This is a genomic window from Absicoccus intestinalis (genome assembly GCF_033971885.1).
Taxonomy (GTDB): Bacteria; Bacillota_I; Bacilli_A; order Erysipelotrichales; family Erysipelotrichaceae; genus Absicoccus; species Absicoccus intestinalis.
In genome coordinates this window covers 1-57,671 of sequence record NZ_JALBUS010000011.1, presented here as the reverse complement: position 1 = coordinate 57,671, position 57,671 = coordinate 1, and the positions used below count along the sequence as shown (strand labels likewise).

At 37.2% G+C, this 57,671-nt stretch carries 56 protein-coding genes, 1 other RNA gene, 1 CRISPR repeat array and 1 riboswitch (1 of these 59 running past the window's edge); of the genes, 9 read left to right on the top strand and 48 right to left on the bottom strand.

Features of this window, described 5'->3' with window-relative positions; genetic code table 11:
* Both MOZ64_RS07890 and MOZ64_RS07885 read right to left on the bottom strand, forming a co-directional pair.
* Positions 1-995: the 5' portion of an ABC transporter ATP-binding protein gene (locus tag MOZ64_RS07890; RefSeq protein ID WP_320326030.1), read on the bottom strand. The gene continues 733 nt to the left of window position 1, outside the view; only the first 995 of its 1,728 coding nucleotides appear in the window; the start codon lies at positions 993-995; the stop codon falls past the left edge of the window.
* A complete protein-coding gene (locus MOZ64_RS07885) occupies positions 992-2,710 on the bottom strand; it encodes an ABC transporter ATP-binding protein (protein ID WP_320326029.1) in 1,719 nt (572 codons plus the stop codon). The genes MOZ64_RS07890 and MOZ64_RS07885 overlap by 4 nt, the downstream gene beginning before the upstream one ends.
* A 92-nt stretch (positions 2,711-2,802) precedes the next feature.
* On the opposite strand from MOZ64_RS07885, the gene MOZ64_RS07880 reads away from it, so the two are divergent.
* Positions 2,803-3,627, top strand: a complete 825-nt coding sequence (locus tag MOZ64_RS07880; RefSeq protein ID WP_320326028.1) for a LysR family transcriptional regulator — start codon at positions 2,803-2,805, stop codon at positions 3,625-3,627.
* Positions 3,628-3,640: 13 nt separating this feature from the next.
* Here the strand turns inward: MOZ64_RS07880 and MOZ64_RS07875 are convergent, their stop codons facing one another.
* From MOZ64_RS07875 to MOZ64_RS07745, 27 genes are all read right to left on the bottom strand, one after another.
* Positions 3,641-4,888: a DUF438 domain-containing protein gene (locus MOZ64_RS07875; RefSeq protein ID WP_320326027.1), complete on the bottom strand. Its 1,248-nt coding sequence runs from the start codon at positions 4,886-4,888 to the stop codon at positions 3,641-3,643.
* 101 nt (positions 4,889-4,989) lie between these two features.
* On the bottom strand, positions 4,990-6,648 hold the full coding sequence (locus tag MOZ64_RS07870) for a DAK2 domain-containing protein (protein WP_320326041.1): 1,659 nt from the start codon (positions 6,646-6,648) through the stop codon (positions 4,990-4,992).
* Between the two features lie 12 nt (positions 6,649-6,660).
* Positions 6,661-7,020 carry an Asp23/Gls24 family envelope stress response protein gene (locus tag MOZ64_RS07865; protein ID WP_277634144.1) on the bottom strand — a complete coding sequence of 120 codons (360 nt, stop codon included), beginning with the start codon at positions 7,018-7,020 and terminating at the stop codon, positions 6,661-6,663.
* Positions 7,021-7,079: 59 nt separating this feature from the next.
* Positions 7,080-8,057 carry an OCRE domain-containing protein gene (locus MOZ64_RS07860; protein WP_320326026.1) on the bottom strand — a complete coding sequence of 326 codons (978 nt, stop codon included), beginning with the start codon at positions 8,055-8,057 and terminating at the stop codon, positions 7,080-7,082.
* Between the two features lie 26 nt (positions 8,058-8,083).
* Entirely contained in the window at positions 8,084-8,983 is a 900-nt protein-coding gene (gene murB, locus MOZ64_RS07855) for a UDP-N-acetylmuramate dehydrogenase (protein WP_320326025.1), read from the bottom strand.
* A gap of 15 nt (positions 8,984-8,998) precedes the next feature.
* Entirely contained in the window at positions 8,999-10,075 is a 1,077-nt protein-coding gene (gene murG, locus MOZ64_RS07850) for an undecaprenyldiphospho-muramoylpentapeptide beta-N-acetylglucosaminyltransferase (protein WP_320326024.1), read from the bottom strand.
* A gap of 29 nt (positions 10,076-10,104) precedes the next feature.
* The gene (srtB, locus tag MOZ64_RS07845) at positions 10,105-10,848 is read right to left on the bottom strand and encodes a class B sortase (RefSeq protein ID WP_320326023.1); all 744 of its coding nucleotides are present in this window, start codon (positions 10,846-10,848) and stop codon (positions 10,105-10,107) included.
* Positions 10,849-10,873: 25 nt separating this feature from the next.
* Positions 10,874-11,713: an aldose epimerase family protein gene (locus MOZ64_RS07840; RefSeq protein WP_320326022.1), complete on the bottom strand. Its 840-nt coding sequence runs from the start codon at positions 11,711-11,713 to the stop codon at positions 10,874-10,876.
* Positions 11,710-12,453: an HAD-IIB family hydrolase gene (locus MOZ64_RS07835; protein WP_320326021.1), complete on the bottom strand. Its 744-nt coding sequence runs from the start codon at positions 12,451-12,453 to the stop codon at positions 11,710-11,712. Before MOZ64_RS07835 ends, MOZ64_RS07840 begins: the two co-directional genes overlap by 4 nt.
* A gap of 1 nt (position 12,454) precedes the next feature.
* Positions 12,455-13,309, bottom strand: a complete 855-nt coding sequence (locus MOZ64_RS07830) for a patatin-like phospholipase family protein (protein WP_320326020.1) — start codon at positions 13,307-13,309, stop codon at positions 12,455-12,457.
* 55 nt (positions 13,310-13,364) lie between these two features.
* Positions 13,365-14,102 carry a pyruvate formate-lyase-activating protein gene (gene pflA / locus MOZ64_RS07825; protein ID WP_320326019.1) on the bottom strand — a complete coding sequence of 246 codons (738 nt, stop codon included), beginning with the start codon at positions 14,100-14,102 and terminating at the stop codon, positions 13,365-13,367.
* Complete coding sequence (gene pflB, locus MOZ64_RS07820) at positions 14,089-16,326, bottom strand: formate C-acetyltransferase (RefSeq protein ID WP_320326018.1); 2,238 nt, start codon at positions 16,324-16,326, stop codon at positions 14,089-14,091. Before pflB ends, pflA begins: the two co-directional genes overlap by 14 nt.
* Positions 16,327-16,443: 117 nt before the next feature.
* Positions 16,444-16,524: riboswitch (ZMP/ZTP riboswitch) on the bottom strand.
* A 111-nt stretch (positions 16,525-16,635) separates the two neighbouring features.
* A complete protein-coding gene (locus MOZ64_RS07815; RefSeq protein WP_320326040.1) occupies positions 16,636-16,965 on the bottom strand; it encodes a helicase-related protein in 330 nt (109 codons plus the stop codon).
* Between the two features lie 39 nt (positions 16,966-17,004).
* Positions 17,005-19,359: an SNF2-related protein gene (locus MOZ64_RS07810; protein WP_320326017.1), complete on the bottom strand. Its 2,355-nt coding sequence runs from the start codon at positions 19,357-19,359 to the stop codon at positions 17,005-17,007.
* A gap of 308 nt (positions 19,360-19,667) precedes the next feature.
* A CRISPR array of direct repeats spans positions 19,668-20,436; the repeat unit is 34 nt; unit sequence TGTTTCAATCCACGCACCCATGTAAGGGTGCGAC.
* 172 nt (positions 20,437-20,608) lie between these two features.
* The gene (cas2, locus tag MOZ64_RS07805; RefSeq protein WP_320326016.1) at positions 20,609-20,899 is read right to left on the bottom strand and encodes a CRISPR-associated endonuclease Cas2; all 291 of its coding nucleotides are present in this window, start codon (positions 20,897-20,899) and stop codon (positions 20,609-20,611) included.
* A 6-nt stretch (positions 20,900-20,905) separates the two neighbouring features.
* Positions 20,906-21,934: a type I-C CRISPR-associated endonuclease Cas1c gene (gene cas1c, locus MOZ64_RS07800; RefSeq protein WP_320326015.1), complete on the bottom strand. Its 1,029-nt coding sequence runs from the start codon at positions 21,932-21,934 to the stop codon at positions 20,906-20,908.
* Positions 21,927-22,616, bottom strand: coding sequence for a CRISPR-associated protein Cas4 (gene cas4, locus MOZ64_RS07795; protein ID WP_320326014.1), 690 nt, complete (start codon positions 22,614-22,616; stop codon positions 21,927-21,929). The genes cas1c and cas4 overlap by 8 nt, the downstream gene beginning before the upstream one ends.
* A complete protein-coding gene (cas7c, locus tag MOZ64_RS07790; RefSeq protein WP_320326013.1) occupies positions 22,585-23,448 on the bottom strand; it encodes a type I-C CRISPR-associated protein Cas7/Csd2 in 864 nt (287 codons plus the stop codon). Before cas7c ends, cas4 begins: the two co-directional genes overlap by 32 nt.
* 1 nt (position 23,449) lies before the next feature.
* Positions 23,450-25,327, bottom strand: a complete 1,878-nt coding sequence (gene cas8c / locus MOZ64_RS07785; RefSeq protein ID WP_320326012.1) for a type I-C CRISPR-associated protein Cas8c/Csd1 — start codon at positions 25,325-25,327, stop codon at positions 23,450-23,452.
* Positions 25,293-26,057 carry a type I-C CRISPR-associated protein Cas5c gene (gene cas5c, locus MOZ64_RS07780; RefSeq protein WP_320326011.1) on the bottom strand — a complete coding sequence of 255 codons (765 nt, stop codon included), beginning with the start codon at positions 26,055-26,057 and terminating at the stop codon, positions 25,293-25,295. Before cas5c ends, cas8c begins: the two co-directional genes overlap by 35 nt.
* A gap of 27 nt (positions 26,058-26,084) precedes the next feature.
* The gene (gene cas3 / locus MOZ64_RS07775; RefSeq protein ID WP_320326010.1) at positions 26,085-28,472 is read right to left on the bottom strand and encodes a CRISPR-associated helicase Cas3'; all 2,388 of its coding nucleotides are present in this window, start codon (positions 28,470-28,472) and stop codon (positions 26,085-26,087) included.
* Between the two features lie 466 nt (positions 28,473-28,938).
* Positions 28,939-29,346: a flavodoxin gene (locus MOZ64_RS07770; RefSeq protein WP_320326009.1), complete on the bottom strand. Its 408-nt coding sequence runs from the start codon at positions 29,344-29,346 to the stop codon at positions 28,939-28,941.
* Positions 29,343-29,789: a MerR family transcriptional regulator gene (locus MOZ64_RS07765; RefSeq protein ID WP_320326008.1), complete on the bottom strand. Its 447-nt coding sequence runs from the start codon at positions 29,787-29,789 to the stop codon at positions 29,343-29,345. The genes MOZ64_RS07770 and MOZ64_RS07765 overlap by 4 nt, the downstream gene beginning before the upstream one ends.
* Before the next feature lie 72 nt (positions 29,790-29,861).
* Positions 29,862-30,932, bottom strand: a complete 1,071-nt coding sequence (locus tag MOZ64_RS07760) for an Mbeg1-like protein (protein WP_320326007.1) — start codon at positions 30,930-30,932, stop codon at positions 29,862-29,864.
* Between the two features lie 39 nt (positions 30,933-30,971).
* Positions 30,972-31,448, bottom strand: coding sequence for a pyridoxamine 5'-phosphate oxidase family protein (locus MOZ64_RS07755; RefSeq protein ID WP_320326006.1), 477 nt, complete (start codon positions 31,446-31,448; stop codon positions 30,972-30,974).
* A 62-nt stretch (positions 31,449-31,510) separates the two neighbouring features.
* Positions 31,511-32,074: a flavin reductase family protein gene (locus MOZ64_RS07750; protein WP_320326005.1), complete on the bottom strand. Its 564-nt coding sequence runs from the start codon at positions 32,072-32,074 to the stop codon at positions 31,511-31,513.
* A gap of 18 nt (positions 32,075-32,092) precedes the next feature.
* Complete coding sequence (locus tag MOZ64_RS07745) at positions 32,093-33,784, bottom strand: 1-deoxy-D-xylulose-5-phosphate synthase (RefSeq protein WP_320326004.1); 1,692 nt, start codon at positions 33,782-33,784, stop codon at positions 32,093-32,095.
* An 81-nt stretch (positions 33,785-33,865) separates the two neighbouring features.
* Between MOZ64_RS07745 and MOZ64_RS07740 the strand changes: the two genes are divergently transcribed.
* Positions 33,866-37,447 (top strand): DEAD/DEAH box helicase, encoded by a 3,582-nt coding sequence (locus MOZ64_RS07740; protein ID WP_320326003.1) that lies wholly within the window; start codon positions 33,866-33,868, stop codon positions 37,445-37,447.
* Between the two features lie 74 nt (positions 37,448-37,521).
* On the opposite strand, the gene MOZ64_RS07735 is transcribed toward MOZ64_RS07740, so the two are convergent.
* Positions 37,522-37,644 (bottom strand): hypothetical protein, encoded by a 123-nt coding sequence (locus tag MOZ64_RS07735; RefSeq protein ID WP_320326002.1) that lies wholly within the window; start codon positions 37,642-37,644, stop codon positions 37,522-37,524.
* 182 nt (positions 37,645-37,826) lie between these two features.
* Here MOZ64_RS07735 and MOZ64_RS07730 point away from each other — a divergent pair, with 182 nt between their 5' ends.
* On the top strand, positions 37,827-38,531 hold the full coding sequence (locus MOZ64_RS07730) for an XRE family transcriptional regulator (RefSeq protein ID WP_320326001.1): 705 nt from the start codon (positions 37,827-37,829) through the stop codon (positions 38,529-38,531).
* A 3-nt stretch (positions 38,532-38,534) separates the two neighbouring features.
* On the top strand, positions 38,535-38,963 hold the full coding sequence (locus tag MOZ64_RS07725; RefSeq protein WP_320326000.1) for a DUF3284 domain-containing protein: 429 nt from the start codon (positions 38,535-38,537) through the stop codon (positions 38,961-38,963).
* On the opposite strand, the gene MOZ64_RS07720 is transcribed toward MOZ64_RS07725, so the two are convergent.
* The 4 genes from MOZ64_RS07720 to MOZ64_RS07705 all read right to left on the bottom strand — a co-directional run bounded on the left by MOZ64_RS07720 (position 38,938) and on the right by MOZ64_RS07705 (position 41,598).
* Positions 38,938-39,492, bottom strand: a complete 555-nt coding sequence (locus MOZ64_RS07720) for a hypothetical protein (RefSeq protein WP_320325999.1) — start codon at positions 39,490-39,492, stop codon at positions 38,938-38,940. The two genes, MOZ64_RS07725 and MOZ64_RS07720, sit on opposite strands and share 26 nt — an antisense overlap.
* 4 nt (positions 39,493-39,496) lie before the next feature.
* Entirely contained in the window at positions 39,497-39,904 is a 408-nt protein-coding gene (locus tag MOZ64_RS07715) for a hypothetical protein (RefSeq protein WP_320325998.1), read from the bottom strand.
* Positions 39,905-39,908: 4 nt separating this feature from the next.
* Positions 39,909-40,922: a bifunctional transcriptional activator/DNA repair enzyme AdaA gene (locus MOZ64_RS07710; protein WP_320325997.1), complete on the bottom strand. Its 1,014-nt coding sequence runs from the start codon at positions 40,920-40,922 to the stop codon at positions 39,909-39,911.
* A gap of 82 nt (positions 40,923-41,004) precedes the next feature.
* Positions 41,005-41,598 carry an Rv1352/Rv1906c domain-containing protein gene (locus MOZ64_RS07705; RefSeq protein WP_320325996.1) on the bottom strand — a complete coding sequence of 198 codons (594 nt, stop codon included), beginning with the start codon at positions 41,596-41,598 and terminating at the stop codon, positions 41,005-41,007.
* Between the two features lie 159 nt (positions 41,599-41,757).
* On the opposite strand from MOZ64_RS07705, the gene MOZ64_RS07700 reads away from it, so the two are divergent.
* Positions 41,758-42,453: a M57 family metalloprotease gene (locus MOZ64_RS07700; protein ID WP_320325995.1), complete on the top strand. Its 696-nt coding sequence runs from the start codon at positions 41,758-41,760 to the stop codon at positions 42,451-42,453.
* 28 nt (positions 42,454-42,481) lie between these two features.
* Here MOZ64_RS07700 and MOZ64_RS07695 read toward each other — a convergent pair whose 3' ends face one another.
* From MOZ64_RS07695 to mgtE, 6 genes are all read right to left on the bottom strand, one after another.
* On the bottom strand, positions 42,482-42,769 hold the full coding sequence (locus MOZ64_RS07695; RefSeq protein ID WP_320325994.1) for a DUF7675 family protein: 288 nt from the start codon (positions 42,767-42,769) through the stop codon (positions 42,482-42,484).
* Positions 42,770-42,887: 118 nt separating this feature from the next.
* Positions 42,888-43,373 carry a flavodoxin gene (locus MOZ64_RS07690; protein ID WP_320325993.1) on the bottom strand — a complete coding sequence of 162 codons (486 nt, stop codon included), beginning with the start codon at positions 43,371-43,373 and terminating at the stop codon, positions 42,888-42,890.
* 181 nt (positions 43,374-43,554) lie between these two features.
* Positions 43,555-43,944, bottom strand: a transfer-messenger RNA (tmRNA) gene (gene ssrA / locus MOZ64_RS07685).
* A 23-nt stretch (positions 43,945-43,967) separates the two neighbouring features.
* Positions 43,968-44,423: an SsrA-binding protein SmpB gene (gene smpB, locus MOZ64_RS07680; protein WP_128519453.1), complete on the bottom strand. Its 456-nt coding sequence runs from the start codon at positions 44,421-44,423 to the stop codon at positions 43,968-43,970.
* Positions 44,420-45,586 carry a CapA family protein gene (locus MOZ64_RS07675; protein WP_320325992.1) on the bottom strand — a complete coding sequence of 389 codons (1,167 nt, stop codon included), beginning with the start codon at positions 45,584-45,586 and terminating at the stop codon, positions 44,420-44,422. Before MOZ64_RS07675 ends, smpB begins: the two co-directional genes overlap by 4 nt.
* 4 nt (positions 45,587-45,590) lie before the next feature.
* Positions 45,591-46,934, bottom strand: coding sequence for a magnesium transporter (gene mgtE, locus MOZ64_RS07670; RefSeq protein ID WP_320325991.1), 1,344 nt, complete (start codon positions 46,932-46,934; stop codon positions 45,591-45,593).
* 170 nt (positions 46,935-47,104) lie between these two features.
* On the opposite strand from mgtE, the gene serC reads away from it, so the two are divergent.
* The 4 genes from serC to MOZ64_RS07650 all read left to right on the top strand — a co-directional run bounded on the left by serC (position 47,105) and on the right by MOZ64_RS07650 (position 52,265).
* A complete protein-coding gene (gene serC, locus MOZ64_RS07665) occupies positions 47,105-48,187 on the top strand; it encodes a 3-phosphoserine/phosphohydroxythreonine transaminase (protein ID WP_320325990.1) in 1,083 nt (360 codons plus the stop codon).
* Positions 48,187-49,350: a 3-phosphoglycerate dehydrogenase family protein gene (locus MOZ64_RS07660; RefSeq protein WP_320325989.1), complete on the top strand. Its 1,164-nt coding sequence runs from the start codon at positions 48,187-48,189 to the stop codon at positions 49,348-49,350. The genes serC and MOZ64_RS07660 overlap by 1 nt, the downstream gene beginning before the upstream one ends.
* A gap of 205 nt (positions 49,351-49,555) precedes the next feature.
* Positions 49,556-50,935 (top strand): alanine/glycine:cation symporter family protein, encoded by a 1,380-nt coding sequence (locus MOZ64_RS07655; RefSeq protein ID WP_320325988.1) that lies wholly within the window; start codon positions 49,556-49,558, stop codon positions 50,933-50,935.
* Positions 50,916-52,265: an aminotransferase class I/II-fold pyridoxal phosphate-dependent enzyme gene (locus MOZ64_RS07650; RefSeq protein WP_320325987.1), complete on the top strand. Its 1,350-nt coding sequence runs from the start codon at positions 50,916-50,918 to the stop codon at positions 52,263-52,265. Before MOZ64_RS07655 ends, MOZ64_RS07650 begins: the two co-directional genes overlap by 20 nt.
* A 1,140-nt stretch (positions 52,266-53,405) precedes the next feature.
* On the opposite strand, the gene MOZ64_RS07645 is transcribed toward MOZ64_RS07650, so the two are convergent.
* From MOZ64_RS07645 to MOZ64_RS07610, 8 genes are all read right to left on the bottom strand, one after another.
* Positions 53,406-53,609 (bottom strand): hypothetical protein, encoded by a 204-nt coding sequence (locus MOZ64_RS07645; protein ID WP_320325986.1) that lies wholly within the window; start codon positions 53,607-53,609, stop codon positions 53,406-53,408.
* Positions 53,610-53,731: 122 nt separating this feature from the next.
* On the bottom strand, positions 53,732-54,049 hold the full coding sequence (locus tag MOZ64_RS07640; RefSeq protein ID WP_320325985.1) for a DUF7675 family protein: 318 nt from the start codon (positions 54,047-54,049) through the stop codon (positions 53,732-53,734).
* 36 nt (positions 54,050-54,085) lie between these two features.
* A complete protein-coding gene (locus MOZ64_RS07635; RefSeq protein ID WP_320325984.1) occupies positions 54,086-54,268 on the bottom strand; it encodes a hypothetical protein in 183 nt (60 codons plus the stop codon).
* Complete coding sequence (locus MOZ64_RS07630) at positions 54,265-54,432, bottom strand: hypothetical protein (protein ID WP_320325983.1); 168 nt, start codon at positions 54,430-54,432, stop codon at positions 54,265-54,267. The genes MOZ64_RS07635 and MOZ64_RS07630 overlap by 4 nt, the downstream gene beginning before the upstream one ends.
* 859 nt (positions 54,433-55,291) lie before the next feature.
* On the bottom strand, positions 55,292-55,462 hold the full coding sequence (locus tag MOZ64_RS07625) for a hypothetical protein (RefSeq protein ID WP_320325982.1): 171 nt from the start codon (positions 55,460-55,462) through the stop codon (positions 55,292-55,294).
* A 151-nt stretch (positions 55,463-55,613) separates the two neighbouring features.
* Positions 55,614-55,841: a hypothetical protein gene (locus MOZ64_RS07620; protein WP_320325981.1), complete on the bottom strand. Its 228-nt coding sequence runs from the start codon at positions 55,839-55,841 to the stop codon at positions 55,614-55,616.
* Positions 55,842-55,959: 118 nt separating this feature from the next.
* The gene (locus MOZ64_RS07615) at positions 55,960-56,130 is read right to left on the bottom strand and encodes a hypothetical protein (RefSeq protein WP_320325980.1); all 171 of its coding nucleotides are present in this window, start codon (positions 56,128-56,130) and stop codon (positions 55,960-55,962) included.
* A 1,034-nt stretch (positions 56,131-57,164) separates the two neighbouring features.
* Entirely contained in the window at positions 57,165-57,494 is a 330-nt protein-coding gene (locus MOZ64_RS07610) for a hypothetical protein (protein WP_320325979.1), read from the bottom strand.
* Positions 57,495-57,671: the final 177 nt, after the last annotated feature.

The following is a 57,671-nucleotide window of genomic DNA, read 5'->3' as shown; positions in this document are numbered from 1 at the left end:
ATTAAAGTGTTTGGCTCTTCTGGTGATTCTTGTGGTGCATCTATGATTTCAAATACCCGATTGGCACAAGCCAAGGCATTTTGAAATTCTGTGACGACCGAACTAATATCATTGAAAGGACGCATATATTGATTGGCATAACTCAACAATACACTTAAGGAACCAACTGTCAGTGCATTCTGTAAAATAAAGATCGAGCCAATGCCCACAATGAGGGCATACATCAAACTATTCATAAAGCGCGTGGATGGATTGGTCAGACTGCTATAGAATATGGCTTTTTGGGAATAATCCTGAAGATCTTCATTGGTTTTTTGGAAGGTTTGCGAAGCCCGTTGCCCATACCCAAATGATTGGATGATTTTTTCATTGCCAACCATCTCTTCAATATACGAAGTCAATTGCTCCCGCGTCTGCGTCATTTTTTGGAACATATGATACGAATGTTTAGAAATCCATTTAGCAACAAAGAAACTTGCTGGACTCATCAAAACGATCAATACACTGATACCCACATGAATACGAAACATGAATAAAATGGTGATCACGATCGTAATAATACCCGAAAACAGTTGCGTAAAGCCCAACAATAAACCATCGGAAATTTGATCCACATCCGCAATCATACGTCCTAGAATATCACCAATTCCATGATCATCTAAAAAGGATAACGGTAAATGTTGGATCTTAAACATGATCTGAGCGCGCATATCTTTGACAATGGAATAGGCCATGTGATTGTTCATCACATTCATCACCCAAGTTGCTGCCGCATTGATCAGGATCAAGATGCCAATTTTCGTGCCATACGTGGATAATAGGACCAGATCCACATGCCCTTTCGAAAGCATACAATCAATGCATTGTCCAAATAAGATGGGAATGTATAACTGTGTCACGACCGATACCACAGCCAATCCAATACTCAAGATCAAAAAGAACCAATAGGGTCTTACATACTGCATGAGTTTATGAAAGGTTTGCGATGTTTTCATGCGATGGCCTCCTTAGGATATTGCGATGCATAGATTTCTTGATAAACCGGACAGTCTTTCATCAATTGATCATGGGAACCGGTACCAACCAAACGGCCCTGATCCAAAACTAAGATTGAATGAGCCGAACGAATCGAACTAATTCGTTGACTCACAATGAAGATGGTCATTTTCCCCGTCAAATTTCGTAAGGCTTTTCGCAAATTCGAGTCAGTTTTGAAATCCAGTGCACTGGCACTATCATCTAAAACAAGAATATCCGGTTGTTTCACTAAGGCACGCGCAATGGTCAAGCGCTGTCGTTGTCCACCCGATAGGTTTTTTCCTCCTTGTTCCAACACAAAATCAAGCTGTCCGGGTTTATTGGCAACCACATCTTTGGCCTGGGCAATTTCTAAGGCGCGCCATAAAGTGGCATCATCGGCATGGGGATTGCCCCATTTTAGGTTCTCGCGAATCGTGCCAGAAAAAAGGACAGAACCTTGCGCCACATACCCGATCTTTGCGGTCAATTGTTCTCTCGGATAGGCTTTGACATTTTCACCATCAACAAAGATCTTTCCCTGACTGACTTCATAATAGCGTCCCATCAGTTGCATGATCGTTGACTTTCCCGATCCGGTTGAGCCAATCACGCCAATAGTTGATCCTTTTGGAATTTCAAAGCTCATATCGTGGATCACACTTTTCGTATCATAGGCAAAGGATACATGATCAAAGCGGACCGCTTGTGCACTGTGGATTTGTATCGATTTTGTTTCATAGTGCATATCGTTATGCGTATCCATGATGGCTTCAATACGTTGACTACACGCGATGGACTTATCGATCGTCACGATCAAGCTCGCTAATTTAATCAACTCAATAATAATTTGAGCCATGTAGTTATATAAAGCAACCATGTCCCCTTGGGCCATGTATCCTTCCTGAATTTGAATGGCGCCCACCTGTAATAATACGATGATTGCGAAATTGATGATGATATAAGTAAACGGATTGATCAATGCTGAGATCTTTCCTAAGAATTCATTCGTATTCGTAAACCGATCATTCTGTTTGTCAAAGGAGGAAATTTCATCTTCTTCTTTACAAAAGGCACGAATGACACGAACACCAGTTAGATTATCTCGTGTCATTCCTAATAAGATATCCAGATGTGACTGCACTTTTTTAAATAAAGGAATGCTGATCCACATGATTAAATAAATCACAACACTCAATAAGGGAATCGCAATCACAAAGATCAATGCACATTTCACATTGATAAAAAAAGCCATGATCATGGAACCAAAAACAATAAATGGACTTCGTAATAAGAGTCGTAGGCTCATATTGATGCCCGTTTGTACTTGTTGCATATCGCTGGTCATACGTGTGATCAAGGTATTGACACCCAATGTATCGATTTCCTTATACGATAACGATTGAATATGATCAAACATGGCTTGGCATAGATCGGTTGTTGTGCCAACCGCTGCTTTTGCCGCAAAATATTGGGCCACAAAACTAAAACCTAGACCCAAGGCCGCTAAAACGATCAACAAAATCGTTCCTTGTCCAATTACTTGTGTATGATGTTGATGGATTCCTTGATTGATGATCCAGGCAACGATCAAAGGAACAAAAAGATCCATGAGAGCTTCTAATAATTTAAATATAGGTGCACATATCGCTTGTTTTCGATAGGCACGTAAATAATGGAATACGGTTTTCATTGTTCTCACCCTCTTGTAGGGGTATCGTATCATATGTTAAAATATATAAAAATTATATATTTTATATATTTATTATTTAGAAAGAATATACCATGAATTTAAAACAACTTCAGATTTATAAGACCGTGGTGGAACAAGGAACGATGTCCCAGGCAGCCAAAACACTGCATATGAGTCAACCACCCCTTTCCTTACAAATCAAGCAATTGGAAGAAGAAGTAGGTGCACCCCTTTTGATTCGAGGCCCACGACATGTCGAATGTACCGAATTGGGAGATCTCCTCTATCATCGGGCATGTACCATTTGTGATCTTGTTCAAAACACCAAACAAGAATTGTTTGATCAGCAACATGGCAAAACGGGTACGATTCATCTAGGCATCGTGTCCAGTCTACAAGATTATGTCTTGGATACATGGTTACATCCATTTATCCAGATCTATCCCAAGATCCATTATGAGATCTTTGAAGGAAATACCTATACCTGTCTAGATGCTTTGCGACATCATATCATTGAAATCGCGGTCGTTCGGAGTCCTTTTCCTAACGATTCCAATATAGAAATCATACAAACAGCTACGGAGAATTTTTATTCAATTGGTAGTACAAGACCCCTTTCCATCCAAGAACTCAATCATATACCTTTACTGGTTTATCGACGGTGGAAAGAATTCTTTGATCAAATCTTGGATACACCGCATTATTTTTGTGTCAGTGATGATGCTAGAACCTGTATAGAATGGGCACGTCATGGCTATGGTATTGCGTTGGCACCTGCTTCGATAGCCAAAAAAGAAGCCAATGCCTATCCGATCCAGGATCTAGATATGCGATCCAACATTTGTATCGTCACTTCAAAAAACACCTACATTTCAACCAGTGCCCATGCTTTATTGGAACACATAAAAAACCAGTGAATCCGGATTGGATTCACTGGATGTGGCTTGCGACATCACTAAAATCTTGAACGATTTCTAAGCATCCCATATATTGGTCTTGTTGATCATACATCGCTACATATTGGATACGCGTATTCTTGACCCATCGTTCGACTTTGGTTTGTTTATGGGCTTTGAAGTCCGCTAACATTTGTTTGACCATTGGCTGCACACGAGGTGGATGGCAACTATATACTTTTCGATTCAAAGCTGTCTTTGGACGTGCAAATACACCATTGGTGATACTGAAAAAACGATTCATATCATCGGCATCGATATAGGTCAATTCAACGGGCAAAGCTTGACAAATGGCTTCGAATTGCGCAACGGTGAGATCACCATTTTCAAAATGGAGGATACCTTCACTGATGGGGCGTCGATACGTTTCTGCTTCCGGCCAATTGGCGGCTACCGCAATAAAGGCGTTGCCATAGATAGGCATATCTTGATAGATCTGATACCACATTTCTTGACTGAATTTATCCAGTGCTAACGGAAATAAGATCTGATTTTCTTTAAAAATCATTTCTTCAATACGCGAACGATTATTCGGGATATCCTGTAAGATCTCATCATCCACGCCCCACATCACTTGATTGGGTCCTGGATAGCCAAGAGCATCCAATTGGGCAAGGATCAATTCTTCTTTTTTCTTATAATGTTTTTTCAATTCCACATAAGGAATCTCTTTGTTTTGATCCAAGTACTGTTGTAAGATCTGATTTTCTAAACGAAAGATCGAAATGGGATGGCCCGCAGGCACCTCACCATGGATTTGGGCTTCTGTCTTGCCATGGAACAGTGCCGAATGCACATCGCACAATCGTTGTACTTCAGGTACGGGCATGCCTTTGTTGATGAGTTCTTGTTCGGCATTGGCAATTTCTTGAACGGGCACGTTTTCATATCGTTTGGCGAAATCCGCACGAACACTTTCTAGATCTTCTCCATTTTGTAAACGAAGGATGTAGGATTCCAATTCATTGGATGGATCAATTGCAACGTTTTCTACTTCTTGAGAGGCAAGTTCATATCCATGGGTCGCAAATGCAGCTTGGATCTTTTCCCATGGAATGCCTTTGATTTGTGCTCCCTTTTCTAAGGTCATGATCTTCCCTACGGTCTGAAGCGCAACGGGGTTGGCTAGATCCTTAAATCCCAATTCGATCATGATGGGTTTGATTTCTGGATATGTCGAAATTAAATCAGCAACTTTACGTGTTTTATCTATTTGAATCATATGTTTTACCTACCTTGTAAGCATAGTCTAACAGATTTCTCCATAGATATTGTTGGATTTCCAACAAAAAAGCGAGTATTTTTCATACTCGCTCCAAGGCTTTATTCAACACCAATGATAAATGGATATACCGGTTGTTTGCCTGCATGAACTTCCACTTCGGCATCACTATTTTCCTCAATATAATTGGCAAGTTCATTAGCTTGGTCTTCGGTTGCATCCTGACCATAAATTAACGTAACAAGTTCACTGTCATCATCCAACATCGTATCCAACAATTTCTTGCTGGCTTCCATACAATCCGGCACACTGGCCGCTATGGTCTTCCCATAGATGCCCATGTATTCCCCTTTCTTGATGGCACGGCCTTCATAGGTCGTATCTTTGATGGCATAAGTGACTTCTCCCGATTTCACATGATCGATTGCTTCTTGCATTTCACTTAAGTTGGAATCTAGATCAGCATCTGGATTGAACATGATGCAAGCAGCCAATCCTTGCGGAATGGTTTTTGCTGGTAAGACATGAATATCTTGTCCTTCACACACATCTTTGGCTTGTTGGGCCGCCAAAACAATATTGGAGTTATTTGGCAAAATAAAGATATGATCGGCATTTAATTGATCCACAGCCGAGACAAAATCTTCCGTGCTTGGATTCATCGTCTGGCCACCGCCAATCACAACGTCTGCACGATATTCTTTGAACATTTCATCGATTCCAGACCCTGGGGCCACCGTAATGATCGCATACGTTTTATGTTCTGCTTTCTTTTGTGGTGCTTCGATTTCTTTTTCCAATTCTTTGGCTTCTTCCAATTCAACGATGTGGTCATGTTGCTGCTGCATGTTTTCTACTTTGATCTTCACAAATTTGCCTTGACGACGACCCATCTTCAAAGCGGTATAGGGTTCGAGGGTATGCACATGCACCTTGACTAAATCATCATCTTGTACACAAACAAGGGAATTACCGATGGAAGCTAATTCATCACGGAAACCTTCTTCTGAGAAATTTTTCTTACCGGTCTCACTCAAATGAAGGATAAATTCCGTACAGAAACCATATTCGCCTTCCCCATCATTCTCTACTTTGGTTTGTGCAGCTTGTTGGCTGGTTTGAATGTCTTGTGCTGCCACTGGCTTTCCTTGCATCGCCAAAAGAAAGCCTTCTAAAATGGTACACAATCCTTTTCCACCACTATCGACAACGCCAACTTCAGCTAATACAGGTAATAATTCTGGTGTGCGCTCTAAGGAAGCATTGGCTTCTTCGACCATCTTGGCCATGACAGCTGTACAATCTTTGACTTCTTCTGTCACGGTATACGCATAGGTATAATCGGCAGCTTCGCGAACAACGGTCAAAATCGTCCCTTCGACAGGGCGCATGACGGCACGATAAGCCACGCGTGAACCATTGACCAAGGCATGGGCAAGCTGCATCGCATCAATCGTTTCGTTTTCTTCTAAAGATTGATAGATACCGCGAAATATTTGTGAGGTAATGACACCTGAGTTACCACGAGCTCCCATTAATAAGCCCCGTGATAAAGCTTTCAATATATGGCCGATGTGATCTTCTTTGACATCTAAAGCGGCTTTGGCGCCGTTGGTAAATGTCAATGTCATATTGGTTCCTGTATCTCCATCCGGTACGGGGAAAACATTCAATGCATCAATTTGTGCGGAATGATTCTTCAAATTGTTCATACCGGAACGCAACATATCTTTTAAACTTTGTCCGTTAATTTGTTCCATCATTCTTACTCCCTACTTGGCTACTCGTACACCTTGCACGGTGATATTGACTGCTTCCACTTTGATTTCCAAAGTCTTTTCAATCACATACTTCACTCGTTTTTGCGCTTCTTGTACGATTTCACCCAACTTAATTCCTTGTAGGGCGATAATATATAGATCCAATACCAATCCATTCTCTTGTTGACGCACGATCACACCACGAGAATAGTTTTCTTTTTTCAATAATTCAGCCCAACCATCACGAACGAGTTTCTGACTTGCCATGCCGACAACACCATAACACTCCGTGATCGTACCTCCGGCTAAAGAGGCAATCGCATCTAATGAAATGGAAATATTTCCATATTCGGTTGATTTATTAATTGGCATAGAGTTACCCTCCTCTTATATCAATCCTTATTATACCTATTTCTGTAAACTAAGACAAATTATTCCGAAAGTGGTTGTAAAGATTGGGTCGTATCATCCCACACATAATAGATCCCACTATTTGGATCCATATAGTAACCGCTTGTCGAATCATAATACAGCCCAGTTGAATCATCCCATACAAGGGTTGAATTATCTGTTGTGGTCGTATCTTGTGTCGTTGCATCTTGTGTTGTCGTGGTCGTTGTCGTATTGGCATCACTGGTCTGCGTATCGGAAGAAGTCTCTTGTTTTTCCTCGGTTTTCTTGGATGAAGAACTTGTCGATTTCTTACTATTCAAATCATCGCAATTGATTTTTTCAATCGCATGATTGGTGCTATCCAATAATAGACAAACATTCTCGCCTTGTAAACGAGTCAACATGGCTTGGTATTTTGCCATCATGACCAATGAGCTGATTGATGTATAAACAACATTCCCATCTTGCATAGTCATTTTGATCATATTTTTATCAAAAGACGTTTTATAAGGAACCATTTCAGCAATTTTTTCAATGACCGATCGGGTCAGGGTCTTTTCATTTTTCTTAAAAATGGCACAGATCTTTTTGCGCTGTGTGCCACTAAATCCATTCAATAAAGGAAAATGTACGATCGTGGACATGTATGCTTTGTCGATCGGAATGGATTCATTATCGATGGTCAACAAATAATATTGACTATTTTTTGTATAATAACCAATCACTACTTTTTCTTGGACATGGACCAACAATCGGCCATTTCTACCTTTTTGTACATAGACATCTTTGACCAATGGCATTTTTTCAATGCGCTTTTCATAGACCATCGAAGGTACAAGCCACATCCGTGACTGATAACTCATACCCGCCAAATGGTATATTTGGTGATCGGTCAAATAATAATTTCCCGTGCAGCTTAAAACATGGGCCAAAGCATCAAAGGAAAAATAATATACACCAAACGATGTCAAAGCCATCACTAAGACCGTTAAAAGGATGCCCGTTCTGAGTGACATGTTTCTTAGCCATCTACGCCAACGAGTTACCAATTTAATTGCTCCACTTCTGTAATCAAAGAAATACCATATTTTTCTTTTGCTTCTTGTCGAATTATTTGAATCAGATCACGAATATCACTAGCCGTTGCGGTGTTATTTTCATTCACGATAAAATTACTGTGTTTATCCGATACTCTGGCACCACCAATTTGATAGCCTCGATATCCCATTTGATCAATTAATTTCCATGCGGGAATGGATTCGGGATTACGAAAAACACTGCCTGCACAAGGTTTATCCAAAGGTTGTGTATTCATTCGACGTTGACGACGTGAATTCATTAAATCACGTATTTCCGTGGCATCGCCTGGATGCAACTGTAAACGAGCGCCGAGAATGACCCAATCTTTATGTTTTTGAAAAATAGAGTGGCGATAGCCAAAATCCAATTCATCTTGATGGATCCATTCAATACGGCCATCTCGTAATGCCAATACATCTTGAACCACATGGCTCATATCACTTCGATAGGCCCCGGCATTCATATATAAGGCACCGCCTACAGAGCCAGGAATTCCACTGGACCATTCTAGACCAGTCAAATTTTTCTTCATGGCTTCCACAGAAATATTGATGATGGAACAACCTGCTTGACAAACCAAGGTTCCATCGGGTTCAAAATAAAAATCATTTAATGAATGATCTAAATTAATGATAGCGCCATGAAAAGGGGCATCACTAAATAAGATATTGGAACCGCGACCGATCGTATAGAAAGGAATGTTGGCTTCTTCCAATAGATAGATCACACGCATCAAAGACAAAAAATTATCAGGATAGATATAATAATCAACATTACCACCTACGTGATAAGTTGTATGTTTACTCATTGGTTCATTTGTTTTAATATTCGCATAGGTTTCTAAACGTTCGATCATTGACATTTGGGGTCCTCTTTTCTATTTGATCAAAGACTCACACAAAGAAATCATATCGTATGCGGCTTGAGGTTTCCCTAGTTTCCGCGCATTTTTAGATACTTCAGCCATTTCCACTGGATCTAAAAATAAAGTTTGGATCGTTTTCGATAAGGTATCTGCATTTAGATCCTTTTCTTCAATCATATAGGCAGCGTGTCGGTCTACAAGCTGTCGTGCATTGTAGTATTGATGATTGGCTGCTACATAAGGTGATGGAATCAAAATGGCTGGTATACCCAAAGCCGTCAATTCGGCAATGGTGGTTGCCCCAGCACGACAAATCAATCCATCGATCTTTTTATAAATTTTTAATGTATCTACATAATCAACAACGTGAATATCTTTCACGCCATCAAACATATGAATATCTTTACTGTTATCTTTTCCACACACATATAAAAACTGCAAAGAAGTCGTATCCACACTGCTCAATGCGTCTTTCATCAATGCATTGACACTGCTCGATCCCAACGATCCCATCATCACTAAAATCGTCTTTTTCTTTGGATCCAAGCCTAAAGAATCATAGTAGGTAGGATCCAATGGCGCTTTTTTGGCAATCGTTGCTCTTGGATTTCCTAACAAATGAATCTTGTTTTTGGGAAATACTTCTTCACACTTTTCATAACACGTTACGATCGCATCGACACGATTCATCACCAATTGATTGGAACGACCCACGATGGAGTTTTGTTCATGGATCATCGTTGGAATATGCAAGCTGCAAGCAGCCATCATGACGGGGGCACTCACATATCCACCAAAGCCAATTACGATATCTGGGTCAAATGCACGCAAATATCCCTTGGCTTTTTGACGTGCCAAAACCAACTGGCCAACGGCTCTTCCTTTTTGAAAGGCATTACCGACCAATCCGGATGTATGTAACGACAAAAATCGATAACCTAAGGATGGAATCACTTGGGCCTCCATCCGGTCATCATTTCCAATAAATAAAATTTCACATCGAGGATACAACGAACGAAATGTCTCGGCCAATGCCACGGCTGGATAAATATGTCCGCCAGTACCCCCAGTTACTAGACAAATTTTCATAACGTAAACCTTCATTACTATAACACAAATCAATCACTAACGGTAATTGGATCTGTCCATTCTTGCATAACGCCTGTTAATACATAACGCTGATTGGAATGGAAGCCATAATCCAAGTTACAAGTTGATAAAGAGACAAAATGGGCTGATGTGGTATCGACAGCTCGACTATACATCGCTTCATTGACCCATTTTGCGAGGGTATCATCGCGATATGAACCAAAGGCAGTGGTATAGAATGCCGAAGAATCAGTCGTTTTCGCAAACGCATAAATCGTACATTTATAATTACCATTGGGTGTCAATAAATAGAAGGCATCATGTTTATTAAAGAAACTTTCATCGGTAAAGTTCTTTAAATTGGTGAACATGCCACCGCCTTCAACCGAATGCCCATAGATAATGGAGTTATCATCCATAAATTGATTGTTTGCTTTATAATCCAAGAAAATCGATCCATAGGGACTGGATTGTTTTCCCGTCGTATGATCGAGATAATAGGAGTTATCGCTTCCTTGGACCACAGGAAAATTAATATCACATCCTGGTACATATAACCATGCAACAATATCTGGAGAAGATTGTTGGAGTGCATTCCAATCTGGATTCAAAACTTCAGTATTCTCGCTATTCTTTGTGGCCATTTTTTGATAGGTTTTTGTTTCTTGTTCGATTTGATGCTTGTCCTGATAGATTTGATACAAATGAAAAGCACTATATCCAAATACACCAATACATACAAGCAATATGATTCGATAGATCCATTTTTTCATATTCCAATTGTACAACACTTTCTAGTTACACTTCAATCGCATAGCTTGGGCAGAATGTTTCCTGTGGCTTTAGGAGAATCGTTCCTTCGCGGTGATAGAAATCGGTCGTGTTTGGATCAAAATCGGCATGGCTCCACCAGGGTTCAATACAAATAAAATCGGAAGGTGTCGGACTAGACCAAATCGCTAAATATGGATAATCCTGAACATGTAAACGTAAGACTTTTTCATCCTTGTGCATGAGTGTCAATGTTTGGCTATGTAAGCCTCGATAAATCATCGTCTTATATTTTTCAAGATCCAAACGATTGAGTTGCCATCCTTTTGTATTTACTTTTTCCCAATGTGAAGGTGTTTCATACATGTGCAGTTGTTCCAAATGGGTGTTTCCATCAAACGAAAGAAAATAAGAAGAAAAGGGTTCGTGCAATTGAAAGCCAGGGTGTAACCCAAATCCAAAAGGCATTACTTTGGATCCGGTATTTTCAATCCGATATTGGATCTTTACTTGATGATCGACCAATTGATATTGAATTTCATAATGAAAAGCAAAGGGATATTGTTTCAAAGTGGCTTCATTGGCATCCAAAGAAAAAATCAATCGATCCTTTTCTTGTCTTCCCTGCAAGGAAGCATAGCGGATCAGTCCATGGTTTTTCATGGCATACGTTTGTCCATCAATCTCATACGATCCCGTATAGGTATTCCCAACCAGGGGAAACAACGTTGGATTTTTTCCACCCCATCCTTGGTTTCCTTGATACATGATTTCTTCTTGGGTTTGTTTGTTGATCAAATGTTGAATTTCTCCACCGGCTTCGATACATTCCAAATATAAATATTCATTCTCTAAAATATAACTCATTTTAAATGCTCCTTCACAAATGTTGCGATTCCGGTATCATGCACAGAACCACAAATTACGTTAGCGGCTTGTTTGCAGGCAGGACTGGCATTGGCCATCGCAATACCTATATCGGCTTTTTCTAACATACACACATCATTATCGCCATCACCAAAACATAAAATAGGCGATAAATCAGAGAAATGTTGAATGGCTGTCCATTTATCGACATGTTTGGCTCGTAGTTCCATACATCCTGGAAATACGGTGGCCATACAATCTACAGCTAAGGAAGGGGCGTGTGATTCGATCATGATATTATAGACCGATTCACCCTGCCAGGGCTTGACTTCCATATGCATAAAATACAATTGCCAATAGGCCTGCTTCATATACGATGTGATCCATAAATTGCCCCAATAGGAACCGAAAGCGCTGCTGTATCGCCAACAAATTTGATGGGTTTCGCAATACGAAGCAATGCGCGAAACAATGTGAGCATCGATTGGAAAAGCCGATCGTAATTGCATGGTTTGATCATAGATGGAGGCCCCTCCATCTAATACATACGCATCAAAGCCTACATGCATTAACGATCGTGGCAAATGGGCCAATTCCGCTTGAGATCGACTGCTATTCAATGCAAGAAAATAGTCCTGTTCTTTTAAGGCGTGCAAAGCATCTATGGTTTCTTGTGATACTTCATGAAAGGGATGGGCATATAAGGTTCCATCCACATCAAAGAAACAAGCGGGTTTCATCTTATTCTACTTCACAGAAGGCCTTGATCTTGTCCATGCGTTCCATGGTTTCATCAAATCCCAATTGGAACCAAGGACGTAATTTTTTGGCTGAAGTGGTATATCGTGTCACCCCGAGATCTTTATGTGGACGCAAGACCATGGCTTTTCCTTCTTGTTCCAATTGATCGACTTTATCCCATTGTTCCTTATAACGAAGATGACGATTTTTTAGATCTTCGACGATCACATCATCGTGATAGACATGTTTGGCAAGTCGTAATTGCCATTTTGGTGCTGGTTTACGAACATAGCCAATTTCTTTGGTAGAAATTACAATGTGCCGATCGTTGCCTTGGCGCAGACTTTGTTCAATACTGATCATGTCTCGAAGGCCGGCATCCATATAGCGCTGACCTTCAAATTCATAAGGATGCGCTAAAAGTAATAAGGCGCAACTAGCAATCATCAAAGTTTGTGATTCATCCAAATGACTTTTATCAAAGTATTTGACTTGATGGGTATCTAAATTGTATAGTCCAAAATCCATCTTCGAGGAAGAAGACCAAAATTTTTCAAGATCTAATTTTTCTTTGGATTCAATGAAGGCATTGGTGGTTTCCAAACCATATAAAGAGCCTTCCTTTCGATAGGCTTTTAAACCAAAAACCATGGGTTGACTGGTTGCTTCGACACCGGAAACCTCTAGACGATAGGGTTGTCTAGATACATAGTTTGCGAGCATTTCACAACCAGCAGAAATGCCAACGGTATATGGTATATATATTTTTTCTTGTAAAAAAGCTTTTAGAACGCCAGCTGTATAGGCTGCTTTGGTGCCACCACCTTCTACAACTAGTCCCATTTTTTGATACATACTCTCACCTCATTGTTTATCATTCTAACATAGATATGTAAAAAGCGATGAAGATTCATCGCTTTTTTGTATGTAACATTTCGTTGACATGTTGAATTTGTTTTTGACTAGGTGGCTCAATGCCTTCCAATGGATAGTCCATGCCAAGTTGTTTCCATTTATAGGCTCCCAATGTGTGATAAGGCAAAACTTCTATGCGTTCGATATTGTGTAAGGAGGATAAGAACGCATCGAGTCGTTTCAATTCATCGTCGCTATCATTGATACCAGGAACCGTAACATGTCGGATCCAAACGGGTTTATGGATGGCATCTAAATATCGTGCAAATTCCAAGATGTTGGTGTTGGTCCATCCGGTCAGCGTTTTGTGTTTTGATTCATCGATTTGTTTGATGTCCAATAAAACCAGATCGGTCACTTTCATCAATTGTTCAAGCTTTTGAAAGAATGGTGCTTCTTTTGTGAATGGTTGTCCACAAGTATCCAGTGCTGTGTGAACACCTGCTTGTTTGGCCAATGTGAAAAGTTCGATAAGAAAATCGATTTGCAGGAGTGGTTCACCACCACTCACGGTGATACCGCCCCCTTCTTTCCAATAGGGACGATATCGTAATGCTTTTTTTAGGACATCCGAAGCAAATTCCGTCGGTGGTGTTTCTTTCCAAGTATCCGCATTGTGACAAAATTGACAACGCATATGGCAGCCTTGCATAAAGATCACATAGCGAACACCAGGTCCATCGACCGAACCAAAGGTTTCAATCGAATGAATGCTTCCTTTATAGTGATTCATGGCATGTTCTAGAGATGACATCCAATTGTTGTTCGCGTGTCAAATCAATAAACTTGACGGCATAACCCGAAACGCGAATCGTGAAGTTTTGATATTCTTCTTTTTCTGGATGTTCCATCGCATCTTTTAATTTTTCAACACCAAATACATTCACATTCAAATGATGGGCACCTTGATCAAAATAACCGTCCAAGACATGTACTAAGTTGTCAGCTCGTTCTTCATCGCTATGACCCAGTGCACCTGGATTGATGGTTTGGGTATTAGAAATACCATCCAAAGCATATTCATATGGTACTTTTGCGACAGAGTTCAAAGATGCCAACAAACCATTCTTTTCAGCGCCATAAGAAGGATTGGCTCCTGGTGATAATGGTTCTCCGGCTTTACGTCCATCTGGCAAAGTTCCAGTCGCTTTTCCATAAACGACATTGGAAGTGATCGTCAAGATCGATGTCGTTGGTTCACTATCACGATAAGTGTGATACTGACGAATCTTATTCATGAATGTTTTTAACAACCATACCGCAATATCATCAGCACGATCATCATCGTTACCATAACGTGGGAAGTCTCCTTCAATGGCGAAGTCTTTGGCAATGCCTTTTTCATCGCGAATTGCTTTGACTTTGGCATATTTGATAGCACTTAAACTATCTACGACATGACTAAAGCCGGCAATACCGGTCGCAAAGGTACGACGTACATCGGTATCGATCAAAGCCATTTGCGCGGCTTCATAATAATATTTATCATGCATATAATGAATCAAATTCAAGGTATTGACATAGACTTTAGCTAGCCAATCCATCATTAGATCGTATTTATGCATAACTTCATCATAATCCAGATATTCACTGGTGATTGGTTGATATTCTGGCCCTACTTGCATGCCGGTCTTTTCATCCACACCACCATTGATCGCATACAATAAACATTTTGCTAAATTGGCACGCGCTCCGAATAACTGCATTTCTTTTCCAGTTTGAGTAGCGGATACGCAGCAGCATACACTGTAGTCATCACCCCAGATAGGTCGCATCACGTCGTCGTTTTCATATTGGATCGAACTGGTTACGACGGAGATTTTTGCCGCATATTTCTTGAAAGGTTCTGGCAAGCGTGAAGAATATAAAACGGTCAAGTTTGGTTCTGGACTTGGTCCCATATTTTCTAATGTATGCAAGAATCGGAAACATGTCTTGGTGACTTGGCTTCTGCCATCTTGGCCAAGACCTGCCACATCCAATGTTGCCCAAACTGGATCCCCAGAGAATAATTGATTATAACTAGGAATTCGCGCAAATTTTACCATACGGAATTTCATGGTCATATGGTCTACAATTTCTTGAATTTCAGATTCTGTGAATGTACCATTTTCTAAATCTCTTTCGAAATATATATCCAAGAACGTAGAGATTCGTCCTACGCTCATAGCTGCTCCGTTTTGTGTTTTGATGGCAGCTAGATACGCAAAATATAACCATTGAGCTGCTTCCAAGCCATTTTTTGCTGGTACGGAAATATCAAATCCATAATCGGCAGCCATCTTCTTCATGTCTTTCAAAGCTTTGATCTGATCAGCTAATTCTTCTCGTTGACGGATGACCGTATCGATCATATTTCCTGCACCACAACGAGCAAGATTCTTTTGTTTTTCTTCAATCAAGAAATCAATACCATATAAGGCAACACGGCGATAGTCTCCTACAATACGGCCACGACCATAGGTATCTGGAAGACCAGTAAGAATCTTATTGTGTCGGCATAATTTCATTTCTGGTGTATATGCTTGGAAAACGGCATCATTATGTGTCTTATGGTATTTTGTGAAAATTTCATGTAACTTTTCACTTGGTTTATAACCATATGTCGTACAAGCTTCTTCACTCATACGGATTCCACCATATGGCATAAAAGCACGCTTTAATGGTTTGTCTGTTTGTAGACCAACGATCTTTTCTAATGATTGATCCATATAAGCTGCTGGATAGGCAGTGATGGAAGAAACGACTTCCGTTTCCATATCCAAAACACCTTTATTGGCTCGTTCTTCTTTTTGTAGAGCTTGTAGTTCAGACCATAATTGTGAAGTTGCTGAAGTAGGGCCTTCTAAAAAAGATTCATCCCCATTATAAGGTGTGTAGTTATTTTGAATAAAATCACGAACATTGACTTCTGATTGCCATTTTGTTCCGGTAAATCCATTCCATTCTGTTCTCATATTTGTACCTCCTTGAATAGAACATTATTGATAAGTTAAGACTAACTTATAACAATTCCACTGTCAACTCATATACTCCTTTCTTCCCAGAGATACAAAAAAAGCCGTACCTCCAGACAAAGTTGCCCAGACGGTCGGCTATAATCTCTTATACTTCACGTGGTAAGCTCCACAATTCCGTCAGTCGTATAAGTACAATCTCAATTTAACAAGAAGAATGATGAATTGTCAACCAAAAAGAGTATCATTAAAAAAAACATATGTATAAGATGGATAAACATTAAATAATATAAAATTAATTTATGATACTCATTCATCCTCCATTCTTTGTTCCATGGTAATGCGATCTATTTCTTTTTGAAGAATATTTTTAGCATCTTTATTCTTGATTTCTACTTCTGCGGCCACTGATTTATCAGCAAATGCATCGAATTGTTTTTGCTTTTCATCTAACATATCTTTGATTCTTTCATCAATAGAATTCTGACAGAGTAAATGATAAACTAGTACCTTTCTTGTCTGCCCCATGCGATAAGCACGAGCAATCGCTTGATTTTCATCGGATGGTTTAAATTGTGGCTCCGCAATTACTACTACGCTTGCCGTTTGAATATTCAATCCTGTTCCCGCTGCACTGATTTGTCCAATTAATACAGTCCCCGCCGGTGCTTTTTCAAACTAATCAATAATTCTCTGCCGATTATCGGATGAAACATTTCCAGTGATTGGTTGTAGACAAATAGGTCCTAAAAAAGATCGAATAGCTTCAATCACATCTAAGAAAAACGAAAAAACAATGATTTTCCTTCCATCATCTTTTGCTTCATTCACTATCATTTTCAATCTTTCCGCCTTAGAAGATTTCTTTAAATCACCTACATTCCAAGACAATTGTCGCAACTGTGGATATTTACTTCTATTTAATAGAAGATTTTCATAAATTGATCTTTCTTCTCTTGTCATCGTACACCAGGCATCAACTTCTATTTTTTCGGGTAACTCCGTTAAAACATCTTCTCTTTTTCTACGATAATATACTGGAGCGATTTTTTCACGAAATGCTTGTGCATCTGATAAATACGTAAGATCACTAACAGAATAAGAAACATAAGGATTCAATTGTCCAATTAATTCCACCATCTCATCAACTTTATTTTCTAAAGCTGTTCCTGTTAAATAGAGTTCTCTTTTGGCATGTTTACCAAGTTCAATTACATTTAGTGTACGTTTTGCAGCCGGATTCTTAATATAATGTGCTTCATCTACAACCAACAAATCAAATATTGTTTGATCATCCATTTTAAAGAATTTAGTTGTTTCATATGTGGTTACTCCCACTCCGCCATGAGACCACCATTCAGATATAGCTTTTTGTTTTGATGAGCCATGAATTTCTATCGCATGTAAGCGACTATGTTTCTTTATCTCACGACACCAATTTGTTAAGACCGCAGCAGGACACACAACTAAAAAATGATCAGCCCCGACATTTCGAAGCGAAACCATCGTTGCTATCGCCTGTATGGTTTTTCCTAACCCCATTTCATCTCCCAATAAGACTTTTCCTTGATGAAGAATATACTTTACACCCCATTCTTGATAACGCCGTAAATCTACTAATAAACCGTCTGGAAAAAAATCTTGTTCTTCAATTTGTTTTGCCAATTCTTCAGGCAAACCATAATATGTGTCTTGATTGCCAAATAGACCTGGACATAAATCATCTAAAATAGCGAATACATGCGCAGAATTCTCTTCAAAATACTTCCAAATCATTTTATTCGTAACATAGTTTTTGTTTACAAATATTTTTTTATTAAAGAATTGACTTGCTCGTTTGATATAACTATCTGTTTGATCATTTAGAAGCATGTCACTATAGTTAAATATATTTTCTTTCTTTTGTTTATCCGAAGTTATCCAGGTCAATGCATTCGCATTTTTCAAACAATACTCATGAGCTTTTCTTATTTTCCCATTATATTCGTTTTTTAGTTCATGAGCTTGCTCTATCGCTTTTTTATATTGATCATAACAGTAAACCGCATGTAATAACTGAGTACTTCTTTTTGTTTCATTATCTATATTAAGTTTTAGCCGAATATTATGTCTTGTATCTTGTTTAATCTTTTTGGCTATATTATCCATATCATTAGCCATATTCTGACTAATGCCATATATCTGCTTTAATCCAAAAATATCAGCATTTAATACGTCTTTGATAGTACGTATCCCATTTTCTTTTAGTGAATTTATACGAAAACCTTTTTTATATTTTTTCAATTCATCTACGCTAATTGTCGATAGTAATTCCATAACTTCGTCATTTTGTAATAAATATGCTTTATTTTTTACATCGTCCTCAAAACTACGCGAAGATTGAATAGCTTTGTTCATCTTATTTTCCAATTCAGAAAGCATTTTTGTTGTCTCATTCACTTTCAAGAAATTAGGTTGAACTGGATCATTATCCGTATATAAATCAGCATAGGATAATTTTTGTAACTTCCCTAGATAATATGATTTGTCTTGTTTAAAGTCATGAAGTACGGTATTAAAATCTGGTAAAGTCATAATTTGATTTTTTACAGATAGAACATCATTTTCAAAATTTGATTCGACAAATTGATCTATTATATTTGCTGCATCTATGGCTTTTGCCTTCTTTTCCTTTCCCATAAACATCCAAAATATGTTAAAAATTGGATCAGCATTAAATTTTTCGTTATAGATATCATTGTTTTGTTCTTTCAATTTATCAATTTCATCTTGTAATGAGTCATATCGTTTCAATTGATATAAATTCATTAAAGTATTATTATCGTAACTATTCTCATTAAACGAAATCTTCGGTCTTATTTTATCCACTTCAATCAAATTGTTAGAATTAACATCTTCTAATGCTTGATTAACTAAGCCACTTACATACTGATAATAGTGATCCTTAATTTTAGAAGTGATTATTTCCCGATTAGATAATAAATTATCAAGAATCTCCTTATCTTTACTTATTAATTTGATTTGTCGTTTCAATCTTCCCTTCTCAGATCGAACATTATCCTTAGTATAGTACACAATTATTCCTCACCTTTACTCTTTGTACCTCCAATTATACATTTTACTTAACAAATAAATATATAAATTATCATTTCTTTATAGTCTACAAATCAATATGTAAACAAGCAATGATCCATTTAGTTCGACAATAATCTCAATTATACATTTTCAACATGTACTCGATGTAACTTCAGAAAATTTTGTATCATTGAATTTTAGTAAATATCAACCATCGCACTCATGTAAGGTGCAACATCAACTATATCTTCCATTTCATAATTTTCTGTTTCAATCCACGCACCCATGTAAGGGTGCGACTTTCGCCATCGCTGCATTTTGTGACCTCTAAATTGTTTCAATCCACGCACCCATGTAAGGGTGCGACGCAGACAAGGCAGCATCCGATATCACGGCGGCGTTTCAATCCACGCACCCATGTAAGGGTGCGACTCCGAGAAATACACGGCTAAGAATGGCAGAATTGTGTTTCAATCCACGCACCCATGTAAGGGTGCGACGTTTACACGATTTGTATTTCTTGGATTACTTTGTTTCAATCCACGCACCCATGTAAGGGTGCGACCAGCTGTGGAATCGCTCAGTGCTACTTCACAGTGTTTCAATCCACGCACCCATGTAAGGGTGCGACACAGAGGCTTTATCAGAGGCATTATCTGTAATGTTTCAATCCACGCACCCATGTAAGGGTGCGACGTTTCGCTCATAGCATTTACGCACGCTAGGACGTGTTTCAATCCACGCACCCATGTAAGGGTGCGACGAGCTTTTAACGCTTCTTTTTCTGAATCAAAATATATGTTTCAATCCACGCACCCATGTAAGGGTGCGACTTTATCGATTGACGATTTGGGAATGCCTGTATCGTTTCAATCCACGCACCCATGTAAGGGTGCGACGCTTGGAAGCATCAAGTTCTCCAGTGACTTCTTTCGTTTCAATCCACGCACCCATGTAAGGGTGCGACTTGATTTCTGCGTTGCTACCATTCTGCAAGGTCACGTTTCAATCCACGCACCCATGTAAGGGTGCGACAGCAAAAGTGATTAAATTTTTATCTATTTTCCCACTTTTACATGAGATCTACACCCAAATAGGGACAATGCATGTCTCCTATTTGACCAAATCTCAAAAAGGTCTATATTTTGATACAATATATGTGGTGCGAAGGTATTATATTTTTATGTGTTCTTACCGTTCGCACTCACTAGAAAACTAATGGTTCTTCAACATCAAATCCGTTTGATTTACCATAATGCTCTATTTTATTTTTGTATTTATTTCCAATTATATAAAATCTTAAACTATCTTCCTCCTCATCTATAACTTCTAACAAATCAGCTTTTAATTTTTGATAATGATAATTATCTACATTGCATTCAAAAACAGAATTTTGAACTCTTACTCCATAATTCATGCAGTTCTTAGCTACCTTACGTAATCTTTTCTTACCATCATTATCTTGAGTTTGTACATCATATGTAACCAAGACCATCATTAGTCATCACTTCCAAAAAAACGGCGGATATCCGTCCAAATCCCCACGAATATAACTAGAAAGTAATTTTGCCTGAACAAACGGTACCAATCCCCATGAAATTTTCTTTTTTATATATGGATGTTCTATTTCTTCCTGTTTCCTTTTTTGCCAAGAAATAAAAAGTTTCTTTCGCCCCTCATCTGTTAATAATACAGCTCCATTTTCCTTTTGAATAAAATCCTTTTTTGTTATTCTTCGTGTATTGATTAAATTCAAAACAAATCGGTCAACCATTACAGGTCTGAGTTCTTCCATTAAATCTAATGCCAAAGACGGTCTACCAGGCCTTTCCACATGATAAACTCCAAAATATGGATCCAAGCCAGTACATTCTAAAGATGATGTACACATACTAGTTAATAAAGAATAACAAAATGATAAAAGAGCATTCGTCGGATCTATAGGTGGTCTTCTATTTCTTTCATTAAAGGTAAAGACATCCTTTTGATTCAAAATCAAATTATCATAAACAGAAAAATAATTTTGTGCTGCACTTCCTTCAATACCAAGTAATTGACTTGCTGTATCAACTGAATCAATTTTTATATAATCTTCAGAAAGTAACTTTGATTTTTCTTTTAATAATTCAACATTAACTCTTAATGGAGAATCTCTTGTATATCGTTCCAATATCCATTTTGAATTATAAATCTTTCCTCGAATCATATTTTTAGCAATACACAAAGAAAACGAATCATCACTAAATTTCTGGTATTGATTTTTTCTCAAAATCACGTTGCCTTTAACAGGTCCAACTATACGTGCTAAAAATTTACCATTTCTAGATAAAAAACAAAGATCGATATTTTTATCAGCACATGCTCGCATCAGTGCGGGGCTAGCTCCCGTGTAACCAGTTGTAACAATTGATTCTAGATTATGTAAGGGCACTCTACCAACAACTTTTCCATCTTCTTTCGCTACTACATTTTCACCATCTAATTGCAAGTAGCAATCTGAGTTAACATAAAGTGTATTTTGTAATTTACGCATCATTAATATCCTCAGAATATTTCTTTATATAAGATGCTACAGTCTCTTTATGATAAGTTTCAGGAAAACAAATATTTTCTAAAGAACAGGCATTACATCCTTTATTACGCTTCACTCTTGGAATATAGTCTTTTTCAGCATACTCATGCATCTCTTGACTATATTTTTTTACTTTTTCACGCAACTCAGATGAAATATTGATTTTTTCTCTATGTTTAGTTTCTCCATAATATAAATATCCATATGAAATCGAACAGTACATCATTTCTTCTAAACACATTGCCTGTGCAACAAGCTGCACAATATCCTCATCTGTATTTTTGGGCTTTCCTTTTTTATATTCTACGGGAATGGGTAAGTATTTCTCTTTTTTGCCAGAAATATTAATACCTTTATCATTTTCTTTAAAGATCACTACATCACATTCTCCACTCAATCCCAGTGAATACGAGTGTATAGGCATCGCACGGGAAAGAAAATAATTTCCTCTTGTCTCTTTCATAAAAGGATTATGTGCATTTTCATGAAGAACATGTCCTTCGAAAGTTCTTTCATTTTCTTCCCATTGCATGTCTAAATAAGCCAACGCCCATTGTCTGCGGCAATATGAAAAATGTTGAATTCCTGATAATTGGAGAAAATTGTCCTCACTATACAAGGATAATTTCCTCCGGTTCCACACAATCAGGAATTTTATTAATTTTTATTTCATAATCACCAAATGAATGAGGAATCTCTACTCCTTCTCTTCTTTTTACTTGTACGCTACGATGTACTTTAGCAGTTGAAACCTTTGGCGTTTTATTTTCATGCTGCCACCATACCAATTCACAAACTTCCATACTTCCTGCTGGTCGTGCTGATGATTCATCATTTTCAAATAAAGTACTTAACGCTAATTTCAAAGATTCTGCATCTTCTTGCGAAAAACCTGTTTTTTCAGCTAACTGATGATTTATACTACCCTTTACGATATATAGTCCAAAATCAATAAAATGTTTTGTACCCATAGTATCAGACGCTTTACCCTTTTTATCTTCACTATTTACACTTTTTGTGATTTGCATACTAACGATATCAACTGGATCGACACTAATGGCCTGATGAATAGTAACTGGTCCGCGAACTCCTACAGATACTTCTATTCCTTTAAATGCAAAAACCTGTCCAAATGCACGCACATCTATCCATTCTTTACATGCGATTTCAGCAAATCTTTGAGGATCTGCGTTCTTACCTTTTTTTACTTCTTGCTGCAATTCTACATTCTTAGAAACTCTAGCAGCTAAACTATTACAACCATCATCACAACGATCACTCGATTGAACGTAAACTTTCTTTCCCATATCTTGGAAGCGATTTCTTATCTTTCTCTTGATACAAACATCAGATATTTCACCCTTTCCTTCATACGTTTCTCGAGGCCTATTACCATTTAATGGATCGCCATTTGGATTTGCATTCTTTACTGAAATAAGTAAAACAAAATCAATTTTTCCTTTTAAATCTGTCATATTATTCACTCTCTCTTTCTGTATTATTTATTTCATGTTGTTTTTTTTCTTGCCATTTTGAATAAATATCATCATGCTGACAATAATAACCTAATAGATAAAGTCCATTTAATGGTTTATCATTTTCAAAATCTCCTTCTTTAAAATCAATCATTACAGATTGAATCAGATTTAAATAATACGTACGAATTGCTTCGTTGTAACCGTTTAAATATGGCAATATATTCTCATGGATAATAGTCCAAGTTCTATACGGATGTTTAGAAAACATATTCATATATCGCATTGCGTTCGTAGGACGATCAACATTTTGATTTCTTAATCTACTCTTTTCAATCACATCAGCTATTGCCAATAACCTTCCATATAGATAATCTCTTCTTTTTCCTAGTTCTCCTGTTTCCAATGCCAAGGTAAATTCCTCCTTCTTTTCAAAGTGTTCTTTTTTCACTAAAGAACATGCAATAGATAAAACTTTTTCCCAATTTATTTGATTCTTAAAGGCTTCGGGCATGGATGCCCTCAAAACTGCTTTTTTTACAAAATCTTTAGGAATCGGCCTCTTTAAAACAATACATGTAAACAGCCTTTGAACTTGCCTGTTAACATAAGTTTCGCTTCCTTTAATATCCATACCTGTATCACTTTCGTGACCATAGATTGAATAAACAATTTGATTTACGTTAGGTACCCCAATATATGTATATGTTTTTAAATTTTTTTTACTTCTTTTATGTTTCCATTCTGCACCTACATGCCAATCCTCCAAATTTGCTAAATATTGAGAAGATTGTAACGTAGCTTGTTGCACCAATGAAAGTCTCCCTTTTGTAGCTGAATCAAAAGATAATAAATAAACTGTAGATGTTGGATTAATTTTTTCTTTATATTCTTTTGTAAATAAATTTTGAATAATTGCTTTGCTGTCAACATTACTAATAATTGGTTGATCCATCTGGAAAAAATTAGAAAATAAATCATCAGTACCCTGATTGGGTAATGGTATTGTTTTAAAATCAGTTTCCCATACTACTGTTACATAATCATTATTACGAATACCTCTTTGATTAATAAGCCATTTTAAAGCGTTATGCATTTTTTGTGAATCGATAGATCCAATAGATAGTATTTCATTTGTAGTTTTAAATCTCCCTCGAAAAGTAAAATCGTTTGTATCAGTGCTATTTACAGACAATAATTTTGCGCCATCTCCAGGATAACGAATACTTTTTGGAAAATTATCTGTTTTTGTTTCATTATTACCTGTTAAATATGAAATATCTGATCCTTTTAACTTTGATTCATAATAATTGATGTAACAATCAATCAAGTCTGGATCCTTCCAACACTCTTCAATTTTGCCACAACCTTGAATAATAAATCTAACCAAAATCCCCTTTACTTTAGATTCTTCTACATCTTCATCCAAAACTTTAATTTTTTTTAACTGAAAAAAAACGTTGCCTTTTTTTATAAACTTTAATATAGCCACTACTTTTGGATGAGAATATTGTGATTCTGCCCATTCATTCAGTCCATCTAAGTATGCTTTATATCGATTGGAATTATCTTTAAAGGAAACCTTTTCATTATTTTTATTATGAAAATATTGATTGGAATAATCATCTGCAATGTATTGCAACTGATCACATAATGGATGAGGTTCAATCCCACTAGTTCTCATGGCTGATTTTTCAGTAACAGGTATTAAAGTTTCTTGATTCTCGTTTTCAATATTTCTTGCATTTAACATTATTCCTTCAGCATTTATTGTTATCTCTATTCCTGCTTTGAATTTTTCATGAAAAATCGGATTCATTTCATCCTCAGACGAGTGAAAAGTATCATATATTCGAATCATTTCTTGCGCCCAGTTCAATAGAATTCACCTCCTTTGCTAATGCATCAACACTTTCAAAATTTGAATGTTGAATTCCAAAAGGTTTTATACCCATCTTATGAATATGACGTTTAATTTGACATTGTTCAGGCCGAATAAATTTGACAACTCCTTTCTTCATAACCGGATTCCAAAATCGTACTGTCATATATCCTTTATCCTCATCCAATATTGCTTCATCTGCATAGGTAATCCCGTGGTACTGTAGACCATAGGATATTTCACCCGGCATCTCATCATAGAAACCATGACCTTCTCCAAAAACACATGGCTCTACATATCCTTGACATTCTCTTGTTCCAAGGAAAATATCTCTTCTACCACCACGCTCTATCATTCGTTTGGCAATATTGTGATGTTTATTTTCATTACGATCCTGTACCAACTCTTCACGATTTAAATTCCATTCAAAGTGTGCCCTAACTTGATATGCAACCTGTGTTAGATACGTATAATAGGATAAATCGTATTTTTTCCCATTTTTCAATGTTTTTATTCCCTTGGTTTGAGTTTGAATTGGGTTCATAATTCTAACTTCGTCAATGTACCAAATAAACGTTGGTTTCCAATATACACTGCTAATTATGCCTTTTAATGCCTCATATGTTGGAATATGTAATGTTGTTTTTTCTCCTGATACCCTTGTGATTGGTTCAGAAAATAACGCATATTCTCCCGTAACCAAGAACTCAACTGTATTCCTATACATACATTACCTCCTTCTCATCAATTAAGATCATAAACAAATGAACGGTAATTCATTCAAGATACTTACACCTAGGTTTTCGTCATAACCTTTTTTTGTTAATACCCAGATTCCATTATCATTTTCTTTGTCTAATGAATAAATAAGACTTTTTTCGTCCAATTTATTAAACGTATATTCACTTACCGTTACAAGAAAGTTTTGCAATTTTCTAATAATTTTTTTCTTCTCTCTATATGAGTAGGTGTCGCAATATTGATTGATCAAATCCACACTATCATAACATTCAACAACTAACGGAATTGCATTTTTATCATCAATCACTTGAAAAATATTTCCCGCTTGTTTAAAAGCTTGATTCATTATATGCATGTTTTTTGTTTTTATATTACTGACTGCTCTACGATTCGTTGATAATAATTCAGTCAACGATTTATATGAATCATTACCATTTGGACACTTCAATTCATCCTTAAATTTCCAATTGTACTGTTTATAGTAATCATCCAATAATTTTGACGAGTCGTATAGATTGCTTTCATATTCTGATAAAACACCCACCATGATATCCTGCTGTTCTTTGATATATTTTAAGTTGGAAACATTTTCTTCCTTGTCTGAAATTTTCACTACTTGCACTAAACCACAATCAATTTCGTCATTACGATTGCATCTTCCTGCAATCTGCAAAATACTGTCCATACCAGCCAATGATCGCATAACTGAAACAAAACTTAAATCAACCCCTGCTTCAATTAATTGTGTACTGACACAAATGATTCGCTCATTTGTTTGCAACTTCTCTTTCAATTCCTGGATGATTTTTCCACGATGTGCCGGATATAAATCGGTTGACAAATAGTACATTGAATAGCTAAGATTTTTCTCTTTAAGTGTTTCGTATAAATTCCTGGCAGTCTTTTTGGTATTTAATACAATCAACATATTTTTTAAATCGTATGCTTTTAATCTTTTATCAATCAAATTGGCTGTTTCTTCTATGCTGAAAGAAACTAATCTCTGATTCCAACAATCCCAAACGATACGATATCGTTGCTTGTTGTAGATGAATTGATTTGTCTGAGGAACCATATCCCATCCAGCTTTATGATCTAAAAGAAAACCATCCATTTTATCAAATTTAGGATGCGTAGCTGAACACAAGACAACTGTTGTATTTAAAAAATTTGTACAAAAATTCATGGCCCAGTTAAATAATCCCATGAGATTTGGAGGAATGGATTGAACCTCATCAAATATCAACACAGAATTTGCCAAAGCATGGAATCTTCGCACATCACTCAAGCTGGATCGAAATATAGAATTTAGCAATTGCACCATTGTCGTTAGAACGATAGGTGAATTTTGATAATTTTCAATTAAGTACTCATACTTTTTATCGAGTTCTTCTGATTCAAATGTAACTCGGCTGTGATGTAGCAACACTTCATCTTCACCAAAAATATCACAATAAATTTTATATGTTTGATCCAAGATGGATTGATATGGAGCAATCAAAAAAATATGTCTCTTTTTTTCGTTTCTTGCTTTATATAAAGCAAAACGCAAAGCACTCAATGTCTTCCCGCTACCTGTAAAGGATTGAAGACGTATCATCTTATTTGAAGTATTAGAAAATTCTTTGCATTGTAGAGATATTCGTGAACGCAACTCATCTAATTCATTTCTAGGCTCAAACAAACTGATATATTGTTCAAATTGTTCAATTCTATCCGACCAATAGGACTCAAAATTAAAGTGCTTATATTCCAATTCTTCTTGAGTTCCAAACTCTGAAGCATAACTTGCATCGGTCCAGTCTGCATCAACCAGCAGTGATAACAAATATCTATATAAAGCTCCTGCATAATAGGCATTCTCACGTTTGTTTTTGCTTACTCTCTTAAATAAATAGTCATACAACTTGGTTGAATGAAATTGATTTTTATCACCCATCAGATAATCTGCATACTTTTTATTATTTTTTTCGTTGATTCTTTTTTCAAAAATAGATTCTCCCATTTCTGATAAAGCATCTTTCATCCTATGATGAGAAAAAATGGTCAATTCCATAATTTCACGATCTAGTGATTCTTTATATTCAGATAAATTCTGATTGATTGTTAAACCTCCTAGTGTAGAATGATCAACTTTTGTTCCATGCCAATCATTTGAAAAGCTTGACCGTAGATATTTTTGCCATTCTTTTGTTTGTTTGCCTAGATCATGCATTGATCCAATCTGATAAATAGTCTCTCTCAGTTCAGGAACATCACACATTTTTTGAGCTAATGTCGCTACATTCTGAAGATGATCTTCCAACGATTGGACAATCACTTGGTTTGAATCATCATTTACTTTGCTAGCACGTGCATAAAGATTTGAATTAGTTAAAAAATCATCCTCTGCTATTTTCATATTAGTTTCTCTCTCTTTTAATTCAATCTTTAGATTATTCTTTTTATTTAAATTATTTGCCTTATAGAATATGGGTAATCTAAAGATTATTGTTACTTTTTTATAAGTCACTCAGACAATCAAAACAATTCGGAATTTTTCATTAGGTTGTAATTATTTTGATAATCTTCTTATTAAACACATTTTAGCATATTATCTGTCTTATTTATTAGACTCTTTGAAAATAATCAATTTTTTGAATACCTAAATTATTTGATTCACTGAAAATACGACCAATTCTACACAAAACTCCTATTTTTTCAATTATTTTGTATATGCTCATTCACCCAAATTTAATGTTATATAAAAATAGCCGGCATAAAAATGCCGGCTACACCCACCATACAAGTAATGCCTCAACTTGTAAACTATCCCTTTCCCTTATCACAGTTATAGTATACATTTTATATGGGTAAATAATTGGACTTTAATCAATATTTAAGTTTGGATATGCTTTTTTAAGTCGTTCTTGTGCTTTTTTGATGGAAGAACCGCCACTAGTCATGAACAAATGGATCGTTTTTCCTTCTAAATCATTATGGTCAATAAAGCTATAAATAAGATTCGGTGCACGATACCACCAAATTGGGAAACCTAGATAAATTTCATCATATTCATCTAAATCTACCTTTTCTTCTTTTAATTCAGGACGAATCTGTTCATCTTTTCCCTCTTGGCTTGAACGGGCTTTCGCATTCATCCAATCCAGATCTTCCTTCGTATATTTTACTTTTGGCTCGATCTCATAGAGATCAGCCCCTTTTTCTTGTGCCAAGTGCTCTGCTTTCTGTTTGGTTGTGCCAGTTGCACTAAAATAAGCGACTAACGTTTTCATTTAAAGTCCTCCTTTTCTGGAATCGTATCCAGATTCATTTCTTTGGCCTTGCTTTTATTTTGCACAGCCTTTTCCGACCCCAATTCGATGGCCGTTCGATAATACCAATCCTTATAATCCAACTCTTTCATGTAATAATTCAATCGATCAATTTGATCTTGCACATATTCTCGTTGTGCCTTGATCAATTCATATCGGGCACTCAATGATTCATCCCCCATTTGGCTCAATCGCGCATATTCCTTGATACGACGAATAGGCATGCCTGTATTTTTCAAACAATTTAATACCCGCAACCAACCAAAATCTTTTTCTTCAAAAACACGCTTTCCATTGACCCGTTTCACATTGGGCAATAATCCTTCTTTTTCATAATATCGAAGGGTAGAAGGGGCTACTCCCATCATTGAGGCTACCTCTGAAATACTATATGTCTTGGCCATGATTCCTCCTTGTTTGTATCATAAAACTTAAAGTATGGTTTAAGTCAATAAAAAAATGAAGTCATCCAGACCTCATTTCTTCATTCGTTCTTTGATTCGTTCCCAGAGTCGCTGCTTGACAATAGGACCTGAATTCGCAATCGCAGTCACTGGTAATTCGACCGCTGTCTTCTTTGTCACAGGATCTGTTCTTAAAAAAGCCATCAATAAATTGTGAAAATCCATTAAATTTCCTTTTTTCACTTCTTCAAAATTCACATCACCATTGATGGAAAAAGCATCAAACATCTGATCGACAAATGTCTTGCGATCGGCTTGATTGACATTTTTCATCCATTCATTGATCGATGTTGAAATCCATACACTTTGTGGATCTTCCTCTTTGGCTTCAATCAACCCCTTATGATCCACTTGCCAACTGGATAAACTATGCTGCATCGTACCCTGTGCATTGCTTTTGACAATATGGACATTGGAAAAATGCGGTTCAAAAATATTTCCCACGATACAATATTGGGGAATCACCCGCATGGTGATCGTATCGATACGTGCAGTCAATTCTGGATCCATCACGTCCTTACAAAGTCCCGGCCCATCCAAATCATAGACAGCCTGAATGTGTGCTAAATTTTCTTCGATCAATTGCGATGTGCTATAGATGGCAAGATGCCCTCCTTTGGAATGACCTGCCACATAATACCGTTTATGCGGTTGAATCTCACTTTCCAAATAAGCTAAAGATGCCGTTTGGCTAAATGTCTTGGTAAAAGACATCATAAAATCTTCTCGCCAGCCGACAATGGAATCATCCGTTCCTTTAAAAAGGATCAAATCATGATCCTCATTGATTTGTAAGGTCATTGCTCCAAATTGAATATGTTCCTTCTCATCAAACGTATCCACATTGTTTTTGACCAACAACTGGCCATACCGATCCGATCGGGCAACCATTTTTATAAAGTCATCATGATCTTGTCCATCGGGTACCATCTGCATCGAATACGAAGATTGTTTCTCGATTAGATCACGAATCTTCATGGGCGCTTGTTGCCAGATATCCTTCATATCCAAATACGCAAATTGAGCCAGAACAATACTATCCATCACATCAAAGACATGTTCATCAAAGGAAACAAATGCCATCCACTCGACATACTTCGTTAAACTCAACATAGATATCAACTAAGATTCGTTGACTAACTTTCCTGTCATATGATCGATTTGAATCTCCCAACATAAGACGCGCGAACCAGCATTTTTGATTTCCTTTTCAATATAGTCTTGATCATCCGTAAATTTTAAACACAATTGCCGACAAATTTCCAAGGCACGATCATGATCTTTCACTTCATGAATGGTTCCAAATACAATGACACTCTGAATATTCAAAGCCCATTCCCCTGCATTGCGATACCCTTGATCATATACACAATACGATACTTTATTATTCTTTCTTAAGGCATCGATCTTGTGCCCCTCTTTGGCACCGTGGAAACAAATCGTTCCCGTTTTTTCATCATACCAATGATCCAATGGCAATCCATATGGATATCCATCTTCCCCCATGATCGATAAAACCCCACGAGGTTGTTCTCTTAAGATGCGAATACATTTTTCTTGAGAAATTTCTTGTTTGAAACGACGCATTTTTCGAAACATAAACACCCTCCCTAAATATAAAAACACAAATCATTTGGATTCATGTCTATTCTATCCTATTTTTACAACCATTTCTTGCCAGCATCCCAGGCTTGACCCACTTTTTTTCCAACTTCATAGTAGCCTCTTTGGAAATTATCAAACACCAATGCATGAAGCTTATCAACATCCACTTGTCCCTTTTCATCCAATACCGATTCATCAGCACATACATTGATGATTTTACCCACTACGGCATGAATGCTGCCCTCTACGATATCTTCTAATTCACATTCCATGCAAACCGGAAATTCTTCAATAATTGGCGCATTGACATGGGTACTTTTAACTACATGATATTTTGTTCTCTCAAACTTATCCTCTACCGTGTTGCCACTAGCCATGCCAAAATAATCTGCCACATCCATATGATCGACATCCGCAATCGATACGGTAAATGCCTTGGTTTTACGAATATTTTTTGTTGTCTTATGCCCCTCGCTAATAAACAAAGCAATCGTATCACTTGATGCAATTTGTCCCCATGCTACATTCATGACATTGACCTTGCCATTTTCATCGTAAGCAGCAATCATCAATACCGGCATGGGAAAAACCGCCTGTTGTACGCCTAAATCTTTTTTCATGATTGAACCTCCATCTATCTAAAGTATACGAAAGTTTTTCTGTTTCACAACTTTAATGACTGCATCCACATCAATTTGTTCGGCTTTTTCCAAAGATGGAATATCTCCTTGTTCGACAAAATGATCACCAATCCCAAATACCGTGATTGGTTTCCAAATCGTTCGGCGAACCGAATCCGATAAACTTCCCATTTGATCCGTTTCCCATACAAGAATCGGAAGATCCATCCGATTCAATTCGGTTAACATGTTTTGATCCACAGGCTTAAAGAAACGCGCATTGACGACAACCAAAGATAAATTTTCTTCCTTCGCTTTTTGAATCAATACATCCACTTTGGAACCATACGTGATCACGATACAAACCGGATGCGAACCCACGATTTCTTTGGTCCAAGAACCAATGGGAATACGCTCAAAAGCCGTATCCGTTTTTTCTACACTACCTCGAGGATATCGAATCGCAAAGGGATGGTTTTGACTAAACGCCGTATACAAAAGATCACGAGCTTCTTTGCCATCTTTTGGCTGACTTAAAACCATATGTGGCATCATTTCCATCATCCGGATATCAAAAACACCCTGATGGGTTTCGCCATCGGCTCCCACTAAACCGGCGCGATCCAAACCAATCACAATGGGAAGATCCATTCGTGAAGCATCATGCAACAAAGAATCAAAAGCTCGTTGAAGAAAAGAAGAATATACGCTCACAAAAGGGCGTATACCACCTTGGGCCATGGCACTGGCCATCGTGATGGCATGCTGCTCAGCAATCCCACAATCAAAAAAACGATCTGGAAACGCTTTTTGAAAACCATACAATTTAGAACCTTGGGCCATGGCCGGCGTAATAGCGACGATCTTTTCATTCTTTTGGGCCAGTTCCATCAAAGCATCCGCCATTAATGCAGACCAAGAATACCCACTCTTCTTCTTCATTTTTCCACTTGCCACATCAAACGGACCCACACCATGCCAATTTCCTTCCATATCAATTTCGGCCAATGGATACCCCTTGCCTTTTTGAGTCAATACATGAACAACGATGGGCCCTTGATGATCCTTGATGGATTCAAACGTTTGGATCAATGCCTTCAAATCATGCCCATTTAAAGGTCCCACATAATCCAAACCACACGACGCAAATAAAGAACGATCCAAGAATCCCTTTTCAAAGCCGGCATTGTTTTCCGAAATGGACATGCGATTATCGTTACAAACAATGATCATCTTCCTTTGTTTCGAACCAATATCCTGCAAAGCTTCAAAAGCCATCCCACCACTTAAGGCTCCATCACCAATGATGGCAATGACCTGATGATCTTTGTGTTGCATATCTCGAGCAATGGCCAGACCCAAAGCAGCCGATAAAGACGTTGAAGAATGACCCGCTTCCCAAGGATCATGGATACTTTCTTTTCGTTTTTGAAAACCGGACAATCCATCTTTTTGTCGCAATGTTGAAAATTGATCCATTCGTCCTGTCAAGATCTTATGTGTATACGATTGATGCCCCACATCAAAGATCATCTGATCTTGGGGCGAATGAAACACATAATGCAGAGCAATGGTCAATTCCACCACACCTAAATTGCTGGATAAATGACCACCCGTTTGCGAAATAGATTGAATCAAGAAAGCACGAATGGAAGCAGCTAATTTTTCTAATTCATCCAAAGATAACGATTGTATATGATTTGTTTTCATAGGCTCTCCTTTAAATGTTATAACATTTTAAAGCTTTTCTATTATACTACAGAAATTGATATAATTGAAATGGTGATGCAAATGAAATGGAAACACTTATTCCCCACTCGAATCTTAAATCGTGGTAAATCCTATTTTTACTCTGGTCAAGTCTATGACTTAAAAAAAGAAGGTCATACATTGCGTGCCAAAGTCGATGGCTATAATACGTATTTTGTGACCATTCAATTCAATGAAGACGAACAATCTTTTCTGCATATGGACTGTAGCTGTCCCTTTGCGGAAGACCACAATTATTGTAAACACGAAGCCGCTGTACTTTTTGCCTATGAAGATCAATTACGGACCCAGTCCACCGAAAAGGAATTAGAAAAATTCCAAGTACAGATCTTGCCTCAAATTAAAGAAGCCTTTTCCAAAAAAGACTATTTTTTTAATATGGGACAAATATTAAATTCCCTTCCGATTCGTTATGCTACATGGCAAAAAGGGGTACAATTGGCCAATGATCATTCGATGACCATTGATGAACCCCGACTCGCCATCAGTGAATGGTCCCATGAAGATCAAACTCAATATTTGGTAGTACAAAGCTACTATAAGAATCACATGAGTGCCTATCTCGAATTACGACATAATGAAGTAAAACGCCTAAATTGTCGTAGTTTTGATTGCCACAACAATTATGACACGTTCTATAACCATACCCGGCCCATTTGTGAGCACGAAGCCGCCCTTTTATATTTAACGATCCAATATATCTTACAAAACAATCCCGGTGATCGGACCGATCGCAATGGCTTTGTGTTTTTAGAAACATTTAATACGACAAAAACCACCAATATAGATCATCATGTAAAATTAGTGCCTCATTTAAATGTTGACATCGATTCCCTATCCTTTTCCGTTTGGCTAGGAAATCAACGCTTATATAAAATTCGATCTTTTTCTAGCTTTGTCCATAACTTACATACCCAAACGCCGTATGTAATTAGTAAAAAAACGCAATTTCAGTTGGATAAAGAAAGCTTTGATCCCGAATACATTCCCTTACTGGAATTGATTGAAGCCAAAGTTGTTGAACGAGAAAACACACCCGTTCGGTATGGATATGAACCACTGCATATTGGTGCCGAAATTGACCTTTCCGGCCAGACAATTGACGCTTTTTATGATATTGCGCAAACCATTCCCGTGGAATATGAAAAGAAACACATCCAAACCAAAACAACCCAATTGGATATTTCTTTTACGATTAAACCCTTGATGCAAAATCAATCTACGCAAGGCGTACAAGTCACAGGCCATGTACCAACAATTATTAAAGGCATCCGCTATGGCTATTATTTCAAAGAAAATACTCTTTATCGCATTCCTTTGGAACAAGCTAACTCATTTATCCATATACCTCATGATGAAAATGATGACATCACTTTCCAAATTGGCAACAAGCATCTAGCTCATTTTTACTATGATCAATTGCCAAAGATCCAAGAAACGTCGCATGTCGAAATCATTGAACCAGAAACGATTGAGGCCATCTTACCACCAGAACCAGACTTTACGTTTTATCTGGATGCCGATGATGATCATATGATCTGTACCATTGATGCCATCTATGATGAAAAACACTATCGTATGACCGATGAAATCACACTAGATACAAAAGGTTATTACTACGATCCATCTCGTCGAGAACATCGCTATATCGAACGGGAAACCGAAATCTTTCAAATTCTGCAAGACTTTGATTTTCAATATCAAAATAAACAAATGGTTTGTATCAAAGATGACGATCATATCTACAAATTTCTAACCGAAGGCATTGATATGCTCTTACAATATGGAACGGTTGAAGCCACCTCACGGTTTGAACGCCTCCAAATCATCACCAAACCAAAGATCACAGTTGGCGTATCGGTAGACAGTGACTTAATGGATATTCAAATCACGAGTGATGATCTAAGTCAAGAAGATCTCATTGAGATCTTGTCACATTATAAAGAAAAAAAGACCTATCATCGTCTGTCTTCTGGTAAATTTGTTCAAATGGATGCGCAAAGCTTACAATCTCTAGAACAAATGATGGAATCGTTGCATATGAGCCCAAAACAATTGGTTTCTGGCAAAATGAACATTCCTATGTATCGAGCTTTTTATCTGGATCGCATGCTGGCAGAAAAAAATGATCTACGTCAACGTAAGGATGCGAGCTTTAAAAATACGATCAAAAAATTTAAGAATGAAGAGTTTGCGTTGCCAAAAGAATTGCATGCCCAACTGCGCCCTTATCAAGAAGAAGGATATCAATGGATCAAAACGTTGGAAGCCTATCATTTTGGTGGTATCTTGGCCGATGAAATGGGGCTTGGCAAAACTTTGCAGGTAATCACCGTCTTAGCTTCTCATAAAGAAGAACAACCTTCGCCTTCGTTAGTGATTTGTCCGGCATCGCTTGTTTATAACTGGAAAGCCGAAATCGAGCGTTTTGCCCCACAACTTCAAACCGCATTGGTAAGTGGTACGAAAAAAGAAAGAAAAGAAATCATTGGCAACTATCAAAACTATGATGTCTTAGTGACGTCTTATGATTTATTAAAACGGGATATTGCCGAATACGAAGATGTTCATTTCCATTATGAAATCATCGATGAAGCACAATATACTAAAAATCACACCACAGCTGCAGCCAAATCGGTAAAATTGATCAACAGTCAATGTCGTTTAGCTTTAACGGGAACACCAATCGAAAATCAACTGCAAGAATTATGGAGCATCTTTGATTATTTGATGCCTGGCTTCTTGTATAGTTATGATTATTTCCGCAAAAATATGGAAATTCCGATCGTAAAGCAACAAGACCAACAGCATTTGGAACAACTACGCAAAATGATTTCACCATTTATCTTGCGAAGACTGAAAAAAGATGTCTTAAAAGATTTACCAGATAAACTGGAAAAAGTGCAATATGTTTCTATGGATAAGAAACAAACCCATGTCTATAATGGACAAGTTAGCAAGCTACAACAATTATTGAAAAAAACCAATGATGAAGACTTCAAAAAACAACGCTTTAAGATCTTATCCCTGTTGACGCGCATTCGTCAGGTTTGTTGCGATCCATCGCTTTGTTTAGAAAATTATGATGGCGGCAGCGCCAAACGAGAAGCTTGTATGGATCTCATTGAAAATGCAATCGAAGGTGGCCATAAGATCTTGGTCTTTTCTCAATTTACGACCATGTTGGAAAAATTAGAAAAAGACTGCCAAGAAAAACAAATTACCTATTATGAAATCACAGGATCAACTAAGAAAAATGTTCGTATCGATCGCGTGAATGCCTTTAATAAAAATGAGGTACCTGTCTTCTTTATTTCTTTAAAAGCAGGTGGTACAGGATTAAATTTGACAGGTGCTGATATCGTCATTCATTATGATCCTTGGTGGAATACAGCTGCACAAAACCAAGCAACTGACCGTGCCCATCGCATTGGTCAAAAGAATGATGTCACCGTTTATAAACTCATCATCAAAGATACAATTGAAGAAAAGATTCTCGATCTTCAAGAAAAGAAACAAGCATTAGCCGATGATATTTTATCCGGTGAACAAATGAGCAATACAACCATTTCAAAAGAAGATCTGGAAGCCTTGCTCCAATAAGCACAAAAGGACAAGTATACGACTTGTCCTTTTGCTTAATCTATTTCTTCTCTCTTCTTATCCAGTATAACATATCAACGCAAGCAATACTCACAAATAGCCAAAACTGCTACCAATTCAACCGTACCCAATACCAGTACTTTTCCCAAAGCCAAAACCAATAAATTTAAATTGTAATGTAATTTATGTATATTCATCTTAATTCCTCCTCCATTGTCAGTATATAAGTAGAATTGACATTATTTATGTCATGAATCCATTCATGTATTTCTTGAACAACTTCAATGTATATCATTTAATCTTGTTTGTCAAATATTGATTCAAGTTATTCTTGATTCAAAGACTAAAAAAAAGTATAGTATCCATAAGAGGAATGAGCATGAGTTTAGGACAACGAATTAAACAAGCGCGTGAACAACATGGCTATCAACAAAAAGATCTTGCCAAAAAGGTGGGTGTCCGATCGGCAGGTGTGATCAGTAATTGGGAACGTGATCTCAATAAACCCGATGCCGATAAGATCGTACAACTGTGTAAAGTCTTAGAGATTTCTTCGGCCGACTTATTGGATTGTCATATAGACGAAGCGTTTGTGTGCACTTCAAAAGAAAAAACAATGATCCACCAATTTCGCCATTTAGATTCAATTGGTCAAGAAGCCATCTTAGCTTTGCTCACCATTGAAAGTCAGCGTCAAGAAAAAACCATCCTTCCAACACGGACAATCCCCTTTTTTAGTGCACGACCAAGTGCGGGCTTAGGAAATTGGATTTTCGATAATGAAGCAGAAAACATCGAAATTATCGATGGTCCACAAGCACAAAAAGCGGACTATGTCTTACAGGTCGATGGCAATAGTATGGAACCCAAATTTCATCATGGTCAATATGTTCTCGTTCACAAACAAGAAACCATTCAACCAAATGAAATGGGTATTTTTGTCATCAATGGTGAAGTATGGATCAAACAATTTCAAAAGGATCATCTCCATTCCATAAATCCAGAATATACCGATATTCCATTCGAAGAAGGTCAAGATATTTATTGTATGGGAAAAGTGATTGGCGTGGCAGAAAGGGTGTAAACTATGGAAATACAGATGAAATTAAAAGTAAGCGCACATGATTTTTATCACGTATTGCTTCAATCGTTGATCAATGACATTCAAAATGTGACGCACCAAACCGTGACGGAAGCCGATCTGTCTTGTGGATATCGATATAAGAAAAAATCGACTCAACGACAAGGAAGCATGATCAAGGTCCATGTCAAAAAACTCGTATCGGATCAAGAATATCTGGTCCACTTTACGACATCGTTAGATACATCCGTTCTGCATTATCGTCTAGAGCCTATCGATGAAAACCATTGTCTTGTGACCTATACGGAAGAATATGATCGCTTTGATAAGCAAGAATTATCTTCTTCTGCTCTTCGTGCCCAAAAAAAGCGTGCAAAAAAAATGATCAAAGCCATAGAGCATTCGATCATTAAAAACTCAAGATCAAAACAATAATCATACTGATTGCTTCTGTCATTAAAGGAATCATGGCTGCATAATAAGCCTTCATAGCTTCCATACGATAATAGAGTATATACAAAAGGATGCTCACAACAAAAGCTACCATTAGAACAAAGAATAAGTTCCAAAATCGCGAAATAGATAGGATCTGTGCGCCATATAGAGCATTGATCAAACACATTTCTAAGATCAACCAACCTGTAATGAGGAAAAGTTCGGTTGTCACTGGCCGATGAAAGCCAAAAAACGTGATCAATACAAGCACAATATACACAAAGATGCCTATACCCATGATTCTTGAACCTGAAAACATAGAATGTCGAATCGTCAATTCACTCATTCCGTGCATACTTAGACAAACGCCAACCAATCCACAAAGGGCCGTGATCAATAATAAAACACCACGAAATCCATGGATACGATCTACGACTAGGCCGGGTTTGTAACATAAGCTCCACCAAATCAAATAAAAGATGCAACAGATGATCAAACTCAATTGTCCAAATAAAATCGATCGATGCATGGTCTCACCTCTCAATTTCTATTCCTTTATGAAGATTTGGTAAATACTGCACTTGAATCGGATCTCCTACTTTATGGTTTTTCAAATTCATATCCAAGGTCATTCGATCTTCTTCTCCTTGTATTGTTACTTGTTGATGTTCCATTTGCGTGATCTTTCCAACGATCATTGGATAGGCATGCGCATGTAAATAAGAAGAATCCAAGATGGTTGGCACGATCAAAGACATAAATAAGATCACAAAGATCCCATTCCATAAAATACCAACGATCATCATGATTCCAGTTTTATGATCTTGAAAAAATGGTGTTTTTATATCCATGCCTTTTTTGATCACATAGACATTACTGCCGATCCATACCATCAATAACACCAAACTTATTCGAATATATCGCATCAATAATTCTTGCATATAGCTATCTTATCATTTTTTCTAATGCCAACAAATATTTCTTTGCTTCCAATCCGGCTGCATAGCCAGTCAAACTTCCATCGGCACCGATGACACGATGACAAGGAACCAAAATCAATATCGGATTATTGTGGTTGGCCATACCCACAGCTCGACTCGCTTTAGCATGCCCAATTTGGGCGGCAATTTCACCATACGTTCGTGTCTGGCCATAAGGAATCGTTTGTAGTTGTTGCCAAACTTGTTTTTGAAAATCCGTGCCCTCTAACGCAAGAGGTAAATCAAAGGAAGTTCGTTCTTTATCAAAATATTCTTTCAGCTCTTTACAACATGCTTCGATCCATTTTCCCGAAGCATCGGCATGAATCATCGGATCTATGGATATTGAAGACTGTTCAATACATAAAATCGCCTCTTTTGAAGCCATGATCTGTAGATTTCCAATCGGCGTTTCTATTTGTGTCCGACTGATATCTTTCGCAAAAATCTGTCGATACCGAGCCGGACTCATACCTATTTCACGATGAAATTGATCATAGAAACTCGATAAATTCGAATCACCTACTTCGAGTGAAACATCCAATATGCTCAACCCATCTTGCAGTAATTGTCGAGCATAAGCCATCCGGGTTTGTCGGATATAATCGGAAAGCGTGATATCGTATTGCTTTTTAAAAACGGCTGACGCATGTTTTCGGGTGACCCCCATATTTTTCAGATGCAGGTTCAGTTGGGTTGGATCCTGAAAATGCTGATCAATGATTTCTTTTGTTTGGCTGGCTAACGTTTCAATCGGATCATACGAAAAGATATCCGGTCGACATCGTTTACAAGGACGAAAGCCTGCTTCTTCCGCTTCTTTTTGACTGGTAAAGAAACATACGTTTTCTAATTTAGGAACTCTTGATTTGCAGGATGGACGACAATATATCCCTGTTGTTTTCACCCCGTAATAAAATTTACCATCATAGGACGCATCACAATGTATAATGGCCTGCCACATTTCTTCTTGTTTCATATGTATATTGTAATACAACCATAGATGCCATGCTTCCAAAAAGAGCGGATTTCATTTCGAAAAAAGCGAGAAGATCCTCACTTTATTCGGAAATATGACAATTGTTTAATTTTAGATATTGTCCATCCGATACACTTAAATACGTATTCTCTTCAAAATTACCATTCGCAATGATGCTTTCCAATTGATGCGTTGCATCTGCAGATACTTCATAATAACCACCTAAGCCTGTATCTTCTAAATTTTTTGCTTTTTTATCAACAACCAATTGATACTCTCCAGCCGGAAGATCGACCCCCACCTTGAACATTCCTGATTTATGTACATTGATCTTTGGATGATCGCCATATGTATAGATCTTGATTCGACCCACTGTTTTGAGATATTGTCCTTCAGAAACCGATACAATAGCTGCTCGATCTATATTATCATTGGCCAGGATACTTTCAAATTCACCCGAGGCATCTGCATCAATTTCCCAATATCCTTTCCCTTTTAAATAATATTCACCAGCCGGTAAATCACTACCTATTTTATACATTCCACTGCGCCAATATTTGTGTTTCATCGATACTTCCACCATTTGTTCAGTTCTTGCTGACTGTGCATAAATCGGCATACATCCCATGGACAGGATCATCGTTGCACACATCATGATCTTAAATCCCTTTTTCATTTTTTTGTCTCCTTTGTTCGTATAGAACGAACCCCTTTTCTATGATCAATATAGAATGTGACATATCCAAAAAACGGGACTCTTAAAATGTTTTTTAAATTTAAAGCCGGTTTAAGGTATACTTGATACTGTTTCAAGACCAGAAAAGAGGGATATACAATGAAAAAAATTTGGAAAACTATATTTTACATTCCCGTTTTTCTGTTTCGCATTGTTCTGCATTTGATCTGGGGCCTTTTTAAGATTGCCCTTGTTGTATTTATACTTTTGGCAGGTTTTAACCTCTATGCCCAAAATAGTGATTCACAATTGGCGAAATCCATCACATCAACAAAAAATGATATTGTTCGTTATTTGACCAACAACAATACAAACGTAACAACAGATACGTATTCCTATTATACCGGTATCAAATGGCCATCAAATACCGCTACTATTTATATTGGATCGACCAATCAAGCCTTACATTCGGCATATCAAACAGCCATCCAAAATTGGAATGATACGGGTGTATTCACCTTTACCATAACGGATGATGCATCCAATGCAGATATTGTCGCTAGCGATACTTCCGATTCCAATTCAGAAGCAGCTGGTCTTACCGAAACAGAGCGAAATGTATTGACCAATCAAATGACCCATGCAACGATCACATTGAATTCTTATTATTTGATTGAAAACCCATATTATGGCTATACCACAGATCGTATCATCCATACAGCTGAACACGAATTGGGACATGCCATTGGTTTGGATCATGATGATTCTGAAATCTCCGTTATGCAGTCGGCTGGTTCTTATTATGGTATCCAACAAACAGACATCAATAAAGTAGCATCCCTGTATACAACATAAAAAAGATGGACTTCTCATCCATCCTTTTTCATGATTCACAATTCAATTTACCATGTATGATCCGACAACCACGCAATTCTGCCATCCTCGGATTTTCTTTGGTGAATGTATAAATTTCTTCACCCGTCAAATTCTGAGGGAAATCAGTCCAGAATTCATAAATAATTTTTCGATCAAAACTAAAAAAATAAGTCACAAAATTTTCTTTCACTGGATACGTATGCCAAATCATTTCATTCGACTTTTCTTTGTAAAAACGAACCATTGGACCGTAACAAGCTTCTGCTTCTTCTATTGTCATATACATACGATTCATTCCTTTCTTCGTATGCATCCTAACAAATGATCTGTCTAAAAAATGTGTCTTGATCGTGTTTTTGTTTCTTCCTTCATTAAAAAAATCCACCAGATAAACCGATGGATTTTTAGAAATATTATGCACGATCGATATATTGATACATCCAAGCAATAACATCTTCGACATCATCTTCTTCGACTTTTTGAAAAGCAGAATAGGCCGAGCCCACTTTAGCCCCTGGACATAATTCTTTCAAATCATCTTCAATATCTTGTTTGCCAACACCTCCATGTGATAGGAATGGCAAGACGGTCTTACCGGATAGATCCTGTTGTTTCAAGAATGTCGCCAATGGCAAGGCTACTTTTCCACCCCAATTTGGAGTACCTACGAAAATCACATCATACGAAGATACATCAACGGATACAGGTTTATAGGCCACATCAACATTTGCATCCATTTCTTTCCGAACCCGTTTTAATAGTTCTTTATAATTGGTTGGATAGGGATCCTGCGCTTCAATTTCACAAAGATCAGCATCCACGACATGTTGGATCAATTCTGCAGCAGACTTCGTATTACCTGATTGACTATAATATACAATTAAATATTTCTTTGACATACGCATTTCCTCTTTTCACTTATTATAGTATTCAAATTTTGCACATGTGTCTAGGATTTTACTCTTGTTTTATCAGCGAAAAGTTGAATGCGTTCTTTTTCAATATTGACATAAAAGCAATTCATAGAAGTTTCCATGATTATAACAAAAAAGCCCTTTATAGAAAGGGCTTTATTTCCTTTGGTGGAGGTGAGGAGGGTCGAACTCCTGTCTAAGCATCGTCCCACGATATTGCGTTTACAGTTTTTTCTATCTTTATGATCAATGGAACCGGATAGAAACGATTGCTCATTGATGCCATTCTAGAATTTTCATGACAAGCTTAGAATGATCACTTATCCATATCTTCTTAGTATGAACGCGTGTTGCTGACAAAGAAAGCAAAGATCAGTCAACCGGGCTGCAAGGTCTATCTACGACTCAATTAAGCAGCAAAAGCCATGCTTTGGTTTGCACCAAATACATTAGCCAATTTGTTTTTAGCAGTTAAATTTTTTTGGTTATAACGCGTTCCTTCGCGACTGTGGCAGTATCCAAACAAATACTCATCGAATACCAAAAATACACCCCCAAAAGGTACTTAATCATACCATTCTAGTATCGATTTTTCAAGGCCTTTTGAATTTCACGTTTGGCATCTCTAGCTTTATTGGCTTCACGCTTATCATGTAAATTTTTACCTTTCGCTAACGCAATCTCCATTTTTGCCAACCCTTTGGAAAGATACAAAGAAACGGGAACCACCGTATAGCCTTTGATACGTGTGGCTTGATCCAGTTTTAAGATTTCATTTTTATGCAACAACAAACGACGATCCCTATCTTCTTCATGATTGAATCGATTTCCAAATTCATAGGGAGAAATATGCATACCCTTGATAAATGCTTGCCCATTACGAATACTAATATAACTATCTCGTAATTGAACCTTCCCCAAACGAATGCTCTTGATTTCCGTACCCTTTAATTCCAAACCTGCTTCATAACGATCATACAATTCATATTCATGACGCGCTTTTCGATTTTCTACTACTATTTTTCGATTAGTCATTCTGTAACAATCTTTACTCCTTTTACATCCTTCATTACATTCTTAACATATTTTTGCACATATTCTTTCGAAATATCCTGTCCTTCACTTACCGTAACTTCATGTGTCTTTGCCTTTTTATTCGTCCATTCATGAATGGTATACATCTGATAATTGTTATAATTGGAATCATAATATGTGATGGTTGGTGTAAATGCAGCATCACTGACCGTCGCCTTTTTCTTATCATGATCATAGGTCACCTTAAAAGATGCCATACCACCAATCATATTATCATTCGCATTCTGCGCACTTATAAAATTACCCAAAGAATAATAACACAATGTATCTTGTTTATCACTCCGAATCCATTCAACCGGTTCGATCACATGCGGATGGGTACCAATGATCACTTCTACACCTAACGAATTCAATAATTTCGCATACTCTTTTTGCATATCGTTGACATCGGTATGATATTCCGTGCCCCAATGCATGGTAACAATCTGCACATCACTGACCTTATTCAACTTTTTCATATCTTTTTTAATCTTTGTTTTACTGATTTTATTGACCATCCAGGCTGTATCCGGATCATCCGGCTGAGACTCAAATCCATAGGCATAACTTGCCAAACCAACCCGAATTCCATGAATTTTCACAACAGTCGGTGTTTCAGATGCCTTCTTGGTTTGATAAGCACCCGTTACCGTAACATCTTTACAATGTTTTTGGATATAATCCAATTCTGTCTGCACACCCAACGTTCCCCGATCATAGGTATGATTACTGCATAGACTGAACCAATTGAATCCAGCATTCGCAACGGCATCATTAAATTTGGCTGGTCCATTAAACGAAGGATAACCATCCAACCATAAGCCATTCTTTGTGCCCGCACAAATCGTTTCGTAATTGATATAGTTTAAATCCGCTGTTGTATATTTTTTAATTGTTTTATAGAAATCATTGTAGTCGACATCTTTCATAGATTGATCCATGTTGCGAAAAATCACATCATGCAAAAGATTATCCCCTACACCCATGACCGTAAACGAATCCGTGTTGGTACTGGCACTCGTTTTTTTAGATAGAGTCGTGATGGGTTGGACCTGATTCATCAAATATCCAAATACACACATTACTAAAAAGGTTACAAACCAAATTCTCATTAAAACGTTCATACTTCTACATTCCTGCTAAGTGCGATATAAATAATTTTGCTAAACCTAAGAAAATAAAAAAGCCTAAAACATCCGTTGCCGTTGTAACAAATATCGTCGATGAAATAGCTGGATCTGCATGTAACTTCTTTAAACCTAAAGGCACCAAGAAGCCAAATAAACCAGAAACCAATAAATTACCAATCATGGCAATAAAAATGATCAAAGCCAAATAGAAATTTCCATACATAAAATACACAATGATAGCCGTAACAATACCGGTTGCAGCACCATCTACAACACTTAATAGCAATTCTTTTACTAGAGCTTTCCAATTTTCTTTTAAAGAAATTTCTCTTTTCGCTAACTCACGAACTAAAATCGACATCGTTTGTGTTCCAGCATTACCACCCATTCCTGTTACAATGGTCATGGTAGCGGATAAAGCCACAACTTGTTCAATTGTATTTTGAAACATCTTAACAGTAAACGAAGCTAAAAAAGCCGTCAATAAATTAACCATCAACCAAGGCAATCGCATACGGATTGATTCGGATAAAGTACTTGAAAGATCCTCTTCCCGATTGACTCCGGCCATCTGTAACATATCTTCTTCATATTCTTCAACGATAACATCAATGACATCATCGACTGTGATGATACCTAAGATAGCTCCTCGTTTATTGACAACCGGAATGGAAGTTAAATCATATCGCGAAACCAAACGAGCCACTTGTTCCTGATCCACTTCAGGTTGAACGGAAATAACTGAATCATCCATAATCGTTGAAATTCGCTGTGCCTTTTGTGCACCCAACATATTACGAAGATCTACTTCACCAATCAAACGTTTCGTATCATCGATAACAAATAACGTTTCGATAACCTCGGACTTATCTGCAATTTCACGAATACGCTGTAAAGATTGAGCAACCGTCCAGTTGGCTTTAATAGCAATATAGGAAGTGGTCATGATACCACCAGCCGATTCTTCTGGATATTTCAACAATTCTTTAATAATCTTTTGATCACCCGAACGCATTAAATTGATCAATGCTTTCTTTCGGCCAGTGGGCAAATCACCAATAATATCGACAATATCATCCTTCTGCATAAAGTTAAATACAGAAAGCAAGCGATGATCATCTATGAAAGAAGATAAACGAAGTCGTAAATCATCATCGGCATCTTCGATCAATTCACTCAAAGGCTCATCCTCTAACCATTGGCAAATCTTTTGAATATCGTCATCATCTAGATTTTCTATAGCTAGTGCTAAATCAACGGGTTCTACATCCATATAGAATGCTAAAAAAGAATCTTGATTTTGCAAGGCATCTTGCAACTTTTCTTGTGTAATTTTCTCCATAGATATCACCTCCACGAATCAATTTTAACACTGAAAAATAACAAAACAAAGCTATAAAGCAATGTACACCAAATGTATACATTTGATTTTATTTTATGAACATTTCTCTTGCATTTATTGATTGAATACGTATAATAAAAAAAGTACAGTCACGAAAGGAAGTATAAAAAATGACAAGAGTTTATAACTTTGCAGCCGGACCCGCTGCCATCCCCGAATGGGTATTAAAAAAGGCCCAAGCCGAAATGTTGGATTATCACGAAAGTGGTATGTCCGTCATGGAGATGTCACATCGATCTGCTGAGTTCAAAGAAATCATAGATAATGCCAAAGCTAGCCTTCGTCGCTTGATGGACATCCCCGAAGACTATGACATTTTATTTTTACAAGGTGGAGGTTCTACGCAATTCTTCATGGTTGCATTGAACTTGTTACAAAATGGTGCTGATATCATCGATACCGGACAGTGGACAAAGAAAGCCATCAAAGAACAAAAGAAAATTGGTTATGTTCATGTTGCAGCTTCTAGTAAAGAAGATAACTACACATATATTCCAAAAATCAAACAAGAAGATTTAGATCCAAAAACGGATTATGTTTATATTTGCGAAAACAATACTATTTTTGGAACTAAATATAAACAATTACCACCACACGATGGAAAATTATTAGTTGCCGATTTATCTAGCTGCATCTGCTCAGAACCCGTTGATGTCACAAAATATGATTTGATCTTTGCTGGTGCACAAAAAAATATGGGACCTGCCGGTGTAACCATCGTTATTCTTAAAAAAGAATTATTAGATCGTGCAGATCAAGATAAATTACCAAGCATGTTGTCTTATAAAGTACATGCCGAAAAAGATTCTATGTTCAATACGCCTCCAACTTGGGGCATCTATATGGTTGGCTTAACTTGCCAATGGTTAGAAGAAGTCATTGGTGGCTTGGAAAACATGGAAAAGATCAACCAACGCAAAGCTAAGAAATTATACGACTACATTGATAATTCAAAATTGTATACAAACAATGTCAACAAAGAAGACCGCTCACTTATGAATGTTCCATTTGTGACCGGTGATGATGAATTAGATAAGAAATTCGTTGCTGAAGCAAAAAAAGCTGGTATTGCGAATATCAAAGGCCATCGTTCGGTTGGTGGTATGCGTGCAAGTATCTACAATGCCGTTACCGAAGAAGCTGTAGATTATTTGATTGACTTTATGAAGAAATTCGAAAAGGAGAATGCATAATGTACACGGTCAAACTCTATAACAACATTGCCAAAGCTGGATTGGATCAATTTACCGATCAATACGAAATTGGCGATGATAAAACCAATGAAGATGCCATTGTCGTACGTAGTGCCAATTTACACGATATCGACTATAATCCAAACCTAAAAGCCATTGCCCGTGCTGGAGCTGGTGTCAACAATATCGATATTGAAACATGTACAAAAAAAGGTATTGCCGTATTTAATACCCCAGGTGCCAATGCCAATGCCGTTAAAGAATTAGTCTTTGCCGGCATGTTACTCGCATCTCGTGATATCTACAATGCCATCACATGGGCAAAAAGCCAAACAGACAATCCAAATCTTGCTAAAGATATGGAAAAACAAAAGAAAAAATATGCCGGTAATGAATTGGCCGGAAAAAGTTTAGGTATCATTGGTGTTGGTGGTGCCATCGGCCGTCGTGTAGCCAATGCAGCTTTACGCTTTGACATGGAAGTTCATGGTTACGACCCCTATATGACTGTCGATGCCGCTTGGCGTTTGTCTCGTTGGGTCAAACATGAAAACACATTGGAAGGCGTCTTGAAAAACTCCGACTTCATTACCATTCATATTCCTCAAACGCCAGATACGATGAATACCATCAACAAAGAAACAATCAGCCAAATGAAAGATGGTGTGAAAATCTTAAACATGGCACGTGGTGGATTGGTCAATGAAGAAGATATGCTAGAAGCATTAGATTCTGGAAAAGTTGCCGTTTATGTAACTGACTTCCCAACACCAAAACTAGCTGGTCATCCACATTGTATTCCTATTCCTCATTTAGGTGCATCAACAGCAGAAAGTGAAGAAAATTGTGCCGTAAATGCAGCCAAAGAAGTTATGGACTACTTGGAACATGGTAATATTGTCAATTCAGTCAACTTGCCTCGATGCGAAATGGAATGGAACCACAATTATCGTGTTTCGGTGATCCATGTCAATAAACCAAGAATGATCAGTAAGATTACAGATAGCTTCTCCGAAACCAACAACATTGAAAACATGATTAATAAATCACGCGGTGATGTTGCCGTTACGATGTTGGATTTAGACAAAGAACCATTAGCGGAATCCCTTCAAAAACTGAAAACACTGGATGGAATTATTCGCGTTACAACATACCATGACTAAATAATTGGATAAAACGCTTGTTTTGAATCAACCGACAATATCTAATGTGTTGCCGGTTTTTCATTTTTGAATCCTTCATTTAAAAGCATACACATCTTTCACTGTTCCATAGAAAAAAATGAATACATCTATTTTTTATTAGCATATTCATTCTACCTATGATTAAATATGGAAGTATGATCAATACATAAAGGAGAGAAGAGAAATGGAGATCATTAATTCAGTTAACAGTTTTGTGAATGATATCGTATGGGGGCCAATCATGATTGTCCTCTTATTAGGAACCGGTATCTTTCTTTCTGTACGTTTGAAATTCCCACAACTATCACGAATCAAAGATATTCGCAAAGTAACTTTGGGACGAATGAAAGAAGACCATCGACGTCAAACCGAACAAGGTACGATTGCCAGTGCCAAAGCCGGACTTGCCTCCATTGCCTGTGTCGTTGGAACGGGAAATATTACTGGTGTTGCTACAGCGGTCGCAACTGGCGGTCCTGGCGCTCTATTTTGGATGTGGTTATCGGCTTTTTTTGGCATGGCAACCAAATTTGCCGAAATTTCATTAGGCTTATATTATCGTGAAAAAAATGAACGTGGCGAATACATTGGTGGAGCCATGTTTTACATCTACAAAGGATTAAAATCCAAATGGATGGCTTATTTCTTTTGTATTATGGCCATTTTTGCCTACATGGTATGTAGCGCCATCGTCGACACCAACAGTATTGTATTAGGCATTCAAGCCCAATGGCATATTCCACCATTGGCATCTGGTATTGTGATGGCTTTCCTAACAGCCATAGTTATTCTAGGTGGAATCACTCGTATTGGTAACGTATGTGAATGGCTAACCCCACTTATGAGTCTAATTTATATCTTCATTGGTACCATGATCGTCATTTTACATTTACCACAATTGCCACATGCATTTGCCTCGATCATCATAGGTGCATTCACACCACAAGGAGCGGCTGGCGGATTTGCCGGAGCAACCGTCATGCAAATTATGACTGTCGGCTTAGCCCGCGGATTAAACTCAAACGAAGCCGGTATGGGATCCAGTCCAACCCTGAACTGTTCGGCCGATGTGGACTATATTGAAAACCAAGGATTTTGGGGCATTGTGGAAGTATTCCTAGATACAATGATCATCAATACAGTAACGGGACTCGTTATTATATTATCGGGAAAATGGGTCAGTGGCATGTCCGGTACAGAATTAGCCATGCATGCATTCTCGACCTTCCTGCCAGGATCCATCGGTAATTATTTCATTTTGATCAGTACGTTCTTGTTTGGTTATAGCTGCTTGATCACTTCAAGCTTCCTATGTGAAGTTTCAGGTGAATTTATTTGGGGCAAAAAAGCAGTTTTACCTATTCGATGGATATGGATTGCCTTCATTGTTGTAGGTTCTGTTGGTGGCTTAGAGTTTGTATGGGATCTAGCCGATACCGCCAATGGCTTGATGGCTATTCCAAACTTAATTGCCTTATTATTGCTCAGTGGCACTTTGGTACGCATATATAAAGAAAAGGTTCCAACTGGTGGAAAGATCAAAGATGAAGACACCAATTTGTGATTTTGTCAAAAACTATCAAGAAAGTGACACATCACGACTACATATGCCTGGTCATAAAGGCCAAAATATTCTTGGTTTTGAAAGCCTGGATATTACAGAAATCAAAGGGGCCGATGCCCTTTATGAAGCCGATGGCATTATTGCTCAAAGTGAAGAAAATGCATCCAAGCTTTTCCATACCGGAAAAACATTGTATTCTGCGGAAGGTTCGAGTCTCAGCATTCGTACCATGATTGCCCTGGCATACAAACGAAAACCATTAAAAACCAGACCTTATATCGTAGCCGGCCGTAATGCCCATAAAGCTTTATTATATGCCTGTGCCCTATTAGATATTGATATTGACTGGATCATGCCTAACGAAGAACAAGTATCCATTTGTTCTGTTGTGGTAACACCGGAACAGGTCAAACAAAAATTCGAACAAGCCAATACCTTACCCATTGGCGTATATATAACGAGTCCGGATTATCTCGGTCAAATGAGCGATATCAAAGCCCTTGCTGAAGTTTGCAAAGAATATGATGTACCCTTATTAGTCGATAATGCACATGGTGCCTATTTACACTTTTTACCCGAATCCCAACATCCTATCGACCTAGGCGCCTATATGAGTTGCGATTCTGCCCATAAGACCCTTCCTGTCGTAACAGGAGGCTCTTATTTGCACCTTTCCCAGCAAGCCAATCAAGAAGTTGGTCCAATGGCCAAAGCATCCATGATGTTATTTGGGTCAACCAGTCCATCCTATTTGATCTTGCAATCTTTAGATCGATGCAATGCCTATTTAGATACTTCTTTTCGTTCGGAATTAAAAACTTTAATTCAAAAACTAGATCAATTAAAAGCAGAACTAATACAAGCAAACATTCCGGTTTTACCTTCAGAAAAAACCAAGGTAACGATCCATGCTTCACAAATGGGCATCCATGGCTATGAACTCGCCGAACGATTGCGTGCCCATCATGCCGAACCTGAATTCGCAGATAGTGATTTTCTTGTTTGCATGTTTACCCCACAAAATCGTCCCATCGATTTTAAACGCTTAAAACAAACCCTACTGGAAACACCACACAAACAACCTTTACCATCCACGCAACAAGCTTTGTTCCAGGTACAGCCAACACGAAAACTTTCGATTCGCCAAGCTATCTTAAGTCGTCAAGCATTCGTCCCCGTAACCGAAGCCATTGGACATATTTGTAGTGAACCATCCGTATCTTGTCCACCTGCAATTCCAATTGCAGTCAGTGGTGAAATCATCACCAAAGAAATGGTGGATGTTCTACAAACCTATGACGTACAAACCATTGCGATCGTTGATGAATAAACCAATAAGATGCACCCAAAAATGTGCATCTTTTTTTCCTTGAAAGCATGAAGACACAATAGGATAAAATTGGATCTTTCATTGATCCGGTTTGGAAAACCAACCAGCAATATGTACGATTCTTCACTAGACAACCAACATTCAACTGTTCACATTCTCTCCATTACTGAAGTATTTCATATTATATGATCCGACTTGTTTTTCTGCAAAACAAGCTATAAAAATGAAAGGTTGTATAAAAAATACAAAGGAGATAAAGTATATGCCTTCATGACATGGCAGATGAAGCACCCGTGGTCATCGAGCACAATTACTACATAAAGGTACACTTACAGTATTATAGAACCGCATCTTATTTCTAGGAAAACAATCAAAACGAATCGCAACTTTATGACTAGATACGAGTCAAAATGTTTGCGGTTTTATTTCATCCGTTATGAATGACATTATTAAGCAAATTGATCATTCTTTCAAATTCCAGTAATATATTATTTCGAAATATCAGTAGATCATGCTTCTAAAGCGGGAATTTTCATTCAATCCTATTTATCTATAGAATTGAAACAAATGTAATACTATGATAATCCGATTATCGATATAGGCGCCCCTCTGCCCTTTATGGCGGGGGCAACGCCTATATCTTTTTTATTATTCCTTTCCATAGATTATCAACATTTATACTAGATTTATGGCTTCCAGCGGACATTTCGAATTTTGTACTAACCAAAATAAAAATCTAATTGTATTACTCCAACTTCGTGTTCATGCCAATATATAATCAACCCGTTGGGGGTGTGGACAAATTCCTGATCCGTTTAAATTTCAATATACACCTGTTTTATAGGAGATAATTCAACCTTCTTATCATTTAGACTCCAATCTAGAATTTATGAAAGTTTTTGGAGCTGGTCCAAAAACTTTCATTGTATTCACCAAAATTATTGAAGATTTATTGATGAATGGAAATCTACTATTTAATCTGACGCTTACGATCTTTCACGTGCATAACTTCCCTTTCTATTTTGCCACAAAAATGCAGGTACATACTATTCTTTCCGCCCTGCATTGTATTTAATGATCATCATATACATGATCAATTTTTTCTGCATAAATATGTCTGCACATGATTCATTATCACCACTAAAAAGCTACTAGATGATTTTTGTGAAGCCATTCACTTTCTTCTAGGGAAAGCTTACTCCAAGTGCTTGGCTTATCATCGATTGCAAGATCAGAAGATAAGTCTTGGTCTTTTTCAGAGCCAATAGGTCCATAATATTCATCCAAAGCGTTATGCAATTCTTTTCTATCCGTTGGATCAAACCCCAACTTTTTTTGATACAATCTAGCATCTTAATATCATCTGGTGTCATCGTATCACCTCAAATTCCATTCCAAAGTCTTTTAAGGCGCCTATGGTTTCAGGCCCCTGAAACCCCAACAGCCGATACAAAATAACCTCATAATCATCTTTTGTCATTCCGGCTCTCCAAATTATGATTGATAAGTTTTCCATCAACGATTTCACAACCGCGTAATGCCACCATTCTAGGATCTTCTTTCGTAAAAATATAAATCTCTTCATCGGTCAAGTTCCATGGAAAGTCTTCCCAAAATTGATAGATTTTTATCTTGTCAAAAGAAAAGAATGTAGGACCAAATCTCCCTATGGATCCAGCTTCCCATATTTTGCTTTTTGGATCATTTTTATAAAAATCAGATAACTGACCATATTCTTTTTCAGCCTCTTCCCGACTATAATACATCCCATCTGCTCCTTTCATTTGTTTTTCAATGTTAGTATCAGGGGGCCTGAAACCTCAATCGTGCTTCTTCATTTTGCTTTTTTTGTACTCTTCCGAATATGTATAAGAATTATATTCATCCATGGCTTTTTTTACATCATCAGGACATTCGCTCGTTGGTATATACATATGTCCCAATTCATGTGTAAACCATTCAGGGTGTTTAGCCCATTTTCTACTATTAGGATCTACTCTCATAATTTAACACCTGCCTTTTTCAAAACATCATCAACATATTCTGAACTCGTTCCATTATGTGCGTTATTTATTTCTGGTATTACCTCTGAAAATTGATTGTTCAACGCCGAATAAGTAGTTGCATAATCTGAAATGTTTTTTAATATCCATTCTTCTAATGTCATATTACTATCGTTTGCATCTTGTGCTTTCAGTGGGGCTGATTTCAGGCCCACTGAAACCAATAAGCAACGATCATGATGATGATCGCCACATTTAGAATTGCGATGATCACTTGAACAATCAATTCAATGATCATCTTTAAAATATTTTTCTTCTTCATATATGTTTTGACATGCTATACTAAAAGAGGTTTTAAAATAAAGCCTCAATAATTTTAATAATGATAGCCACATACATGACAATTATTATTAATTCCTTCAAGAGCTTGTTGATCAGTTTGGACCATTTAACAAGCTCTTTTAATTTACTCATGTCGTTTACCTCCTTCCTGCACTTTGAACCGGTGCAGGTCAATGCTCTTTCACAAGCCCATAGGTGTGACACTTTCGAGCGATGCGCTCGATACTCTGAGGCCTAATCCCTTGTGTGCGCTAACGAGTGGGCCCGCGCGCCATCCAAAGAACATTTAGCTGTCAAGGAACTGAAAGATAAAAGTTAAATGTTAATCATTTGGACTTTACTTATGACCTCTTCTTTTATAGGATAGGGTCTTTTATCTTTCGCACTCTAACAATAGCATAGCTTAAAGATTTCAATGGGGCTGATTTCAGGTCCACTGAAACCAAAAGCACACCGTTTCAGATGTGCTAATTAATTATTTCTGCGATTCCCTTTTACCTTAATTCTTTACAGGAACATCTTTCATATTCGAGTCTACAACCTCAAACCACTCTGGGGGATATAGGTAATCGTCACCAGAGTCATCAATAACTCTATACCAATCCTTTTCTATAGAAATAACGTCGTATACCTTATTGTGAGTGAGCATAAGGAAACTCGTTTTTCCTTTCCATTTTACTTTCATTTTAGCCATTCCTTTATTTTAAATTTGACTTTTCCTACATCTTTGTTTTGAAACCAATGTACTTCTGCAGGTCTTTGTTCCTCATAAAAATCAATTAGTCCAAAACCCTTTACATGTTGCCAATCCTTAGGATCTCCACCAAATTCTTTTGAGAACCCTTCTTCCACTTCATATCTTAAGCCTTTTGATACCCCTTTTCCGCTTTCAGTGGGGCTGATTTCAGGTCCACTGAAACCTCAACATCAAGTTCTGAATAATCCATTAAATTCTCTAAGATCTTTAGGATTTTATAGATTAATTTGATGCTTTAAGACATGACTAGCTACCATCCCATTCAGGCCAGTCATCGTCATCGTTGGCAATCCAATCCATGATAGCTTCCGCCTCGTATGTCTTTTGAGTAGGTTCATCGTCGGGTGTCATCGCTGCTACGGAATAGTCACATAATGCGCCTATCACATCATTTGGATTTTTCATATGTATGATTTCATTACCATTGGGCATATTTTCTAATATCCAATTCTTCTCTTTTTCTAATAGCATCATTTCACCTTCTTCTGTCTTACTCTATTTGTTTGTTTTTCAGAAGAGCTTATTTCAGACCCCCTGAAAACCTAATCGCTTAAATTGTGCTTTGTTCATTTATCTAAAGGTCACCATTTTTTTAGCAACCCAATCTTATCTCTAATTCTTGTTGCTCTTTATAGAGTTTCTTGAATTCTTCAAACGCTTTTTTGATGTTTTCTTGAGCATCCACTATGACATCCTGTCCAAAAATATAAAGCAATACTAGGTTCCATAGTTCTATCATTTCTTTAGTAAAATGTACTGTCATTTGGATTATACTTCTTCCTCGCACTCCTCAAACGCCATAGTAGGGAATTCACCAAACCTTTTGTCATACTCATCGATTTTGTCTTCCACATCATATGCACCTGTTATAACTATATTAGGTAGATATTTTTTGACGCATTCAAAAGCTTTATTTTGAAGAGTTTTTATGTTTGCAATAATTATTCATGCTTCACTGGCAGTTTCATAATCTCTGCAAATATTTTTGCATTTACCTTGGTTTTCACGGGCACAATTTTTGGTCTCTGCAAACCAAAACATACAATGCTTAATTCTTAAAAAAAAGATGTTAACTAATTTGTGTATTCTGATTGCTTACATTGAAACTCATGTGTTAAATATTTTTATAAAAAATACAGTCTACCTATAATTTACCCTATTTTTCGTTAGATCCCAAGTGTGATATACCACCCACAAAATGGTTATAATACAAATTGCATAAAAAGAAATTGAAGGTTTCCAAAAATCAAAAGGAATGATTAGAAATAATACTATGCCTAAAGCAACCAGTCTCTTCCCAATGATATGACAAACTTTGCGAGGGTCTAATTCAGAATAATCTCCTGAAATAAATAAAATCACTCTACTTGAGTGCTTCGTTTTCAATAAAAATAATCCCAAAGAAAGGATGATGAATCCATATATCAAATTAAAAATGAATAATTCAAAACTGTTCTTCATGAATTTAACCTCGTATAAAGCCTTCAGATCCAATAAAAAAGTGGACTTCTTCTCTATTTGTTGTGTACAACCGAATTTTTCCAGTCCTATCGAACAATGAATCAATTCAAAGATATTCGATCTTTTACAGAACATAAAATTATAATTATAAAAGAAGGATACATTATTCTCTGATTGGAGTAATAAAGTTTTCAGAAGAGCTTATTTCAGACCCCCTGAAAACAGAAACACAAAGTACTTCAGAGTCTAGTCTATTAATATCGAATTCGGGATAATCCATAGACCGCTCAAGTATCTTGAGGATCTTGTAAATTAATTTAATGCTCTCAGACATGCTCAATTCTCACTGTTTGTTTTCATGGCCCTATTATCTGTAAGTTTACTGTGTTCATAGTCTCTTTCGACATTTCCAGTCTGCGGATCGACAATTACCTGTGCAAAATAGTCAAAGAAATGTGAATCATCTATACAAATTTTCCTATCATTTGGGCCTATAGGTTTTTCTCTTGTCTCTTTAGGGACTAACAAGGTATATTCAAACAGACCATCATCATTAAATCCCCAACAATCACAGCATAAATTTTTTCGTTGATATACAAAATCTTTTCCAAGCATCTCCACGCATTCAGGCAATGCTATCTTTTTCATTTTCTTCTCAGTCAACATTGTATATCACCTTATTTAATCATATTATACAACCGTTTTTGTTTTCAGAGAAGGTAAGCGTCAGATAAATCAGTGTCTATGATGTTATAAACAAAACCCGTTGTGAACAAACAGTTATTTGTATCATAACGGGTTTATTTACATATTGTCTTTATATCACTGCACCATGGCAGATAA

What these genes read in the sequence shown, in the direction of transcription:
- MOZ64_RS07700 (WP_320325995.1), top strand. Translation starts at nt 41,758, where the DNA reads ATGAAAAAAATTTGGAAAACTATATTTTACATTCCCGTTTTTCTGTTT.
- MOZ64_RS07630 (WP_320325983.1), bottom strand. Translation starts at nt 54,432, where the DNA reads ATGACATTAGAAGAATGGATATTAAAAAACATTTCAGATTATGCAACT.
- MOZ64_RS07715 (WP_320325998.1), bottom strand. Translation starts at nt 39,904, where the DNA reads ATGCAAGAATTATTGATGCGATATATTCGAATAAGTTTGGTGTTATTG.
- MOZ64_RS07620 (WP_320325981.1), bottom strand. Translation starts at nt 55,841, where the DNA reads ATGATGCTATTAGAAAAAGAGAAGAATTGGATATTAGAAAATATGCCC.
- MOZ64_RS07710 (WP_320325997.1), bottom strand. Translation starts at nt 40,922, where the DNA reads ATGAAACAAGAAGAAATGTGGCAGGCCATTATACATTGTGATGCGTCC.
- serC (WP_320325990.1), top strand. Translation starts at nt 47,105, where the DNA reads ATGACAAGAGTTTATAACTTTGCAGCCGGACCCGCTGCCATCCCCGAA.
- MOZ64_RS07745 (WP_320326004.1), bottom strand. Translation starts at nt 33,784, where the DNA reads ATGAAAACAAATCATATACAATCGTTATCTTTGGATGAATTAGAAAAA.
- murB (WP_320326025.1), bottom strand. Translation starts at nt 8,983, where the DNA reads ATGTCAATGATCGAACGTTTAGAAACCTATGCGAATATTAAAACAAAT.
- MOZ64_RS07720 (WP_320325999.1), bottom strand. Translation starts at nt 39,492, where the DNA reads ATGCATCGATCGATTTTATTTGGACAATTGAGTTTGATCATCTGTTGC.
- MOZ64_RS07870 (WP_320326041.1), bottom strand. Translation starts at nt 6,648, where the DNA reads ATGGAACAAATTAACGGACAAAGTTTAAAAGATATGTTGCGTTCCGGT.
- MOZ64_RS07865 (WP_277634144.1), bottom strand. Translation starts at nt 7,020, where the DNA reads ATGCCAATTAATAAATCAACCGAATATGGAAATATTTCCATTTCATTA.
- MOZ64_RS07860 (WP_320326026.1), bottom strand. Translation starts at nt 8,057, where the DNA reads ATGTCACTCAGAACGGGCATCCTTTTAACGGTCTTAGTGATGGCTTTG.
- MOZ64_RS07840 (WP_320326022.1), bottom strand. Translation starts at nt 11,713, where the DNA reads ATGAGTTATATTTTAGAGAATGAATATTTATATTTGGAATGTATCGAA.
- MOZ64_RS07705 (WP_320325996.1), bottom strand. Translation starts at nt 41,598, where the DNA reads ATGAAAAAGGGATTTAAGATCATGATGTGTGCAACGATGATCCTGTCC.
- MOZ64_RS07755 (WP_320326006.1), bottom strand. Translation starts at nt 31,448, where the DNA reads ATGTTTCGAAAAATGCGTCGTTTCAAACAAGAAATTTCTCAAGAAAAA.
- mgtE (WP_320325991.1), bottom strand. Translation starts at nt 46,934, where the DNA reads ATGGAGAAAATTACACAAGAAAAGTTGCAAGATGCCTTGCAAAATCAA.
- MOZ64_RS07885 (WP_320326029.1), bottom strand. Translation starts at nt 2,710, where the DNA reads ATGAAAACCGTATTCCATTATTTACGTGCCTATCGAAAACAAGCGATA.
- pflA (WP_320326019.1), bottom strand. Translation starts at nt 14,102, where the DNA reads ATGAATCACTATAAAGGAAGCATTCATTCGATTGAAACCTTTGGTTCG.
- cas3 (WP_320326010.1), bottom strand. Translation starts at nt 28,472, where the DNA reads ATGAAAATAGCAGAGGATGATTTTTTAACTAATTCAAATCTTTATGCA.
- smpB (WP_128519453.1), bottom strand. Translation starts at nt 44,423, where the DNA reads ATGACTAATCGAAAAATAGTAGTAGAAAATCGAAAAGCGCGTCATGAA.
- MOZ64_RS07730 (WP_320326001.1), top strand. Translation starts at nt 37,827, where the DNA reads ATGAGTTTAGGACAACGAATTAAACAAGCGCGTGAACAACATGGCTAT.
- MOZ64_RS07655 (WP_320325988.1), top strand. Translation starts at nt 49,556, where the DNA reads ATGGAGATCATTAATTCAGTTAACAGTTTTGTGAATGATATCGTATGG.
- MOZ64_RS07615 (WP_320325980.1), bottom strand. Translation starts at nt 56,130, where the DNA reads ATGACAGTACATTTTACTAAAGAAATGATAGAACTATGGAACCTAGTA.
- cas1c (WP_320326015.1), bottom strand. Translation starts at nt 21,934, where the DNA reads ATGCGTAAATTACAAAATACACTTTATGTTAACTCAGATTGCTACTTG.
- MOZ64_RS07660 (WP_320325989.1), top strand. Translation starts at nt 48,187, where the DNA reads ATGTACACGGTCAAACTCTATAACAACATTGCCAAAGCTGGATTGGAT.
- cas2 (WP_320326016.1), bottom strand. Translation starts at nt 20,899, where the DNA reads ATGATGGTCTTGGTTACATATGATGTACAAACTCAAGATAATGATGGT.
- MOZ64_RS07770 (WP_320326009.1), bottom strand. Translation starts at nt 29,346, where the DNA reads ATGAAAACGTTAGTCGCTTATTTTAGTGCAACTGGCACAACCAAACAG.
- MOZ64_RS07695 (WP_320325994.1), bottom strand. Translation starts at nt 42,769, where the DNA reads ATGAATCGTATGTATATGACAATAGAAGAAGCAGAAGCTTGTTACGGT.
- pflB (WP_320326018.1), bottom strand. Translation starts at nt 16,326, where the DNA reads ATGAGAACAGAATGGAATGGATTTACCGGAACAAAATGGCAATCAGAA.
- cas5c (WP_320326011.1), bottom strand. Translation starts at nt 26,057, where the DNA reads ATGTATAGGAATACAGTTGAGTTCTTGGTTACGGGAGAATATGCGTTA.
- MOZ64_RS07740 (WP_320326003.1), top strand. Translation starts at nt 33,866, where the DNA reads ATGAAATGGAAACACTTATTCCCCACTCGAATCTTAAATCGTGGTAAA.
- MOZ64_RS07875 (WP_320326027.1), bottom strand. Translation starts at nt 4,888, where the DNA reads ATGATTCAAATAGATAAAACACGTAAAGTTGCTGATTTAATTTCGACA.
- MOZ64_RS07640 (WP_320325985.1), bottom strand. Translation starts at nt 54,049, where the DNA reads ATGAAAGGAGCAGATGGGATGTATTATAGTCGGGAAGAGGCTGAAAAA.
- MOZ64_RS07735 (WP_320326002.1), bottom strand. Translation starts at nt 37,644, where the DNA reads ATGAATATACATAAATTACATTACAATTTAAATTTATTGGTTTTGGCT.
- MOZ64_RS07675 (WP_320325992.1), bottom strand. Translation starts at nt 45,586, where the DNA reads ATGAACGTTTTAATGAGAATTTGGTTTGTAACCTTTTTAGTAATGTGT.
- srtB (WP_320326023.1), bottom strand. Translation starts at nt 10,848, where the DNA reads ATGAAAAAATGGATCTATCGAATCATATTGCTTGTATGTATTGGTGTA.
- cas7c (WP_320326013.1), bottom strand. Translation starts at nt 23,448, where the DNA reads ATGACAGATTTAAAAGGAAAAATTGATTTTGTTTTACTTATTTCAGTA.
- MOZ64_RS07880 (WP_320326028.1), top strand. Translation starts at nt 2,803, where the DNA reads ATGAATTTAAAACAACTTCAGATTTATAAGACCGTGGTGGAACAAGGA.
- MOZ64_RS07760 (WP_320326007.1), bottom strand. Translation starts at nt 30,932, where the DNA reads ATGGCATTTGTTTCCTTTGATGAACATGTCTTTGATGTGATGGATAGT.
- MOZ64_RS07725 (WP_320326000.1), top strand. Translation starts at nt 38,535, where the DNA reads ATGGAAATACAGATGAAATTAAAAGTAAGCGCACATGATTTTTATCAC.
- MOZ64_RS07765 (WP_320326008.1), bottom strand. Translation starts at nt 29,789, where the DNA reads ATGGCCAAGACATATAGTATTTCAGAGGTAGCCTCAATGATGGGAGTA.
- murG (WP_320326024.1), bottom strand. Translation starts at nt 10,075, where the DNA reads ATGAAAATTTGTCTAGTAACTGGGGGTACTGGCGGACATATTTATCCA.
- MOZ64_RS07650 (WP_320325987.1), top strand. Translation starts at nt 50,916, where the DNA reads ATGAAGACACCAATTTGTGATTTTGTCAAAAACTATCAAGAAAGTGAC.
- MOZ64_RS07750 (WP_320326005.1), bottom strand. Translation starts at nt 32,074, where the DNA reads ATGAAAAAAGATTTAGGCGTACAACAGGCGGTTTTTCCCATGCCGGTA.
- MOZ64_RS07635 (WP_320325984.1), bottom strand. Translation starts at nt 54,268, where the DNA reads ATGAGAGTAGATCCTAATAGTAGAAAATGGGCTAAACACCCTGAATGG.
- MOZ64_RS07690 (WP_320325993.1), bottom strand. Translation starts at nt 43,373, where the DNA reads ATGTCAAAGAAATATTTAATTGTATATTATAGTCAATCAGGTAATACG.
- MOZ64_RS07830 (WP_320326020.1), bottom strand. Translation starts at nt 13,309, where the DNA reads ATGTATCAAAAAATGGGACTAGTTGTAGAAGGTGGTGGCACCAAAGCA.
- MOZ64_RS07835 (WP_320326021.1), bottom strand. Translation starts at nt 12,453, where the DNA reads ATGAAACCCGCTTGTTTCTTTGATGTGGATGGAACCTTATATGCCCAT.
- MOZ64_RS07610 (WP_320325979.1), bottom strand. Translation starts at nt 57,494, where the DNA reads ATGTTGACTGAGAAGAAAATGAAAAAGATAGCATTGCCTGAATGCGTG.